This is a genomic window from Nocardia sp. XZ_19_369 (assembly GCF_015355715.1).
Lineage (GTDB): Bacteria > Actinomycetota > Actinomycetes > Mycobacteriales > Mycobacteriaceae > Nocardia.
The window spans coordinates 56,213-111,042 of record NZ_JACVED010000013.1 but is presented as its reverse complement, the minus strand read 5'-3'; the positions used below and the strand labels follow the sequence as shown (position 1 = coordinate 111,042).

At 65.9% G+C, this 54,830-nt stretch carries 63 protein-coding genes, 1 tRNA gene and 1 other RNA gene (2 of these 65 running past the window's edge); 30 read left to right on the top strand and 35 right to left on the bottom strand.

The genetic code is table 11. The annotated features are described in order from the left end of the window. Together IBX18_RS38165 and IBX18_RS43310 are read right to left on the bottom strand one after the other, a co-directional pair. Window positions 1-908: the 5' portion of a DUF2207 domain-containing protein gene (locus tag IBX18_RS38165; protein WP_194838295.1), read on the bottom strand. The gene continues 724 nt to the left of window position 1, outside the view; the window shows 908 of its 1,632 coding nt (coding positions 1-908); the start codon lies at window positions 906-908; its stop codon lies off the left edge, out of view. 232 nt (window positions 909-1,140) lie between these two features. Beyond that, window positions 1,141-1,332, bottom strand: a complete 192-nt coding sequence (locus IBX18_RS43310) for a hypothetical protein (RefSeq protein ID WP_194838294.1) — start codon at window positions 1,330-1,332, stop codon at window positions 1,141-1,143. 219 nt (window positions 1,333-1,551) lie between these two features. Here IBX18_RS43310 and IBX18_RS38155 point away from each other — a divergent pair, with 219 nt between their 5' ends. After that, window positions 1,552-2,466 (top strand): neutral zinc metallopeptidase, encoded by a 915-nt coding sequence (locus IBX18_RS38155; protein ID WP_194838293.1) that lies wholly within the window; start codon window positions 1,552-1,554, stop codon window positions 2,464-2,466. A gap of 148 nt (window positions 2,467-2,614) precedes the next feature. On the opposite strand, the gene IBX18_RS38150 is transcribed toward IBX18_RS38155, so the two are convergent. Together IBX18_RS38150 and IBX18_RS38145 are read right to left on the bottom strand one after the other, a co-directional pair. Next, window positions 2,615-2,947, bottom strand: a complete 333-nt coding sequence (locus IBX18_RS38150; RefSeq protein ID WP_107653694.1) for a hypothetical protein — start codon at window positions 2,945-2,947, stop codon at window positions 2,615-2,617. A 94-nt stretch (window positions 2,948-3,041) separates the two neighbouring features. After that, window positions 3,042-3,617 carry an HhH-GPD-type base excision DNA repair protein gene (locus IBX18_RS38145; protein ID WP_147130366.1) on the bottom strand — a complete coding sequence of 192 codons (576 nt, stop codon included), beginning with the start codon at window positions 3,615-3,617 and terminating at the stop codon, window positions 3,042-3,044. Between the two features lie 180 nt (window positions 3,618-3,797). On the opposite strand from IBX18_RS38145, the gene IBX18_RS38140 reads away from it, so the two are divergent. From IBX18_RS38140 to IBX18_RS38125, 4 genes are all read left to right on the top strand, one after another. Continuing rightward, entirely contained in the window at window positions 3,798-4,283 is a 486-nt protein-coding gene (locus tag IBX18_RS38140) for an ImmA/IrrE family metallo-endopeptidase (RefSeq protein ID WP_228542432.1), read from the top strand. After that, a complete protein-coding gene (locus IBX18_RS38135; protein WP_194838292.1) occupies window positions 4,280-5,359 on the top strand; it encodes a hypothetical protein in 1,080 nt (359 codons plus the stop codon). The genes IBX18_RS38140 and IBX18_RS38135 overlap by 4 nt, the downstream gene beginning before the upstream one ends. Next, a complete protein-coding gene (locus IBX18_RS38130; protein ID WP_306796589.1) occupies window positions 5,356-5,943 on the top strand; it encodes a phosphatase PAP2 family protein in 588 nt (195 codons plus the stop codon). The genes IBX18_RS38135 and IBX18_RS38130 overlap by 4 nt, the downstream gene beginning before the upstream one ends. Before the next feature lie 146 nt (window positions 5,944-6,089). Beyond that, on the top strand, window positions 6,090-6,896 hold the full coding sequence (locus IBX18_RS38125; protein WP_194838291.1) for a methyltransferase domain-containing protein: 807 nt from the start codon (window positions 6,090-6,092) through the stop codon (window positions 6,894-6,896). Window positions 6,897-6,950: 54 nt separating this feature from the next. On the opposite strand, the gene IBX18_RS38120 is transcribed toward IBX18_RS38125, so the two are convergent. Further along, the gene (locus IBX18_RS38120) at window positions 6,951-8,240 is read right to left on the bottom strand and encodes an aminotransferase class I/II-fold pyridoxal phosphate-dependent enzyme (RefSeq protein WP_194838290.1); all 1,290 of its coding nucleotides are present in this window, start codon (window positions 8,238-8,240) and stop codon (window positions 6,951-6,953) included. A 184-nt stretch (window positions 8,241-8,424) separates the two neighbouring features. Next, an RNA gene (ffs, locus tag IBX18_RS38115) (signal recognition particle sRNA small type) lies at window positions 8,425-8,519 on the bottom strand. A gap of 139 nt (window positions 8,520-8,658) precedes the next feature. Between ffs and IBX18_RS38110 the strand changes: the two genes are divergently transcribed. The 8 genes from IBX18_RS38110 to IBX18_RS38075 all read left to right on the top strand — a co-directional run bounded on the left by IBX18_RS38110 (window position 8,659) and on the right by IBX18_RS38075 (window position 13,843). Continuing rightward, window positions 8,659-8,743, top strand: a tRNA-Ser gene (locus IBX18_RS38110). A gap of 136 nt (window positions 8,744-8,879) precedes the next feature. Further along, window positions 8,880-10,121, top strand: a complete 1,242-nt coding sequence (locus IBX18_RS38105) for a site-specific integrase (RefSeq protein WP_194838289.1) — start codon at window positions 8,880-8,882, stop codon at window positions 10,119-10,121. A 5-nt stretch (window positions 10,122-10,126) separates the two neighbouring features. After that, window positions 10,127-10,738, top strand: coding sequence for a hypothetical protein (locus IBX18_RS38100; protein WP_228542431.1), 612 nt, complete (start codon window positions 10,127-10,129; stop codon window positions 10,736-10,738). Between the two features lie 108 nt (window positions 10,739-10,846). Beyond that, complete coding sequence (locus IBX18_RS38095; RefSeq protein WP_194838287.1) at window positions 10,847-11,092, top strand: hypothetical protein; 246 nt, start codon at window positions 10,847-10,849, stop codon at window positions 11,090-11,092. 96 nt (window positions 11,093-11,188) lie between these two features. Continuing rightward, the gene (locus tag IBX18_RS38090) at window positions 11,189-11,593 is read left to right on the top strand and encodes a hypothetical protein (protein WP_194838286.1); all 405 of its coding nucleotides are present in this window, start codon (window positions 11,189-11,191) and stop codon (window positions 11,591-11,593) included. Window positions 11,594-11,735: 142 nt separating this feature from the next. Further along, complete coding sequence (locus IBX18_RS38085) at window positions 11,736-12,152, top strand: AlpA family transcriptional regulator (protein ID WP_194838285.1); 417 nt, start codon at window positions 11,736-11,738, stop codon at window positions 12,150-12,152. A gap of 133 nt (window positions 12,153-12,285) precedes the next feature. Next, window positions 12,286-12,675, top strand: a complete 390-nt coding sequence (locus IBX18_RS38080) for a hypothetical protein (protein ID WP_194838284.1) — start codon at window positions 12,286-12,288, stop codon at window positions 12,673-12,675. A 340-nt stretch (window positions 12,676-13,015) separates the two neighbouring features. After that, on the top strand, window positions 13,016-13,843 hold the full coding sequence (locus IBX18_RS38075) for a hypothetical protein (protein WP_194838283.1): 828 nt from the start codon (window positions 13,016-13,018) through the stop codon (window positions 13,841-13,843). A gap of 104 nt (window positions 13,844-13,947) precedes the next feature. Here the strand turns inward: IBX18_RS38075 and IBX18_RS38070 are convergent, their stop codons facing one another. Then, complete coding sequence (locus IBX18_RS38070; protein ID WP_194838282.1) at window positions 13,948-14,538, bottom strand: hypothetical protein; 591 nt, start codon at window positions 14,536-14,538, stop codon at window positions 13,948-13,950. A 138-nt stretch (window positions 14,539-14,676) separates the two neighbouring features. Continuing rightward, window positions 14,677-15,051: a hypothetical protein gene (locus IBX18_RS38065; protein ID WP_194838281.1), complete on the bottom strand. Its 375-nt coding sequence runs from the start codon at window positions 15,049-15,051 to the stop codon at window positions 14,677-14,679. Between the two features lie 740 nt (window positions 15,052-15,791). Between IBX18_RS38065 and IBX18_RS38060 the strand changes: the two genes are divergently transcribed. Then, window positions 15,792-15,977, top strand: a complete 186-nt coding sequence (locus IBX18_RS38060; protein ID WP_194838280.1) for a hypothetical protein — start codon at window positions 15,792-15,794, stop codon at window positions 15,975-15,977. 55 nt (window positions 15,978-16,032) lie between these two features. Here the strand turns inward: IBX18_RS38060 and IBX18_RS38055 are convergent, their stop codons facing one another. From IBX18_RS38055 to IBX18_RS38040, 4 genes are all read right to left on the bottom strand, one after another. Beyond that, on the bottom strand, window positions 16,033-16,254 hold the full coding sequence (locus tag IBX18_RS38055; RefSeq protein WP_194838279.1) for a hypothetical protein: 222 nt from the start codon (window positions 16,252-16,254) through the stop codon (window positions 16,033-16,035). Next, entirely contained in the window at window positions 16,251-16,574 is a 324-nt protein-coding gene (locus IBX18_RS38050; protein WP_194838278.1) for a hypothetical protein, read from the bottom strand. Before IBX18_RS38050 ends, IBX18_RS38055 begins: the two co-directional genes overlap by 4 nt. Further along, entirely contained in the window at window positions 16,567-16,944 is a 378-nt protein-coding gene (locus tag IBX18_RS38045) for a hypothetical protein (protein ID WP_194838277.1), read from the bottom strand. The genes IBX18_RS38050 and IBX18_RS38045 overlap by 8 nt, the downstream gene beginning before the upstream one ends. Before the next feature lie 89 nt (window positions 16,945-17,033). Further along, complete coding sequence (locus tag IBX18_RS38040) at window positions 17,034-17,846, bottom strand: hypothetical protein (protein WP_194838276.1); 813 nt, start codon at window positions 17,844-17,846, stop codon at window positions 17,034-17,036. Between the two features lie 238 nt (window positions 17,847-18,084). On the opposite strand from IBX18_RS38040, the gene IBX18_RS38035 reads away from it, so the two are divergent. Next, the gene (locus IBX18_RS38035) at window positions 18,085-18,552 is read left to right on the top strand and encodes a hypothetical protein (RefSeq protein ID WP_194838275.1); all 468 of its coding nucleotides are present in this window, start codon (window positions 18,085-18,087) and stop codon (window positions 18,550-18,552) included. Between the two features lie 663 nt (window positions 18,553-19,215). Here the strand turns inward: IBX18_RS38035 and IBX18_RS38030 are convergent. Continuing rightward, window positions 19,216-20,457 carry a hypothetical protein gene (locus tag IBX18_RS38030; protein WP_194838274.1) on the bottom strand — a complete coding sequence of 414 codons (1,242 nt, stop codon included), beginning with the start codon at window positions 20,455-20,457 and terminating at the stop codon, window positions 19,216-19,218. A 155-nt stretch (window positions 20,458-20,612) separates the two neighbouring features. Between IBX18_RS38030 and IBX18_RS38025 the strand changes: the two genes are divergently transcribed. Further along, window positions 20,613-21,614: a GNAT family N-acetyltransferase gene (locus tag IBX18_RS38025; protein WP_194838273.1), complete on the top strand. Its 1,002-nt coding sequence runs from the start codon at window positions 20,613-20,615 to the stop codon at window positions 21,612-21,614. Between the two features lie 73 nt (window positions 21,615-21,687). Here IBX18_RS38025 and IBX18_RS42935 read toward each other — a convergent pair whose 3' ends face one another. The 5 genes from IBX18_RS42935 to IBX18_RS38005 form a co-directional block, all read right to left on the bottom strand. Next, entirely contained in the window at window positions 21,688-21,822 is a 135-nt protein-coding gene (locus IBX18_RS42935; RefSeq protein ID WP_255528272.1) for a hypothetical protein, read from the bottom strand. Between the two features lie 446 nt (window positions 21,823-22,268). Next, window positions 22,269-22,595: a hypothetical protein gene (locus IBX18_RS38020; protein WP_194838272.1), complete on the bottom strand. Its 327-nt coding sequence runs from the start codon at window positions 22,593-22,595 to the stop codon at window positions 22,269-22,271. Next, window positions 22,592-23,521: a nucleoside hydrolase gene (locus IBX18_RS38015; protein ID WP_194838271.1), complete on the bottom strand. Its 930-nt coding sequence runs from the start codon at window positions 23,519-23,521 to the stop codon at window positions 22,592-22,594. Before IBX18_RS38015 ends, IBX18_RS38020 begins: the two co-directional genes overlap by 4 nt. Window positions 23,522-23,652: 131 nt before the next feature. After that, window positions 23,653-24,087 carry a DUF4254 domain-containing protein gene (locus IBX18_RS38010; RefSeq protein WP_194838270.1) on the bottom strand — a complete coding sequence of 145 codons (435 nt, stop codon included), beginning with the start codon at window positions 24,085-24,087 and terminating at the stop codon, window positions 23,653-23,655. Between the two features lie 47 nt (window positions 24,088-24,134). Further along, window positions 24,135-24,605: a hypothetical protein gene (locus tag IBX18_RS38005; RefSeq protein ID WP_194838269.1), complete on the bottom strand. Its 471-nt coding sequence runs from the start codon at window positions 24,603-24,605 to the stop codon at window positions 24,135-24,137. A 628-nt stretch (window positions 24,606-25,233) separates the two neighbouring features. Between IBX18_RS38005 and IBX18_RS38000 the strand changes: the two genes are divergently transcribed. The 3 genes from IBX18_RS38000 (at window position 25,234) to IBX18_RS37990 (ending at window position 27,552) form a co-directional block, all read left to right on the top strand. Continuing rightward, entirely contained in the window at window positions 25,234-26,103 is an 870-nt protein-coding gene (locus tag IBX18_RS38000; protein ID WP_194838268.1) for a DUF5753 domain-containing protein, read from the top strand. Window positions 26,104-26,108: 5 nt separating this feature from the next. Then, window positions 26,109-26,486 carry a DUF397 domain-containing protein gene (locus tag IBX18_RS37995; protein ID WP_194838267.1) on the top strand — a complete coding sequence of 126 codons (378 nt, stop codon included), beginning with the start codon at window positions 26,109-26,111 and terminating at the stop codon, window positions 26,484-26,486. Between the two features lie 127 nt (window positions 26,487-26,613). Beyond that, window positions 26,614-27,552 (top strand): phosphotransferase family protein, encoded by a 939-nt coding sequence (locus tag IBX18_RS37990; RefSeq protein WP_194838266.1) that lies wholly within the window; start codon window positions 26,614-26,616, stop codon window positions 27,550-27,552. 81 nt (window positions 27,553-27,633) lie between these two features. On the opposite strand, the gene hisS is transcribed toward IBX18_RS37990, so the two are convergent. The 4 genes from hisS to IBX18_RS37970 form a co-directional block, all read right to left on the bottom strand. After that, entirely contained in the window at window positions 27,634-28,872 is a 1,239-nt protein-coding gene (gene hisS, locus IBX18_RS37985; RefSeq protein ID WP_228542458.1) for a histidine--tRNA ligase, read from the bottom strand. A 206-nt stretch (window positions 28,873-29,078) separates the two neighbouring features. Next, complete coding sequence (locus IBX18_RS37980) at window positions 29,079-29,552, bottom strand: PPC domain-containing DNA-binding protein (RefSeq protein WP_194838264.1); 474 nt, start codon at window positions 29,550-29,552, stop codon at window positions 29,079-29,081. Then, entirely contained in the window at window positions 29,552-30,598 is a 1,047-nt protein-coding gene (locus IBX18_RS43305; protein WP_306796588.1) for an asparaginase, read from the bottom strand. Before IBX18_RS43305 ends, IBX18_RS37980 begins: the two co-directional genes overlap by 1 nt. A 9-nt stretch (window positions 30,599-30,607) precedes the next feature. Further along, entirely contained in the window at window positions 30,608-32,257 is a 1,650-nt protein-coding gene (locus IBX18_RS37970; RefSeq protein ID WP_228542430.1) for a helix-turn-helix transcriptional regulator, read from the bottom strand. On the opposite strand from IBX18_RS37970, the gene IBX18_RS37965 reads away from it, so the two are divergent. From IBX18_RS37965 to IBX18_RS37945, 5 genes are all read left to right on the top strand, one after another. After that, window positions 32,256-32,939, top strand: coding sequence for a hypothetical protein (locus tag IBX18_RS37965; RefSeq protein ID WP_194838262.1), 684 nt, complete (start codon window positions 32,256-32,258; stop codon window positions 32,937-32,939). The two genes, IBX18_RS37970 and IBX18_RS37965, sit on opposite strands and share 2 nt — an antisense overlap. 84 nt (window positions 32,940-33,023) lie before the next feature. Next, window positions 33,024-34,472, top strand: coding sequence for a PEP-utilizing enzyme (locus IBX18_RS37960; protein WP_194838261.1), 1,449 nt, complete (start codon window positions 33,024-33,026; stop codon window positions 34,470-34,472). 62 nt (window positions 34,473-34,534) lie between these two features. Beyond that, window positions 34,535-34,711: a carboxymuconolactone decarboxylase family protein gene (locus IBX18_RS43550; RefSeq protein ID WP_194838260.1), complete on the top strand. Its 177-nt coding sequence runs from the start codon at window positions 34,535-34,537 to the stop codon at window positions 34,709-34,711. After that, a complete protein-coding gene (gene trpS, locus IBX18_RS37950) occupies window positions 34,711-35,730 on the top strand; it encodes a tryptophan--tRNA ligase (RefSeq protein ID WP_194838259.1) in 1,020 nt (339 codons plus the stop codon). Before IBX18_RS43550 ends, trpS begins: the two co-directional genes overlap by 1 nt. Then, window positions 35,727-36,641, top strand: coding sequence for a phytanoyl-CoA dioxygenase family protein (locus tag IBX18_RS37945; RefSeq protein WP_194838258.1), 915 nt, complete (start codon window positions 35,727-35,729; stop codon window positions 36,639-36,641). The genes trpS and IBX18_RS37945 overlap by 4 nt, the downstream gene beginning before the upstream one ends. 215 nt (window positions 36,642-36,856) lie before the next feature. Here IBX18_RS37945 and IBX18_RS37940 read toward each other — a convergent pair whose 3' ends face one another. Then, on the bottom strand, window positions 36,857-37,693 hold the full coding sequence (locus tag IBX18_RS37940) for a sulfite exporter TauE/SafE family protein (RefSeq protein WP_306796587.1): 837 nt from the start codon (window positions 37,691-37,693) through the stop codon (window positions 36,857-36,859). A gap of 263 nt (window positions 37,694-37,956) precedes the next feature. Here IBX18_RS37940 and IBX18_RS37935 point away from each other — a divergent pair, with 263 nt between their 5' ends. Beyond that, window positions 37,957-38,505 (top strand): hypothetical protein, encoded by a 549-nt coding sequence (locus IBX18_RS37935; protein WP_194838257.1) that lies wholly within the window; start codon window positions 37,957-37,959, stop codon window positions 38,503-38,505. A gap of 60 nt (window positions 38,506-38,565) precedes the next feature. Here the strand turns inward: IBX18_RS37935 and IBX18_RS37930 are convergent, their stop codons facing one another. The 3 genes from IBX18_RS37930 to IBX18_RS42920 are packed head-to-tail and all read right to left on the bottom strand — an operon-like array spanning window position 38,566 to window position 40,561. Continuing rightward, window positions 38,566-38,892, bottom strand: a complete 327-nt coding sequence (locus IBX18_RS37930) for a hypothetical protein (RefSeq protein WP_194838256.1) — start codon at window positions 38,890-38,892, stop codon at window positions 38,566-38,568. Window positions 38,893-38,951: 59 nt separating this feature from the next. Further along, the gene (locus tag IBX18_RS37925) at window positions 38,952-39,557 is read right to left on the bottom strand and encodes a hypothetical protein (protein WP_194838255.1); all 606 of its coding nucleotides are present in this window, start codon (window positions 39,555-39,557) and stop codon (window positions 38,952-38,954) included. Continuing rightward, a complete protein-coding gene (locus IBX18_RS42920) occupies window positions 39,557-40,561 on the bottom strand; it encodes a glycine-rich domain-containing protein (protein ID WP_194838254.1) in 1,005 nt (334 codons plus the stop codon). The genes IBX18_RS37925 and IBX18_RS42920 overlap by 1 nt, the downstream gene beginning before the upstream one ends. Before the next feature lie 284 nt (window positions 40,562-40,845). Here IBX18_RS42920 and IBX18_RS37915 point away from each other — a divergent pair, with 284 nt between their 5' ends. The 5 genes from IBX18_RS37915 to IBX18_RS37895 all read left to right on the top strand — a co-directional run bounded on the left by IBX18_RS37915 (window position 40,846) and on the right by IBX18_RS37895 (window position 43,596). Further along, entirely contained in the window at window positions 40,846-41,157 is a 312-nt protein-coding gene (locus tag IBX18_RS37915) for a WXG100 family type VII secretion target (protein ID WP_194838253.1), read from the top strand. A gap of 2 nt (window positions 41,158-41,159) precedes the next feature. Continuing rightward, window positions 41,160-41,453, top strand: coding sequence for a WXG100 family type VII secretion target (locus tag IBX18_RS37910; protein ID WP_194838252.1), 294 nt, complete (start codon window positions 41,160-41,162; stop codon window positions 41,451-41,453). Then, window positions 41,441-42,841, top strand: a complete 1,401-nt coding sequence (locus IBX18_RS37905; protein WP_228542427.1) for a hypothetical protein — start codon at window positions 41,441-41,443, stop codon at window positions 42,839-42,841. Before IBX18_RS37910 ends, IBX18_RS37905 begins: the two co-directional genes overlap by 13 nt. Continuing rightward, the gene (locus tag IBX18_RS37900) at window positions 42,838-43,101 is read left to right on the top strand and encodes a hypothetical protein (RefSeq protein ID WP_194838251.1); all 264 of its coding nucleotides are present in this window, start codon (window positions 42,838-42,840) and stop codon (window positions 43,099-43,101) included. The genes IBX18_RS37905 and IBX18_RS37900 overlap by 4 nt, the downstream gene beginning before the upstream one ends. 69 nt (window positions 43,102-43,170) lie before the next feature. Further along, window positions 43,171-43,596, top strand: a complete 426-nt coding sequence (locus tag IBX18_RS37895; RefSeq protein WP_194838250.1) for a hypothetical protein — start codon at window positions 43,171-43,173, stop codon at window positions 43,594-43,596. 41 nt (window positions 43,597-43,637) lie between these two features. Here the strand turns inward: IBX18_RS37895 and IBX18_RS37890 are convergent, their stop codons facing one another. The 9 genes from IBX18_RS37890 to IBX18_RS37850 all read right to left on the bottom strand — a co-directional run. Beyond that, complete coding sequence (locus IBX18_RS37890) at window positions 43,638-43,868, bottom strand: hypothetical protein (RefSeq protein WP_194838249.1); 231 nt, start codon at window positions 43,866-43,868, stop codon at window positions 43,638-43,640. Further along, entirely contained in the window at window positions 43,865-45,190 is a 1,326-nt protein-coding gene (locus IBX18_RS42585; RefSeq protein ID WP_228542426.1) for a peptidoglycan DD-metalloendopeptidase family protein, read from the bottom strand. The genes IBX18_RS37890 and IBX18_RS42585 overlap by 4 nt, the downstream gene beginning before the upstream one ends. Continuing rightward, window positions 45,187-45,747 (bottom strand): DUF2744 domain-containing protein, encoded by a 561-nt coding sequence (locus IBX18_RS37880; RefSeq protein WP_194838248.1) that lies wholly within the window; start codon window positions 45,745-45,747, stop codon window positions 45,187-45,189. The genes IBX18_RS42585 and IBX18_RS37880 overlap by 4 nt, the downstream gene beginning before the upstream one ends. Then, window positions 45,744-47,789 (bottom strand): Hint domain-containing protein, encoded by a 2,046-nt coding sequence (locus IBX18_RS37875; RefSeq protein WP_194838247.1) that lies wholly within the window; start codon window positions 47,787-47,789, stop codon window positions 45,744-45,746. The genes IBX18_RS37880 and IBX18_RS37875 overlap by 4 nt, the downstream gene beginning before the upstream one ends. Next, the gene (locus IBX18_RS37870) at window positions 47,786-48,724 is read right to left on the bottom strand and encodes a phage tail protein (RefSeq protein ID WP_194838246.1); all 939 of its coding nucleotides are present in this window, start codon (window positions 48,722-48,724) and stop codon (window positions 47,786-47,788) included. The genes IBX18_RS37875 and IBX18_RS37870 overlap by 4 nt, the downstream gene beginning before the upstream one ends. Then, the gene (locus IBX18_RS37865; protein WP_194838245.1) at window positions 48,721-52,524 is read right to left on the bottom strand and encodes a tape measure protein; all 3,804 of its coding nucleotides are present in this window, start codon (window positions 52,522-52,524) and stop codon (window positions 48,721-48,723) included. The genes IBX18_RS37870 and IBX18_RS37865 overlap by 4 nt, the downstream gene beginning before the upstream one ends. A gap of 7 nt (window positions 52,525-52,531) precedes the next feature. Next, on the bottom strand, window positions 52,532-52,921 hold the full coding sequence (locus IBX18_RS37860; RefSeq protein WP_194838244.1) for a DUF5361 domain-containing protein: 390 nt from the start codon (window positions 52,919-52,921) through the stop codon (window positions 52,532-52,534). A 2-nt stretch (window positions 52,922-52,923) separates the two neighbouring features. Next, the gene (locus IBX18_RS37855; protein WP_194838243.1) at window positions 52,924-53,184 is read right to left on the bottom strand and encodes a hypothetical protein; all 261 of its coding nucleotides are present in this window, start codon (window positions 53,182-53,184) and stop codon (window positions 52,924-52,926) included. Between the two features lie 191 nt (window positions 53,185-53,375). Beyond that, window positions 53,376-54,830 carry the 3' portion of an amidohydrolase gene (locus IBX18_RS37850; protein WP_194838242.1) on the bottom strand. It continues 252 nt past the right edge of the window, so 1,455 of the gene's 1,707 nt are visible here — the last part of the coding sequence; its start codon lies off the right edge, out of view; it ends in the stop codon at window positions 53,376-53,378.

Below are 54,830 nucleotides of genomic sequence, written 5' to 3'. Positions count from 1 at the left end.
AGATCCACCACGGTGGCGGCGATATCGACCGGGTCGACATGCTCGTCGAGCAGCAGCCCCGCCTCGCCGGGCAGTACGCCGTCCGGCGAGGTGAACTGCACGCGCTCGCCGTCGCGCACCAGCGGATCGAGTGTCTCCGAACCCGTTCCGGCAGCGGCATTCTCGCGCCGCGCACGGAGGACGAAGGCGGCCATCCCGGCCAGCGCCAGCAACAGCACGCCGAACGCGATGAGCACCGGTGTGGTGATCGCGAACGGGCCGGAGTCGCTGGTGTCGCGCACGTCGGCGTTGCTAGGGACACTGCCCGGCGGCAGTTGCAGGGTGAGGTCGATCGCCTCCCCCTTCTTCAAATCGGTCTGCTCTAGATGGAGCACACCGTCGACCTCGGTCATCACATCGGCGCACGGCCTGGTGTTGCCGGACTGGCCGAGTTTGCAGTCAACGATGCCCATTTCGAAGCTCGGGCTGATCAAGGTGGCGCTGATCGAGGCGATATCGCTGCCCATCACGCCGAGCCAGTTGAACACCTGGCTGCCTGGCGCATCGTTGACGAGGTTGTGCACCGAGTAGGTGAAGGTCGACTCACCAGGTTTCGCCTCGATGGTGAATTGATCGTTCGCCACCGTCGCGGTGCCCGCACCCTTGGTGTCCACATCGGTGACCTTGAAATGGCGCTCGACGTCGTCGCTCACCTTCAGCCGCAACGGCAGCGACATCCGGAATGTGCCGTCCTGCGGCACCGTCACCTGCTCGACCACCTCGAGCACACCCTCGCGGCTGAGCTTCAGATCGGCAATGATGGACACACCGGTCGGTGCGGGCTGGGTGTGGGCAATCGGGGCGGTCGCGAGCAATCCCGCGGTGGCGAGCAGCAGCGCGCCCAGGGCGCCCCACCGAAAAGTCAGCATGGCTGCCTACTTTAGACAGCTTGCTATTCTGCGTCATCGGCTGTCGGTGATCATTGAGACGAGGGGGTACGGGGGCGTGACACAACCACCGTACGGACACGGACCGGTTCCGCCTGGTGGGCGAGCTGTTCCGCCTTCGCCCGGATACGGACAGTCGGCTGGCTCGGGGTATGGACCCCCGCCGACGCACGGCGAGCAGGGTCACGGTCAGCAGCCGGCACAAGGTCAGCCGCTAGCGCACGGCGCGCAGGGGCACGGTCAGCAGCCTGGTTACGGTCAACAACCCGGTTATGGCCAGCAACCGCAAGGGCAGCCCGGTTACGGCCAGCCGCCGAATCAGCAACCCGGATACGGCCAACAACCAAGTCAGCAGCCGGGTTACGGCCAACAGCCGGGTTACGGCCAGCCTCCTGGCTATGGTCAACAGCCGGGCTATGGCCAGCCCCCCGGCTACGGTCAACAACCGGGTTACGGCCAGCCTCCTGGCCACGGCCAACAGCCGGGCTATGGCCAACCCCCCGGCTACGGCCAGCAACCGAACTACGCCCAACCCCCCGCCTACGGCCAGCAACCGGGATACGGTCCCCCACCTAACTATTCGCCCGGCTACGGCCCCCCGCCCGGCCATCGCGCACCCCCGCCGATGCCCTACGGCCCACCCGGACGCCCACCACACCAGCCACGCCGCCGCTCCGGTGGCGGCGGCTGGATCGCCCTCCTGGTTGTCGTCGTATTCCTGGTCGCCGGCGGCTTGGTCCGCAACGCGATAACAACCGGCAAGGGCGACGCCGACGCATCCGGCCCCGCACCCAGCCTCACCTTCGCCCCCGACGGCAAGACGGGTCCCGCCGAGACCGGCGCCAACCCGCTACTCGCCGACCCGAACGCGACGCTGATCCCCGCGCGCTGCGCGTACTCCCCGTGGGGCACCCAGGTGGACGCCGCCCGCAAGTTCTTCGAGAGTGCCGCGGACTGCCTCGGGGCAGCGTGGAAACCGGTGATGCAGAAGGCGAATCTGCCGTTCCAGAAGCCCGCGCTCAACATCAGCGCGACCACCACCGGCATCACCACCCCGTGCACCGGCTCCACCAGCAACTTCGCCGCCTTCTACTGCCCGGCCAACAAAACCATCTACATGCCGATCAGTCAGTTGCAGACCGACTTCTTCAAAGACAATTGGGTCGTCTATCTGTCCGTCTTCGCCCACGAGTACGGCCACCACATCCAGGCCATGTCCGGCATCCTGCGCAAAGCCAACAGCGACCGTGCCGACGCGGGCCCGCGCAGCTCCCGCGGCCTCGAGCTGTCCCGCCGAGTCGAGTTGCAGGCCAACTGTTTCGACGGCATGTACCTCAACTCCGCCTCCGGCGGCGGCTCGCTGTCCGACTCCCAGCTCAACCTCGCCCGCAAAGACGCCTACGGCCGCGGCGACCAGGCGGGCGACATGCGCGACCACGGCACCTCCGAGAACGGCGGCCAGTGGTTCGAGATCGGGTTGGACAAAAACCGTGCGGCCCAGTGCAATACCTTCACAGCGTCATCCGGCGCCGTGAGCTAGGGCCTGTCGCAAAGCCCGCCCGGAGGCGCCGGATAGGACTTCGCGAACGGTCCCAGGCGCCTGCGTGCCCGCTGCACACACCGGCGCACAAGTCGTTGAATATGTGCCGCGCCAATCAATTCCGCGAGGTTCAACGGGGCGGGCGGCTTCACGCCCCGTCGGCAAAAGGGGAGCTCGCTCGGCGCGCGTAGGTGTTCTCCGGCGACACGGTGATCACATCGCACACCTGCACCAGCTCGTCCGGCACATCCCCGCCGAAATGCGCTGTGCTGGGCACGATCACGGCGTCCGTCTCGAGCCGCCGGGCCACCGTGGTCAGCCGCCCGATGACGTCCTCGGTCTCCGCCCCGAACACCACCGTCTTGGCTAGGTCGTACCCGAACCGCTGGGCCAGACTCCGGATCAGCACCTCATCCCACTGCTGCCGAGCTCCGGAAACATCTCGACGCAAATATCCGACCGCCGCTGGACGTCGCCTCATCAGACCACTCCCTTCCGAGACAACGATCCCGGTACAGAGCCGTCCGCAACAACGCCCACCCGCTGCCAGTCCCCCGCCACTTCGGCGGAGTCTGTCAGCTCTGTTTCGCCGCCGCCTTCGCCTGCTTCTTGAATTCCCGCACCTGCGCGAGCGATTCGGCGTCGGTCACGTCGGCGACGGAGCGGCGCGAGCCTTCGTCGCCGTAGGCGCCCGCGACCTCGCGCCAACCCGCAGGCTGCACGCCGCGCTGCTTACCGAGCAGCGACAGGAAGATCTTGGCCTTCTGTTCGCCGAAACCGGGCAGGGCTTTCAATCGGCGCAGGACTTCTTTTCCATCGGGTTTATCCCGCTTCCACAGGTTTTCGGTTTTCCCGTCGTAATTCTCGATGATGTAGCGGGCGAGTTCTTGCGCGCGCCGGGCCATCGAGCGGCCGTAGCGGTGGATGGCCGGCGGGGTGGAGCAGAGGTCTTCGAATTCTTGCGGGTCCGCCTCGGCGATGCGGTGGATATCGAAGCCGCCCATGCGGTCGGCGATCTTTTTCGGGCCGCGAAAAGCGTGCTCCATCGGATACTGCTGGTCGAGCAGCATACCGAGCAGGGTGGCGAAGTGGTCCTCGGTCAATAGCTCGTCCGCCTCGACGTCTTGCGCCAGGCAAAGCTTGCGACTCATCGCCATTCCTTCCCACCGTGACAAACATGCTTGGACGGACTCGATCATCTCACTTGTCAACACACCATGATGGCGTCCTGGTCATCGCATGTTCGCCCGCATCGTGCCCGCACTGTGAGCTGTCCCAGTAGGCGCCGCGGCGGCTGGGCGTGGCGCGACGTCGCGTGGTTGGATGACGGCATGCAAGGGGGGTCTGGGGTCGGTCCCGCGGTCGATCGCGTCTTCGCCATGGCGACCGCCGAGGAGTCGCTGTCCCTCGACGGACTTCTGCAAGCGGTAGCACGGGATCGGGGCCGCCCGTTGACGGTGACCGAGGATCCGCACATGCCGGCCGGGGTGTTCGGGCATTGGATTCGCTTCGCCGATCGAGACGAGGTGTCCTACGCGTCCTGGACGCAGACCAGGGACCGGACCATCGCGCACGAGCTGGGCCACATCGTGCTCGGTCATCAGGGCCGACCGGTGCTCGAGGTGGCGCAGGCAGTGCTGCCGACGGACATGCACGACTTGGCGGCGCTGATCCTGCGCCGGGACTGCGCGGACGCGGCCGCCGCCGCGGAGGAGCTGGCCGCGGAACAATTCGCCAGCCTGCTGCTGAATCGGCTGCGCAGCATCGGCGGCCGGGAGCCGCGACTGCGGTCGCGCTGGGGTGAGGCGCTCGGATGATCGCGATGGTGCTGGCGCCGCTGATGTGGGTAGCGGTGCTCACCCGGGCGTGGCGCTGGTGGTGGTCGCGCGGCTGGGTGCTGGGGTGTATCACCGTCGCGCTGGGTGTGGTCGCCGTGCATCTGAGTCTGAATATCCCTGCGGCAGAACGTCTTCTGCAGGCCGTCGCGCCGATGCCGAACTTCTCGACCGGGTTGCGCATGGTGCTGTTCAACCTGATCGCGGCCTCGACCGGCGCACTCACCCTGGCCGTGACGATCGACCCGGCGCGGCTGGCCCGCGGCGTGCGCATCCTCGCCGCGATCGCGGTGGCCGGGTCGGTGGTCGCCTTGACGATCTTCGTCGGCACACCGCCGGTGCCGCAGGCCGCCGGTGGATTCGAATTCGATCAGGCCTACAGTCACCTGCCCGGCTATGCCGAGGCGGGGATCGCGGGCGCGTTGTTTTCAGCGCTGCTGTGCCCGGCGTTGATGGTGATGGCCGCCCGCCCCGCGGATCTGCGGACGGTGACAGGCTGGAGTCTCGCGCTGCTGTCGGCGGGTCTGGCGGCGGCGACCGTCTGGGCGTGGATCCGGCTGGTGTACTTCGTGGCGGTGCGATACGGCGGGGCCGCGCCGATGCCCGCGGTGTTCGAGGTGACCCGTGCGGTCTCCGCGACCGGGGTGTTGGTCATCTTCGTCGGAATGATGCTCTCGCCCATGGTGTCCTGGGTCCGGGCCCGGCGCGTACTGCGCGCGATCGGGCCGATGTACGCCGAGTTGGTCGGACGCTGGCCGGGTGTCCGGCGCCCGTCTCGCCGGGGCAGCAGCGCCGACGAGAAGGCCAGCGACCGGGTGACCGAGCTGCTCGACGCGCTGAGCCTGGAGATCGAGCAGGCCGGTGGATCGGACGGCACGGTCACCGAGCAGCGGGAAGTGGCTGCGGCGGTGGCGGATTGGTTGATCGGTGGCCGCCGCTGCGCGGCACTGAATGGGGAAAGCGTCCGATCGGCGGCGCTGGCGGCGGGCCTGGACCGTCGCTGGGCCGTCACGTTGGCGCAGGCATATCGGGAAAAGCAACGAGAGGTTGTGGCGTGACGGAGACAGCTGTGGCGCAGGCGCGGGCCGCGCGGGTGATCACCGAGCTCGGGGCACCGTGGATGATCAATATCGTCACGTCGGTGATCGCCGGATTCCTGGTGGACGCGCCAGGGTGGGGACTGTTCGTCGCGACGATCTCCGGAGTGATTCCGATGATGGTCATCCTGCTGGGGGTGCGGCGCGGGATCGCCAGCGATCATCACGTGACCGAGATCGGTGACCGGCACTGGGTGATTCCAGCGATTCTGGCGATCGTGTGCGTCGGGCTGATCGTCGAGATCGTGCAGGGCGCGCCGCGCGAGCTGATCGCCTGGACGGTCGCCGCGCTGGTCGTGCTGATCGGGATCGGCATCGTGACCATGCTCGGCGGATGGAAGGTCAGCGTGCATACGGCCGTCGGCGCGGGCACCACGGTGCTGCTCGCGATCATCGGTTCCCCGTGGTTCCTGCTCGCCTTGCCGCTGACCGGGGTGATCGGCTGGTCGCGGGTTTGGCTCGGCGATCACACCCGCGGTCAGGTGGTCGTCGGCGCGCTGCTCGGCGCGGCACTGGCCGCCGCCGCTTACTCGCTCGCCTCCTGACCTGCCTGCACCCCGGTGACCCGCCTCACAGACCTGACGTGCGTGGCTATGACGCCGCGCGTAGGCTCCTGCGCATGCCTCAGCAGACGGCAGTACCTACATCGGCACCCCACGAGGTGGCCACGGCTAGGGATGGACACGGGCCCATGGACACCTACACTTTGCGCCCCGATCGGTTCGATCGAGCAGGTCAGGATCAACTCGTCGACGTGCGCGACTTACAGGCCGCGCTGCCCGGTATCCGCAGGTTGCGGGACTGGGCACACGACGCGCTCGCGCTGCGCCCCGGCGAACGCGCCGTCGACATCGGCTCCGGCACCGGCACGGAGGTCATGGCCTTCGCCGACGCGGTCGGACCCGACGGAGTGGCGGTCGGGGTCGAACCCGACCCGAACCTGCTCGCCTCCGCGGAACGCCGCGCCGCACAGTCCGGTTCGACGGCCAAGTTCCACTCCGGCGACGCCTACGGCCTGCCGTTCGGCGCAGGCAGTTTCGATGCCGCGCTGTGCGAGCGGGTCTTTCAGCATCTGACCGCGCCCGCCCGCGCCGCCAACGAGATCGCGCGCGTGCTGCGGCCCGGCGGCCGGGTCGTGGTGGTGGACAGCGACTGGGGCACCGCGATCGTGCATCCCGGCGAGCGGCGGGTGGTCCGCGAGGTGGTCGACACGTTGATCTCCGCGACCACCAATCCGTTCTCCGGCCGCAAGCTGCCCGGCCAACTGACCAAGGCGGGCTTGGTGATCGACGACATCGGCTCGCACGCGCTGGTGCAGGACCGCACCGTCGGCGTCGGCTCGCTGGTCACCCGCATCTCGGCGATGGCGGTGGCGCGCGGGGTGATCACCGAGCAGGAGCGCGCGCAGCTGGTCGACGACCTCGAGGCGGGCGCGGCCAGCGGCGACATCCACCTCTCGGTGACGATGTTCGCCGTGCTGGCGCACAAGCCGGACTGATCCTTACGCAGCACAGCGGGCGCGTACCTTCGGGTACGCGCCCGCTGCCGCGTATTACGTGCCGAGCAGCTTCTCGGTGGCCGCGAGCAGTACGCAGGTGGCCAGGCCGTCCATCGCCTTCTCCAGCTCGGGCAGCTTCGGGAAGCTCGGCGCGATCCGAATGTTCTTGTCCTCCGGGTCGTTCCGGTACGGGAAGGCCGAGCCGGCCGCGGTGAGCGCGATGCCCGCGTCCTTGGCCAGGGCGATCACCCGGCCTGCGGTGCCCTCCAGGACGTCCAGGCTGATGAAGTAGCCGCCCTTGGGCTCCGTCCAGGACGCGACCTTGGACGCACCCAGCCGGTCCTCCAGGATCCGCAGGACCAGCGCGAATTTCGGCTCCAGGATGGCGCGGTGCTTCTGCATGTGCGCGCGCACGCCGTCGGCGTCCTTGAAGAACCGCAGATGGCGCAGTTGGTTGATCTTGTCCGGGCCGATGCTCTTCTTGCCCGCGTGACCCAGGTACCAGTTCAGGTTTTCGGTGGAACCGCCGAGGAAGCTGACGCCCGAACCGGCGAAGGTGATCTTCGAGGTGGAGGCGAACACCAAGGGGCGGTTGAGGTTTCCGGCCGCGGCGGCCAGGCCCAGCACGTCGTACACCGGAGCCGCGGTGTCGGTCAGCGGGTGCACGGCGTACGCGTTGTCCCAGATGAGGCGGAAGTCCGGCGCGGCCGCCGGCATCGAAACCAGTTCGCGCACAACCTCTTCGGAGAAGGTGACACCGGACGGGTTGGAGTAGTTCGGCACCACCCACATGCCCTTGATCTGCGGGTCGTTCGCGACCAGCTCGGCGATCGCGTGGGTGTCCGGGCCGTCGTGGTGCATCGGCACCGGGATCATCTCGAAGCCGAGCACCTCGGTGATCGAGAAGTGCCGGTCGTAGCCGGGGCTCGGACACAGGAACTTCAACTTCTCCTCGGCAGCCCAGCGGCGCGCGGAGTCGTTGGTGCCGTACAGCATTGCGAACGCGAGCACGTCGTGCATCAGCTCGAGGCTGGCGTTGTTGCCCGCGATCAGGTTGTCCACCGGGATGCCGAGCAGTTCGCCGAAGATCGCGCGCAGCTCCGGAAGTCCGTGCTGGCCACCGTAATTGCGGCAGTCGGTGCCGGTGCCGTCGCGGTAGTCGCCGTCGCCGGGCAGCGACAGCAGGCCCAGGGACAGGTCGAGTTGTTCCGGCGAGGGTTTCCCCCGCGTCAGGTCCAGCGTGAGCTTCTCGGTCTTGAGCGTCGCATAGTTCGCGTGCTGAGTCTCGTGTTCGGACACGAGTTCCTCGTGGCTCATCAAACCGATCTGCGTTTGCCGGGGCATCCTGGGCAGCCTTTCGAAGCAGCGGGGACGTGGGTTGTGGCCAGACCGATGTGCGGCGGCCGGACGTTCAGCCCACCGAGCGCATCGGGCGTCGACGGACCATAGTTCACGTTACCCGTGTGCTGCTCGGATTTGGAGGCGTTATTCGACAGCCGGACTTCGGTCCGTGCGGGCCCCTCGAAAATTAAGGGGACCCCGCGCACCCGGCAGAGCCCATTGACCCTTGCTGCCTTCCGGCCCTGGGGGAGTTCACAGGATGCGCGCCGCGCGGGATCCGTCAGCAAGTGTAGCCGCTCCCCCGCCGATCCCCCGCCTCCGGGTACCCCAACCGAGCCCAAAACCAGGCCGAACAGGGACTTTCCTGCTCCGAACGGACCCGTTTGGCGTCCACCCTCCTCCACCCGGTATGCTGCTCCACGGAGGATTCGCCTAGTGGCCTATGGCGCTCGCCTGGAACGCGGGTTGGGTTAACGCCCTCAGGGGTTCAAATCCCCTATCCTCCGCAGAGAAGACGCAGGTCGGGGGCTATTTTCGGATAGCCCCCGGGTTGCGGTCAACATGCGGTCAACACGACCGTTGCATCTGAGGCTCGATTCGGCGCACCCACACATCCTGTAGGCGCGACCCCAGAGGTACCAGATGTCGAGTATCCGCGAACGCACCACCAAGCGCGGCCCTTCCTATTTCCAAGTTCTGTTCCGGCACAACAAACGTCAGTGCTCCGAACGCTTCGACACCCTCGGCGAGGCCGAGCGCTGGCAGGCGGTCCTGGGTCTCTACGGTCCGGCCGAGGCGCTGAACTTCCTCTACGCCGAAGCCGAGAAGGCTGACGACGCGGCGGCGGTGCCTAACATCCACGACGCCTTCACCGAGATCATCGACAGCATGACGGGAGTGGAGCCGGGCACCCGGCATCGCTACCGGCGCGTGCTGGTCAACGACATCGAGCCGTTCTTCGGAGCCCTCTCCCCGGTGACGGTGTTCTGCGAGACGGTGATCGGGCGGTGGATCAACCACCTCGCAGAGAACGTCGGCAACGCCGCGAAAACCATTGCGAACAAACACGGTGTGCTCTTCGGCATCCTCAAGAAACTCGCCCGCCGGGGCGTGATCCCCTCGAACCCGTGCGAGCAGACCGAGCTGCCGCGCGTGGTGCGCGCGGAGATGGACCACCTCGAACCCGAGGAGTTCGCCGCCCTGCTGCGCGCCCTGCCCGAGCGGTGGCGACTACTCGTGGAGTTCATGGTCGCCTCCGGCGCGCGCTGGGGCGAGGTGACCGCGCTGCGAGTGCGCGACATCAACCGCCGCGCAGCCACGGCGCGAATTCACCAGGCGTGGAAGTACACCGGCGGCAAACGCCGCCTCGGCCCGCCGAAGACCAAGAAGTCCACGCGCACGCTCAACCTGCCCGTCGGGCTGGTGGCCAAGCTGCCACTGGACGGGCGCGATCTCGACGAGTGGTTGTTCTGCACCGGAGACGGTGAGCCGGTGAGCATCTCGCACTTTTACAAGGACGTGTGGGTGCCGACTCGCGACGCCCTCTCCCTCGCGGCCAACGATCCGCTCAGCGGCAAGAGCCCTCGCATCCACGATCTGCGCCACACGTGCGCGGCGTGGATGCTCTCGGCGGGGGTGCCGATCCATGTGGTGCAGGCTCATCTCGGGCACGAGTCGATCAAGACGACCGTGGACACCTACGGTCACCTCGACCGCAGGGCTGCCGCCGACGCGGCGGCGGTGATCGGCGCGAAACTCGCACCGCAACCGAGTGAGCCCGCGCCGCTGCCGCCCGAGCTCACCCCGCTGCCGCCCGCGCTGGCGAAGGTGATCTCGCTGCCCGCCCCCGTCTATGACACTCCGGCGTTCGCGAAGGTGGCGTGATCACCATGGCGCACAACACCATCGGCGGCGCTGCTGGTGCCGACCACCGCCCGCCGGTGCGGCCACCGACGCCGCTGCGGCGCGCGCAGTACGCCGCGATCATCGGGCGGATGCCCGCGCACCAGTGGCGGCTGTTGACCGACTATCTGGCCTTGTCCGGCGAGCGATTGGCCGAGGCGTTCGCCCATGCCGACACCGACATCGACCCCGGCAGCGGGGCGTGTGAAGTCGCCCGCTACTGGCGGTGGCTCGGCGATCGGTGGGTGCTGGTGGATTCGCCCGCGCCACGCCGGATCTGGCTGCCCGAGGGGTTGGTGGCACGGCTGGAGCTGGCCGGGACCGGCGAGGAGTTGTTCCGCATCGACGGGGCGAGCGGGCCGGGGTTGTTCCGGCGTTACGTGCGCCGGGTCTGGACTCCGGCGGTCGCGGCGGTGTCCGACGAGGTGCTCGGCGGCGCGCGTCCCGGCGTGGAGGTGCTGCGGGTGACGTGCGCGCAGTGGATGGCCGAAGCGGGCGTGCCCTGGCCGATGATCGCGGCACACCTGGGCTTCCGCCGGACCTCCGGGTTCCTGCGCTCACATCCGCAGGTGCTGGCCACAGCGGCGGGGGAACAGTAGACCCAGGCCGCAGGCCATCCAACGGGGCGGCTCGGCGAGATCCGGGTCGCCCCGCTGTCGTGGCCGACATCGTGGCACCACGCCGATCGAGAAAGAGGATGGACGAGAATGACGGTCATGACCGAGGAGCGGGTGCAGGTGCGATGCATCCTGGTGTACGGCGAGGGCACCGACGCGGTGGCGCAGCTGGCGACACCCTGGCATCAGGGCCGCGCGCCGTTGCTGGTGGCGGCGTCGGTGATCGCCGCGCAGGCGGGACTGCCCGCGGGCGAGTTGCCCGGCCGGCACTTCTGGGCCACCGGAGACGAGGCGGGGCTCGACGGGTTCGAGCTGGTGAACGACCCCCGCCAATAGCGTTGTAATCACTACTCTTTCGTTGTAATGTGGGTGTTGCCGGACGGGGTCGGACCCGCCCGGCAGGCAAATCACCAACAACCCGAAAGGGCTCACATGAGCAACGAACACGACGACCTGGTGGCCACGCTCAGCGAGGTCACCGACCGCAACCACGCCCGGATCGCCAAGGTCCTGCTACTGCTGGACATCCCGATCAAGATCGAGGTGCCCGAAGACGCGCAGGACTCCGCAGCCATCGACGCCCTGCTCAACGCCCGCCAGCTCATGCGCGAGCTGCCGACGCACCCGGTGCACGAGGGGGTGCTGAACACGGCGATACTCGATTTCCTGGGCGGGCTGACCTTGAGCAACACCGCCTTCGACAACCCCGGTGACGCGGAGTGGCTGCTGCGCGCGGCGCTGCTGAGCATGTACCGGGTCAGCGAGCAGGTGAGCATCGCCTACGGGCTGCTCACCGGCCGGATTTCGATCGAGGAGTTCGGCGGCCTGATGGACTGACCGACAGCAGGTGCCCGGCGCGCTGCGCGCCGGGCATCTGCCGTTGACGGTTTTGGGTGGCCAGCGGGGCGAGGCGAACCTCTGAGTCGGAACCCCGCTGGCCAGACAAATCGACCAACCCAAGAAAGGGGGTCAACACACGATGGTAAGCCCAGACGGCCCCGCCGCGCCACGGTGGATCGCGCCCGAAATCGCCCAGCGCTACGGTCGCGCCCTGACCACGGTGCAGAAGGTCTGGATGGTCAAGCCCGACTGGCCCGCCCCCGTCGGGCGGCGCGGGCACTGGAACGAGTACCTCGCCTCCGACGTCGAAGCCGCGATCGGGCCAGCACCGGCTGCCACCGAGACCCCGAGCGCGTCCGGCGATCCGGACGAGTTGCTGACCATCTCCCAGATCGCGGTCTACACCGGCAAGGCCCGAGGCACGATCGCCGCCTACGTCTCGCGAGGTCAGTACCCGGCCCCGGACGAGGACAAGGACGGCGTCAAGCGCTGGCGTCGCGCCACGGTCGACGCCGACGCCGCCGCGCGCCGGAACTACCTTCGCCAGGGATCATGAAATCTCTTGAGGGACAGTAGATTTCATTGATCATGTCGTTGTAATCACTACTCTTCCATCGTAGTGTTGGTGCCGTCGGGCGGGGTCGGATCCGCCCGGCGGACGAATCACCGACAACCAGGAAGGGCTCCCCATGAGCTACATCTACGACGACGAGCGCCCCCAGGAATTCACTCTGGACAAGTTCGGCGCATTGACCAGGCACGCCTACGGTGTCATCGCGAAGATCCTTGCCGCACTGCCGATCCCGATCACAGTGACCCCGCTCCCGATCGCCGATCCCAACGCGGCGCTCGACGAGTTCGCCAGCGCGCGTAGAGCGATGCGCGACATGCCGGTCGGCGCGGCGATCGGCGACGCGGTCGTGGCAGTGTTGCTCGGCTGGCTCACCGCCGTAACGATCGCGGCGGTCGAGCCCGACGACGACGGCAGCGACGACTGGATCCTCGAAGCGGCCTACTACCAGATGATGGCCGTCGAATTGCGTGCCCACCTCGCCTTGGACATGGTGACCTCGATCTGACGATCCACCACGACGATGCCCGGCGCGCACTCCAGCGCGCCGGGCATCGCCTTGTCGAGGACGTCGCGATCAGACACACCCTCGGTCGATACGTGGACTAAAGCCGTTGTCTCACAAGAGTTTTCATTGCCACGATGCTTCCATGATCGCCATTCCGTTTGTAGTGTCGGTGTCGCCGGACGGGGTCGGACCCGCCCGACACGACAGATCACCGACGACGGGAAGGGTTCGCGATGAACCTCGACAGCACCCACATTCACGGCAAGGGATTCCGGGCATCCCGAATATCGCACCACTGCAGCACCGTTCGGCTTCCCCGCCGCCATGGGGGTGCATGCGCATGAGCAGGCACGAGAAGCCGCGCGAGGATCGCTACGAGTGGGAAAGGACGCGCGGGGTGATCAGCGCGTTCGGCGAGGCCAAGACCGTGAACCAATGGGCTGCCGACCCCCGGTGCACCGTGAAGCGAGAGGCATTGCGCAATCGGCTAGCCCTGGGCTGGGCACCGGCAGTCGCGATCACACGGCCCAAATACGAGCAGCCCGTCCTCGAATTCACCCACAACGGCCGCACCCGCACCCTGCGCGGCTGGGCCGAGCAGAGCGGGATCAACTACCACACTCTCTACCGGCGAATCACCAAGGGCAACATGACGTTCCCCGACGCGCTCGCCAAAGGATCCGACGGGCCACACTTCACCATCCCGGTGAGCGCGTTCGGCGAGACGAAACCGCTGCACCAATGGGGAGTCGACGAGCGGGCCAATTGCACCGCGCAGACCATCGGGCGGCGGATACGGCGGGGCTGGGATCCCGAACAGGCGATCACCCAGGAGCCCGACTCCCGCAGCACGCTGGGTACCGGCGTCCCGCTCGACGCTTTCGGTCGCCGTATGGGCATCGAGGACTGGGCACGGCTGTCCCAGATCCCGACCGGCGTCATCACACAACGGATGGACAGCCACGGACTCACCCTCGAAACAGCCCTGCGATCGCTGGGCTGGGTGCCGGACGAAACCGACGCCGCGCTGCCGGATCTGGTGCGGACTCCGGCCGGCGAGCTGCGCCCCGGCGACACCATCGTGGCCGTCACACAGGACCCCGGCACCGATGACCTGTGCTTCACCGTGCGCCGGATCGAGATACCCGAACTCGCAGCCGACGCCTGAAGGGACACTGCCCTGGGTGGATCATGATCCACCCAGGGCAGTGCACGTCATGAAAACTGTTGCGATAGAAGACACCCGGCGACGTGCGACATCGCCGGGGCGAGCTAAACCTGTGCGATCGCCGCCACGATCGTGGCGACGCCGAGCGCTTTGGCGGCGTCGAGCCTGTGAGTCGGCACAAGCTCGCAGAGCGGACCGCGCTCGTCTCGAAACACGCTGAGGCGGAAGGTGTCCGAGTCCGGGGAGCGGGTGACGATCGCAGCGTATTCGCCGAGTGCGCACTCGCCGGTACGCAGCGTCCACAGCTCGACGGTGTTGTGCGCGGCCAGCACGTCCGGGTCGGTTTCGCGCGTCCAGCCCTCGGCCGGTGTCGCGCCGAACAGGGTGTGCTCACATCCCCGGTGCTGCTGAGCGGCGACGTCGCGTTCGGTGGGCTCGCTGATGGCGAGGTCGTCGTCCCAGTATCCCGACCAGGTGGCGCATCCGGCGGCGAAGCCGTCGACGCCCTCGTCTACGACGATGACGTGGCCGACGAAATTCGTGTTGTGGTCTTCGATGATCGCGCTCGCCTCGGCGTCGAAGTCCCCGACGTAGTCGGTCGGGATCGCCAGGATCTTCCAGGCTTCGGTGTGGGTGGTGAACGCCCCGACCACGCCGGAGGTGACGGCGCGGACGGCGACGCGAGTGGTCCTCATGTCGGTGTCCTCTGATCTCGCGTGGGGCTCGCGGGGAGTGGATGCCCGACGCGAGGGTGTGGTGCGATGCCGGGCATCGGGGTTGCCGAGGGCGAATTGCCCTGGGCGGGTGCGCTCCTCGCCCAGGGCAATTCGTGATCAGTGCGCGGTCAGCAGGCGGTGGACCTTCTGCGCGTGGTGCGCGGTCTCCAGCAGCTGGAACGCCGCCAACTCGAGCAGGTAGTTCTCGCTACCGTCGGGTGCTCGCTCGATCATCACCAGGTTCACACCGCTGGCCCAGGTCAAGATCGCCATGAGCGCTGCGCTACGGGCGTCCTCGGATATTGGCTCGCTACTGAGCTTTCGGCGGGCCGCGACCATCGCGTCGAGCGCGTCGTCGATGCTCACCTCCATCATCGTCGGCATCGGGATCGGCTTCGGAAGGGTGTCCAGGAACCCGGCGATCTCGTCGTAGGTGTGCATGGCGAGCGCGCCGATCTTCTCGGCGTTGTTGTCGTACTGGTCGAGGTTCATCTCGATCCCTTTCGTTGTGTGGTGATCTGTCGCGCCGGGCGGGTTCCGACCCCGCCCAACGACACCGACATTACAACGATGCAGTAGTGATTACAACATCACCCTTGGCGAAAACTTTTCTGTAACAAAGGTTTTCGAATCAGCGCGGACCGTGGGCGAGATGCCCGGCGGCAGACCCCGCAACGGGCCGATGCCCGGCGCGCGGGTGGCCCGCCGGGCATCGGTCGTCGTGATCGTCAGATCGCTGCACTCCGCAGCGGCCGGCGAACGGTAGACACCGGAGATCGTGGTGCGGCACGGCGCGGCGACGGCTCGGAGCCGTTCGGCCCCGAGTCACCCCGTTCGAGCCCAGCCGCGGGCGCCCCACTCTTGGGAGCAGCCCGGCCGGATTCGGGTGTCGCCCGGGTGTGTCCGGCGTCGAGGTCGACGCGGTGTGCAGCGCACGTAGTCGTCTGGGACGATCATCGACATCGTTAATCCGGTGGATGGATCGGCGACCGGCACGCTAGTGTCGAACCACACGGCCGACCGCCCGCTCCCGCACCAGGGAGGGACGGTCGGTTCTTTCGTTCATCGAGGCCCCGCACAGGGTGGACCCTGGCAAGCGTCACCTATCGTCTCGCAAAATGCGCGTATTGCGTTGTCGGGCAATCGATTACCTCATCGCGACGGTTGACTTTCTGGGCATGCAGAGGGTTCATGGTGTGGACGAAACACCCACAGCGAGAAAGGACGCGACGATGGCGAACAACCTCTACATCGTGCAGGAGTACGACGACAACGGGATGGCGTTCGACGAGTCCCTCTCCGATACCGAGTATTTCGATGACGCGGACTTCGGTGGCGACGCCGAGCCTGCGGCCCTCGCCGCCTGGGAGGCCGCCACCGCGCGCGGCGGGGCGTGGAAGCTGCTCAAGGTCGGGTAGCCCCGAGAGACGAGCGATGCCGCCCGGTACGCCGGGCGGCATCGCTCGTCTCGGGTCAGCCCCATTCACCGGCCAGCGCCAGCGCGGCGGTCTCGGCGGTGTCGAAGAACGGGCCGCGCGTGCGGCCGGTGGCCTCACTGACCTTGCGCCAGCCGGTCGGTACGCGGGCGACGTGCCCGCACGGCCATTCGTTGACCCGGACCTCATAGAGTGCAGGCCCCTCGGAGTCGGTCTCGATGACGGTGAGCACGACCCGGATGTCGATGTGCCCGCTCATGCCCCTATCCCCTTGTCGCGCAGAGCCTCCAGATACCGCACCAAGGCGGAGGCGGCGGCGATACTGGGCTCGGCCGCTCCGGCGTGTGGCCAATCATCGCGATGGAGGGCCAGGTCATCGAGAAGCTTGTGTGCTTCGCTGAGGAGGGTTGTCGGGTCGATCGCGGCGACGCCGCAGACCCATCGATACAACTCGAGGCAGTAGTACTGGCCGACCCATCCGGCGGCGACGACTTTGGCTTCATCCTCGGTGAGCACGATGCCCGTCCCGTCGTCGCGGTAGGCGCGGCGGGCGATGGCGTTGTAGGTCGGCTTAGCCATGCTGGACTGCCCCTGCGTGCAGGAACTCGGCCAGGGCGGCGACGGCCAGGGCGGCGGTGTGCGGGTCTCCTGCCGGATCCCAGGTGTGCCATCGCGTGGCGATGGCCGGATCGCGGACTTCGGCGAGCAGGCGCGCGGCTTCGGCGGCCAGCTGGCTGCGAGCGATCTGCTCGGCGTGCGGGCCGCCGTCGCACCAGTGGGCGAGGCTGAAGAATTCCTCGCCGTTCCAGGGCGTGCCGCCGTAGTAGTCGGTGAACCAGCGCCATGCGATGGTCCGGGCCTCGGCGTGGGTGATCCGCGCGCCGGGATCGGCGGCGAGCTTGACGAGGACCTCGTCATAGGTCTGGTATCGGATATCGCTGTCGGGCATGGGTTTTGCGCGCCTTTCGATGTGGGTTCCAACGGCCAGCCAGGTGCACCGGCCGGTGGGCCGGTGCCCGAGGCTGGGCGTTGGATCCGCTACTCCTCGGTGGCGAGGGTGTAGCGCTTGGGCGCTTCGCAGGTCCGGATCGCGGTGCCCTCGGCGACCAGCTTTTCCAGGGCGTTGTGGATGGCCCCGGCGGAACGATCCAGTTCCTTGGCGAGCTGGCTAGGGGTGAATTCCCGGCCCTCGCAGTCGGTCAGGAAGTCCTCGATCATCCCCCTTAGTGCCCCCTTGCCCAGTCGCTTCGGCTTGGCCGATTCCTCGGCGTCCGGGGTCGCCTCGGTCTCGTCCGTGGCCGGTCCGGCGTCAGCGTCAGCGTCGGCCTCGTCCGTGGCCGCTTCGGCGTCGGTGTCGGGCTCGTCCGTCGCCGTTTCGATTGCGTCGTCGGCCTCGGTGACAGGCTCGGCGCTGGTGTCGGTGGCGTTGTCGAGATCGGTTCCGGCGGAGTCGATCCCGGCGTCTGTGGTATCGGCCTCGTTCTCGCCCGCTGTCGCGTCGTCCTCGCCGGTGGTAGGCGTGGCCGGGTCTTGCGCCGGTGTGGCGGTGTCGGCCGATTCAGCGGGGACTTCGGCGGTCTCCTCGGCGAGGGTCTCGCTCTCGCCGTCGGTGTCGCCGGAGGTGGTCTTGGGCCACCAGCGGTCGGCGGGGCGGCGGGCGCTGCCGTCGGATTCGCCTTCGGTGCGGTACGCGCCGCCGGTGCGCTCCAAGGCGACCAGGAGCTTGCGGGCGGTGGAGCCGCCGATTCCGGCGATCTCGGCCAGCTTCGCCGAAGTGCAGCCGGGTGTGTGATGCAGTGCCGCCCAGAGCATTTCGGCGGTGGTGCGTTCGGGGAAAGTCTTGTGGGCCACGACAGCTCCTCGGTGTTGATCGGTTGGTCGTGCCCCGGTCGGGGCGGTAGCCCCCGGTGTGCTGCCGGTGTGTTCGGGCTACGACACCATGAACGCTCTCGTCGCTACCGAAGTCAAGCCGGGTGTGGATGAAATGAGTTGTCTAGCAACAGTTTTCGATTCACGACGGACTTGACTCGTGGCGGGGTGCAGAGCGTTCATGGTGTCGCAGCAATCAACCAGCACGAAAGGATTCGCGATGACCAGCGACACCAACCCCACCGCACTGCCCGAGGCCTTGACCGGTATGGACCTGGCCGACTTCGCCGAGCGCCTGGCCGAGCATTGGGGGCCGGGCTGGACGCTGTACCCGTACATGAACGGCACGCACGAGGCGTACCTCAACGGACCGCAGCGCCAGAAGGTGCGGGTCTCCCCGGTCGGCAAGCATCGGGTGGAGGTGGTCGGGCTCACCTACGACCTGCCCGACCTCTACTACGACAAGAACGCCGAGAAATGGGCCGAACGGATCAAGGTGAGCACCAAGCGGTCCATCGACAAGATCGCCGCGAAGGTGCGGACCGAGTTCCTCGAAGGCGAGAACGGCTATCTGGCCCACCACAAGTACCTGCGCGAGCTGCGCGACCGCCTGCGCGCCGAGGAGCGCTGGCCCGGCACCGACCCCGAGACCTTCCCCAGTCCCCGCTACGGAACCCGCGTCCGCTGAGCGAGTACCCGACACGGCGGGTAGAGCGACATCACGCACTACCCGCCCATCCCGTCACCCGCGTCCCGTCTTCGGCGACAGCCGACGGCCGCGCCTCGGTGAGGGCCGATCGGCCCCGGCGCGCTGCCGGTGCAATTCCAGTAGCGACCGGGGAGCGATCCGGCTGCCCTGGGTACGCGAAACATCGCCTACGACAATCACTTTGGATGCGGTCGGACAGACATGGGGTTGACTTCTCGCCGGGTTCAGAGCGTTCATGGACACACCGATCCACGGGCCTATATCACAAGCCACCGACAGACAGGACAGGGTTCATGCGCGCCTACGGGGTTACCCGAGCCGATCAGGAATGTTGCTGGGGCCACAGCCGATACCCGGCGGGCTACAACTCGCGTGCTTCACGTCGCCGCCACGCACGGCTGACGGCGAAAGCCCATCGCCGCGCACGTCACGCCGTGCACGACGCCCTGCGCGTGCACCGCCGCTGAGCTGGCGGATCCGCACACACCACCGGTATCCGGAGTCCGAGCCTGGTCGCGACCGCGAATCAGGCGCAGAGGGTCGCCGCCCGCCGATTATCGAGGCTCACAGCGCTCGCCGGGCTCGGCTGGAGGAACCGGCCCCACGGAGTTGCGATCCGTTTCCCGGACGTGGGCGAGACCTCTATCGGCGTCGATTCCGGCCGAGCCTGTGGATAAGGCTTGTGGAGCCGAAGAAGATCACGATGAACAACGCGAGGCTGCTGCCGAGCAGGATGACCTGCGCTTGGCGATCGGCGAGCCCGAGTTGCTGATCTGCCTGGACAGCAGAGGAGCTTGCGAAGAACGCTACGGCGCAGCCGAACAGCGCCAGGAAACCCACCAATCGCCGCGTCGAGTCCGATAGCGTGCCGTGGAGGCGGACCGATTCGGTGAGTTGGTCCGCCTCCTCTATCCGGCTACGGGCCACGCTGAGCAGTTTGTCGGTGTGTTCCTCAGCGGCCGTGGCCGCCGCTGCCGCGTCGCGGCTTACCGAGATCGCGTGGCGCAGATCGCGGTAGCGGGCCATCAGCACGAGATAGTCCGAGGCGTCGATCGGCGACGGAATCCGTTTCACGGCTTCATCGACGGCACCGAGGGCGGCATCGTCGTCTCCGCAGAGATGCAGCCCCCGGGCCAGACGGTAGTGAAACGCATGGTCCTCGGAGTGAGCGGCGACGGCGTCGCAGGCATATCGGCGGAGTAGCTCGCCCTGCCCGTCGAACGGTGGCGCGTCATCGAGTGCGGCGGTGATGATGTCGATCGATACGTAGGTCCGGGCCGGGCAGGCCCAAGCCTGCTCCACCAGTCCCAGTGCGACCTCGGTGCGGCGCGGCCTGCCGCCCAATAGCCCTGCTGCCCGCAGGGCTATGAACACCGGGCTGTCCTCGGAGTCGAGGATGCCTGCGGTCTCCACGGCATCGAGGAAGCTCACCAGCTCCTCGAAGTGATAGTTCGAGCGCAGTTTGCTCGCCTGGTAGAGACAGATCATCCGCAGGCCAGATCGGTCGAGGACACCGTCGGCGAATTCGGACAGAGTCGTGAGGACTTCATCGGCAGGTTGGACCAGATGCCGTGTCCTGACCGCGAATTCGACACTCCACCGCTCGGCCACGGCCTCACAAAGCTCGAGGGCGACGCGGTCGGCCAGCCAGCTGGCGCACTCGGCGGCCACGGTGACGGTCGGCTCGTCGAGTAGCCGCTGGCCCCAGTACTGACTCGCGCACAGGAGAAACGGATCTCTGGTGAAATTGCCTGTACTGACATCGAAGCGCGGGACCTCGCCCGCGGCAAGGTAGAGCCGGGCAACGCGATCACACTCGCGGTCGTTGCCGAGGATATCGAGCCTGACCGAGGCCAGTGACGCCTCCGCCGCTGCGTGATCCATGCCTGCCTCCCACCCGACGACCTTGTTCTGGTCTGCCTACCACATCGCGGCCATCGACGAAGCCCAACGGCCCGGCGGCGGCAAGGCCGACAACTCCGAGAGACTGGCCGCGATATTGCGTTGCGGTGATCATCTGACCTGCGCACGATCGAGCGATGACCATACGCCGAGTGGATAGCGACGCCTGGCAGCTCGTACGAACGGTGCGCCTGGTGGCATTGACCGAAGCGCGCGATGGCGTGTTCGGCTCGGCATTCGAAGTCGCCTCGGCGTGGGACGAGGGGCAGTGGAGACGCTGGATGGATGGCCAGGCGCTGTTCGTCGCCGCGGGCGACGGCGAGCTCCTCGGTTCGGCCGGCGGCGTCCTCGGCGCCGAAGGCCCCTCGGTGGGCTCGGTATGGGTGAGTCCACCAGCCCGCGGCACCGGAATCTCCGACCTGCTCGTCGGCGCGGTGGCCGACTGGGCACGCGCCGACGGACACGACCGGCTGCGGCTATGGTTCACCGACTCCAACGCCCACGCGCGAACGCTGTATACCCGCCTCGGCTTCACCGCCACCGGCCGGAATCGGCACGCTCTCGACGCTCCGGCCGTCGCCGAGATCGAGATGGCACTGCCGCTGACGTCGGGCTCGCACACCGCCTCACCGTCACGTTCGCACCTTGGCCTAAGGCTGCGGCTGCTCGGTCCACACGACGAGCCCCAATTCCTCGCCGTCCGTGCCCGGTTACACGCCGACGGGTTCGACTTCGCCAAGGACTACCGAGGCCCCTGGGCGGCCTATCTCGACCAGCTCGACAGGGCGCGGCAAGGCATCGATCTGGCTCCGGAGACAGTGCCGAGTACCTTCCTCATGGCCGAGGACGCCGCCGGGCAGATCATCGGCAGCAGCGATATTCGGCACCGCCTCACCAGACGGCTCAGCCATTGGGGCGGCCACATCGGCTACGTCGTCGTGCCGGAGCATCGCGGGCGCGGATACGGCACCCAGATCCTGCGCCAAACCCTGCCACTGGCAAAGGATCTCGGTATTGCGCGCGCCCTGCTGACCTGCCGCAGCGACAACACCGCCTCCCGGCGAGTGATCACCGCCTGCGGCGGCGACCTCGACACCATCACCGACGACGGAATCTGCCACTACTGGTTGCCGACCTGACGGGCACGGCCCGGTCGCCCCGCGCGGGGCGACCGGGCCGTGACGGTTCAACGGCTCACCGCTAACCTGCGGATTAGTCTCTGCCGAAGCTGCTGCCACGAAGTTCTGCGAATACTTGATGGCGCGCGTAGGTGACGATCGTGTCGTAGATGACTATCACCGTGATCGCGTAGGTCAGCGTCGCGACGGCGGTGTACAAGCGACCCATGGTGTTCTCCTAGCAGTGTGGACGGAAAATGTTGTCGGGCAGAAATGTTCAGCCCTGGCAATCAAGGCGGGAGTCTCATGCGGGCTAGCCAGTGGTACGTGCGGGACACTCATCGACCTCTGAAGCTCCCGAATCGCCATCGGCCGAGGGTGGCGGGTCGGGCTCCTCGCGTTGTTGGGCTCGGGTGACCAGTCGTATCGCCTCCCGGCACAACCCCGCCATTTCGGTATCCCACTTCCGCTCTGTGTCCTGCTCGGCGAGGACCGGCACCGCGCCATCTTCGGTGTTCAGAGCCGTGTCGGCCCGTCTGAGCGGCAAGCACTCGGGCGGGCAGGCGTAATGCTCGCTCATCACAGCTATCGCCTTAGTGCTGGTGAGTTTCCCCGGATCGACGAGGCAATCGCCGAAACGTGTGATGGCGCTGCCGTTATCGGGGTTTGCTGCGTTCACGACACCGCCCGCTCGACCGCGACGCCGTCATCGACGATGCGCCATCCGCTCCACCAGCACGGGAGTTTGTCCCACGTCTGATGTGGCCGGATCGTGTTGTCGTCCACCGACACCGACCCGCACCACACCGCCGGGCAGGCGACCCGGACCAGGTCGTGGTTCGCGTCGAATTCGGCTCTGCCGCAATCAGCGTGGAGCCGAACGTAGCCAGCCCCACCCGCCGCGACGCCAGGCGGGATCGAGGAGCAGTCAGAGTTCTCGACCGCCGGATTCGGGTGAGAGGTGTTCTGCGGATGGGCATGCAGCCAACGTCCCCACCTCATCGGCATACCCCGGCTAGCAGCCCCGAATGGAACCAATCGAGGAAGCCCGAGTAGTCAACCGCACTCGATACCTCCATCACGCGACCATCCAGATCGCGGTAGAGCCGGGCATCAGGTGCAATCCGAAGCCACTCGCTGCGCAACCTCACGAACGGCAAGTTGAGGCCGAGGCTGAGTGCCAGCGGGTCATGCATCCAACTACCGCCCCGCCTTTCGAACCAGACGTCGAAGTTCGCCACCAGGAGCTTCGCCGCCGGATGAACCGATGAGCGCAGGCTTCCCATCAACGCCCATTCAGGGGTGATGTGAATCGCTGGCGCGTTGGTGAAATCGGACAGCATCAACCTCGGCTTGTGCGCGACCCGCAAACCCAATCCCGCAGAGACGGTGTCAGTGCGTAGGTTGTGGCTGGCACGGCTCTTGTCTCGATATTTGTCGATCCAACCGCCCATTTGGGTCAAGACGAACCGCTCGGCCAGCTCCGGGGCAGCGGTCACGACAGCGGCGTAGTTGGTCATCGGCCCCATGCCGACCCAGTCGATCAGGCCGGTCGTGGTGGCGCAGATCCGGGCCACCGAGTCGACCAGATCATCGGGCTGCGGCTTCAGGCCATCGAGGTAATCGTCCATCAGGAACCGCCGCTCGCCGCCCGGGAGTTCGAGGCCGGCGATCACCGGCACGTCGGCACGATCCAGCAGATCCAGCGCGTGGCGGGCAAGCCGAGCCCGCCGACCGCCAGTCTCATCAGCGGTGATCACCACGAGATTCGGCACAGTCCCGGCGGCAAGGACCAACGCCGCAAGGTCATCCGGATCGTAAAACACGTCTGTATCCAGGATCATCACCTTGTCCAACCAGCCTGTCATCGCACGGGTATACGCTGCCGCCATCGGATGGCCGGTCATCGGTGGTGGGTCATCGAACATGTTCTGTCGCACTCCTTTTCACTGTGATGTTGCGGATTTCGGAAGGAAAGTTCGGTGCCGAGCGGACACAGCGGGTCGGTGACCGACGCCCCCTGAGCGCTTCGAGGAAGGATCGCCCGGTCTGCTCGTGGTCACTGGCGGTCCCCGAGAGCAGGAAGCCGTCGCGCCCGGTTGCTGACTTCGGCGCACAGGTCGGTGTAGCCGTCTGCGAGCTCGGCCAGCCGATACCAAGCGGCGTGGACTTTCACGTCGTCGGGTTCGAGCGTCATCAACAGGTGATAGGCATGCACGACTGCGCCCGCGAATCTGTCGACCACCTGGCCGAGAGTCTCGGTGTGCAGAGTTGCGGACCGGTGCGGGATCGGCAGCCGAGCCGACACCCACGAGTCAACGTCATGGATGAGTTCCGCTCTCTTGCAGTGGATTTCGGAAGCTGTAGGCTCGCCGACCAACTGTTGCCAGTGCAGCTGGCCCAGTTCATTGGCGAGCTGGCAGAGCCGATGCTCATCGGAGAGTTGGCCCCGGATCGCCAGGAACAACTCGTCATCGGACGGGAGAGACAACACAGGTCACCACCTGTCCGACCGCGCGGATGCGCAAGCGCGCAGCGGGATCACCGCTTCAGCGCTGGACTAGACGACATTTCGTCCTGGTCAATCACGGCCAATGCCGTATGCATCACCAACGGGAGCGTCGGCAGAACCGCACCCGGATGCGGCGGTGAAAACCAAGTCCACTCGATCCCGGCATCGGTCATCGGCAACCACACGCGTGTACGTGGTGACAGCACTGTTCCGTCATGGCGCATCAACTCGGCCACCGCGCGGTTACGCACTCGCCCACGGGTGCTGGCAAGGAAAATCCAGTGGCCGCCTCGTGGAAAATGCCGGATGATCGGCACCGACACCTCATCACTGAAAGCCTTCTTCACCCGCAGCCCCAACGGCGGCGGCATCAAGACCGCGCCGACCGTGTCACCGGTTGCGATGAACGCCCGCCGATCGAATAGCTCGACCGGCAGCCCGAACTTGCGGCGGTAGACATGAGCCACCTCGTTGGGCGTGTGACAGCTCTCGAACATCACTGCACCGCCTTCGCGTGGCGTCCATCCTGATTACTTACGACCGTCAGCAGCGGGCGCAACTCGATCGGTTCCCACGCACACTCAGCAGCGTCCTGCCGCCCCTTTGCCGCACCCGCGCTGAAACCCTGAATCCGCCTACCACGCAGCAGCGCTCGGCCGTGCATCATCGGCTGGCTCGCATCCAACGGCGGGCGTTTGATTTGGTCTGCGTAGGTGGGCAAGTTGGCCAGGCGCACGGCGCTCCCGCCATCCCTGCCAACTCCAGCGCGGTCAGGCTGAGGTCCTGGGCATACTCGCGGAGAGCAGCCAGCTCCTCAGCGCCCCTTAATGCGGCTACCGCCTGAGCTGCGGTGAGCGTTCGTCCGGGCAGAAAGCTGACCACCCATCCGCCGTCCCCAACGCTCCGCGCCTGGTGGTCGGTCTGGTCGCTGCTCATCGAATGGCCGACTACGTGTACCGCCATCGTTCCCCGATCCCCCCGACGCAAGTCGAAGTGAGCTTTGAACTGTGATCTGTAGTACACATGACAGTACGTCACTGAATTTCAGTATTCAATACAAATGAAGAGGTTTAGCTGGCATTCGCTGCTGTAGCGTGAGGCGACCTCACCGCACGGGAAGGAAGCGCGATGACCCAAACGTCATCCGTTGTTGCTGGCTGGGAACTGATGATCCGCATCAAGCAACAGATCGCTGATCGCGGGATCAAGGCCAGCACCATCCAGCGCGAACTCGATATCGGCGCAACGTACTGGTCTCAGCTCGTGAACTTCAAGGGCTTACTGACCGACGAGAAGCTGAAGATTCTCATGCAGCTGCTCGAGTTCGAGCCTGACGAACAGCAGGAGCTGCTGGACCTACGAGCGGTCGCGAAGACCCGTGGCTGGTGGAGCGAGTATTCGGCGCTCTTCGATGACGAACTCCTTCGCTTCTACGGTATGGAGAACGGTGCTCAAACCATCCGCAGCTTTGAGAACGGCGTGATACCTGGACTGTTGCAGACCGAGGACTACGTCCGACTGCTGATGAAATCCAGCGTCACGACGGGTCGACCGACCGAAGTCGAGCAACGCGTGCGTGTTCGCCTCGCACGCCAACGACGCCTCAAGGGACCAGATCCGATCCAGCTGTCCGTGGTGATGGGCGAGGCGGCGCTGGCCTACGTGGTCGGCGATCCCCTTGAGGTTCATGCGCCTCAGCTTCGCCATCTTCAGAGCCTGGTCGAGACTTTGCCCGACACGCTGGACGTTCGGATCATCCCGTTCACCAATGGGGCAGGAATCGCCAGTCTCAACGCCGCGACGTTCCACATCCTCGGTTTCGAGAGCCCGCGGCTCCCCAAAGTCGGGTGGCTCGAAACCGCGATCTATGGCGAAGTTGCCTCCGACACCAAGCGTGTGGACGCGCTGGACTACCTCCACAACCAGCTGCGGTCGATGGCGCTCAGCCGGGAGGAATCGTTGCAACTGATCGACCAAACCGCACGCCAGATAGGGTAAGTACCGTGAGCGCAGACTTCTTCAAATCCACATTCAGCGGCGGGGACAAGACGTGTGTTGAGGTAGCCCACCAACACGAGCACGTGCTCATCCGGGACAGCAAGGATCCCGATTCGCCGGTTATCTCAATACCCGCCGAGCACTGGACGGCCGTCCTGAAGATGGGAATCGATGCGGCCTCCGGAACGGTGGCCGACGTACTTGCCATTGCGATCCACAGAGACGGCAGCGCGACGATCACTGGCCACGGCGTCGATTTGGCATACAACCCTGCAGAGTGGGAAGCATTCGTCAAGGGTGCAGCAAACGGCGAGTTCGATCGGCCAGCGCCATCGGCGGCTACTGGATCTGGAGCGCGTGACGGAGAGTTCGTAGCCGCCTAGCGGTTCCGCCGATCGTGACGACGACATACGTGTCGATCGCGTTGGAACCGACTCGAGGTGCCGCCGCTGCGCGAACCCATGGGAAAACCAGTGGAGGTCCGGGCCCTTGAACCCCCACGATGATGCGATGGTCACCAGCGAGGGCACTGTGCATCGGATCGAATGGAACGAGGTGCCAGAACTGGTGCGCAGCGAGATCGAGCGCCACCTGGGAGCGAAGGTCCGTACAGTCAACAGCCAGCGAGGCGGGTTCAGCCACGGCATGGCTGCTCGACTCGTGCTGGACGATGGGGTACGGGTTTTCGCCAAGGCGATCTGCGACGACGATGCCCTCGCACCGATGTACCGCGCTGAAGCAGACACCGCCGCACGGTTGCCTCAGCAAGTCCCCGCCCCCAGCGTCCGGTGCGTCATCGAAACGGCCGGCTGGTTCGTCACCGTCTTCGAGGACGTCGAAGGCCGACATCCTCTGCTCGATCGCCCGAACGAGCTGGCCGCCGTGCTCGCCATGATCGAACAGCTCGCCGAGGTCCTGACCCCCAGTCCCCTGGCCGGTGGATCAACGATCGCCGAGGACTACGGACCGAAATTGACGTGCTGGCGACAGTTCGCCGAGCACAGCCCACCAGCCGATCTCGATGACTGGTCGCTGCGCAATCTGGACCGGTTGGCCGCGCTTGAGTCGACTTGGTTCGAACCCGCCGCCGGTGAAACCTTGCTGCACACCGACCTTCGCCCAGACAACATGCTGCTGCGCCCCGACGGCACTGTCGTTGCGGTGGATTGGGCGTGGCCGTGTCGCGGCGCGGCATGGATCGACCTCGTCTCGCTGGCACCCTCGATGGCCGCCGGCGGGCTCGACCCGGACCCCATACTCGCGGCACATCCGGTCACCCGTGGAACCAACCCCGCGGCCATCGACGCATTCGTCTGCGCGCTGGTCGGCTACTGGGAACACAACAGCCGCCGACCAGCGCCACCGAAGTCACCGAAACTCCGCAGCTACCAGGCGTGCTCGGCGCTGGTGTCACGAAAATGGTTGCGCCGACGGCTCGCCTGGCCCTAGACCGGCCGCTACTGACTCACGCGAATAACGGCGACCCCGTCGATCTGAGATCAACGGGGCCACGGTTGCGCGGATCAGGCTTCAGATGGTTCGTTCGTCGCTGACGACGATCGTTCCTCCGCCACTTTCCATCGTCACGAATGTTTCGAACCCAGCAGTTTGAAGTCGCTTCAGTTGCGCACCGAGCTTGCCGCTTCGACCTACGACTTCGACCACGCGGTCTTGAGACCTCAGTTCACGCGCGACCGCGAGGACGTCAGCGACAGCAATGTCGGGATCAGCGAGGACGGCTGTTGCATGTCGCTGGACCTCGTTATTCAGCAGGCCGACGATGCGCTCGAATCCGATCGAAAACCCGCAGGCCGGGACGTCCTTGCCGAGAGAACGGCCGATCAGCTTGTCGTATCGGCCACCGCCAGCAACCGAGCTGGACATCTCAGGGTGGGTGATCTCGAAGATCTGCCCGGTGTAGTAGCCCATGCCGCGGACGAGTGTGGGGTCGAACTGCCATTTCAGTGATCGGTGTGCTGAGAGCCGATCCAGACTCGCGGTGATGGTCGCGATGTCGGCGATCACTTCGCTCGACAGACCAGGCAGGGTGTCAGTGAGCGTATCGGCGAGTTTGTCGCCAGCGACGTCGTCGAGGCTGTCGATCTTGTCGATAACGACTGCGATTGTGTCGGAGGGCATTCCGGCGTTATCGAGTTCGGCGCGGACACCGTCCCAGCCGATCTTGTCGAGTTTGTCGAGCACGATGAAGAACCGGTCCCAGGACTGTTCGGGCAGGCCAGCATCGGCTGCGAGAGCGGTCAGGAAGCGGCGATCGGAGAGACGGACGGTGAGGTCGTCGAGCCCGACTACGGCCAAGGCTGCGGTTGTTGCCTCGATGAGCTCGGCTTCTGCCAAGACAGTGGGCTCACCGATCATATCGATGTCGCATTGGTAGAACTGACGGAAACGGCCCTTTTGTGGTCGTTCGGCTCGCCAGACAGGTCCGATCTGTAGGGATCGGAACGGTGTCGGCAGCTGAGCGTGATTGTTGCCGTAGAACCGAGTCAACGGGACCGTAAGGTCGAACCGCAGACCGAGGTCGACCAGGTCCCGGATTTGCGTGCCGGGCTCGGGGTCCTCGGGCAGGCCGCGCTTGAGCACCTGGTAGATCAGCTTCTCGTTCTCGCCACCCTGGCCGCCTTGCAGTCGGTTGATGTATTCCAGGGCGGGTGTCTCGATGCGTTGGTAGCCGAAATGGCGGTAGGTGTTGGTGATTGCCTCCAGCACGTGGTCCCTGGTCGCGACGTCAGCGGGGAGAAGGTCCCTCATTCCGCGGGCGGGGCTGTTGTCGGCTTTCACGACTGTCCTTCGCTCGTTTGCTCACTCACCGCCGGTGCGCGGTACACAGGAATGGTAAGTGGTCGCCTAGCTCGGGCCGGTTGGCGCGTTTGGGCGAGCACGATGAGCTCCCCTGGGACGACATAATCCTCTGGTACGGAGCGGATTCCGCGAAAATCCCTGCCATTTGAAGTTCACTACGCTGGGCCGCTGGGGGTGAAGCGTAGGAGCGGCACGTTGTAGAGGTCGGGCTCGGGCGCGCGGTGCATCGTCGGATGGGTGACTTCGATGATGAGCATCTCAGTGAGGAACTGGACACGGGCATTGAGCAGGTGGCTTGTGTGACCGGTCGCGGAGTGTTCTTTGAGGCCGATTGCCACATGGATGTGGGGCAGGATCTGGTCGTTGTCGAGGTCGTAGGCGAGGGTGCCTCCGCCGAAGGCTTCAACGTTGGTGAGGTGCACCCGCGACCAGACTGGAGCTTGGGGGTCGTCAAGTTTCTCGCAGGTGCCGACCAGGTCAGCTTCGCTGAATCCGGCGATGAACGACGGGATGTAGCCCTGGCGGATGTTGTTGGTGCGGCAGAATTCGGCAAGGGCGGGGTAGAAGTCCTCGCCGTGTTCGAGGACAAGGCCGAAGCTGCGGCCGAGGGTAAGTTCGTGGCTTCGCATCAGTTGTCCTTGCTGCATTTGATTGGCCAGGGCCAGGTGCTGGGGTCGGTGTAGCCACCGGCTGCACCGAATGCAGTTGCGATGGTGGGCTGGTCGCAACCTGTCGTGAGGAGGGTCAGCAGGAGGATGCGGGCTTTGATGGGGTCGAGATAGCCGGCGGAGATGAGACCTCGAGCCAGGAGGTCGCGTTCGGAGCCTGGGAATCCGTATGTAGTAGCAAGGACGGATCCAGCGCCGGTGCGGGAGGAGAGCACGACAGGAACTCGGGCACAGAGCGTTTCGAGTACAGAGACCAAACCGGACGGGACGTGTCCGGCTCCGAATCCGGCCACGACGAGCCCATCGACGTGGTCGGCGAGCGCCTGCAAAGTGGTTCCGTCATCACCCAGGGTGACCGGGACGACGGCGACGCGGATACCGTCGGCAGGTTTGGCAGGCACGACAGTGCGATGAGTGAGCCGGTTGAGCAGCCGGGGTCGTCCTTCGACGAGGTAGCCCAGCGGGCCGCCATCGGGCGACTGAAAGGTGACGAGGCTGGTGGTGTGAGTCTTGCGGACGCGCCGCGCTGCGTGGATATCGTCGCCGAAAACCACAAGGGCGCCTTGGTTTCTGGTGTGCGGGCTGGCGGCGGTCTGGATCGCGGCCAGGATGTTGGCGGGACCGTCGGCACCGGCGAGGGTGGGGTTGCGCATAGCGCCGGTCACGATGACCGGCTGGGGTCCGGCATGGAGAAGATCCAGGAGGTAGACGGTTTCCTCGATGGTGTCGGTGCCCTGGGTGACCACAACACCGTCGACATCGGTGAGCCGGTCGCTGATCTCGGTCGCTAGCGCGGTGATGTCCGAGATTGTCAACGAAGCGCCGGGGACGCGCCGGAAATCCTGTACCTCGACGGTGATGCCGGACTCCCTAAGGCCAGGGACGGAAGCGAGCAGGTCGTGCGCAGACAGTGCTGGCGCGACACCGCCGCTGGTGGTGGTCGACATGGCGATGGTGCCACCGAGTGCGTAAACAATGACGCGAGAGGTGGTTTCGGCGGAGGACACTCCGGCAGCCTAGCGATCAATACGACCCAGGTCTGCCACGAAACGGCATGCGCGATCAAGACCAGCCAGTGAGAGGAGGCGACTGCGCGGCTGGATGAATCCGGCGATGCCGTAATCGGCGAGCCCGCTACATCGGCGCACGAGCCACGACCAGTCCAGTTGTAGGTAGTCGGCCAGTTGATGCAATCGCTCGTTTGGTGTGGGACCGGACAGGATGGTGTGGGTGCGTGCCCAACTGGCGGTATCGCCGAACTCGGTGAGTGTCGGCCGGTGATCGGTGATGTCGACCTGCCATAGGCTGTCTGAGTGGATCCACGTGGCGACGATGGCTCGGCGGCCGGGGTCGAGGAGGAAGCCTTGCGTCGCTGTATATTCCGGATCGGTGCAGACGGTGACGTATATGCCCCACGATTCCATCAGAGCCGCGGCGAGCAGCATCAGCATGCGTTCGGGTCGCCAGGAAGTCGGCACGGTTTCGGGTGGGATGCAGAACGATCGTGTGGAGAAGGCGCTGGTGGAGTTGAACAGCGCAGCAGTGCGCTGCAGGTACTGGTACTTGTGCGCGAATAGCAGCCAGGTACTGGCTTCCTCGCCACGCTGTTCCCGGGTCCAGAAGGCGGGGATCTCGGCGAGTTCGCCGGTGTGGCGCAGAATATGGCGGGCGCAGAAATCGGATCCAAGCCACATCTGCGATACCGCCGATAGATCTCCTGCCAGTTCGAGGCCCGCTGTTGAACGTGGTTGAAGATCGAGCGAGGTAACCCGTTGCGTGGCGTTGGTGAGTTCTGCGTCATCGTCGAGCAACGCATCGTCCAGGTTGGTCACTGCCCACAGAAGCGCGAGAGTGAACTCGTCGACGGCATACGCCTGCGGAATCAGAAGAGGCGCATCATCGTTGGCAGCAGTCAATCGGGCATGCGCACGACGCCGATCGAGTCCATAGAACCGATTGCCCTCTTCGCCGGTCACCGTGGCCACGACGAGCTTACGTTGCGGTCGTCGCAGCACAGTGGGATCGATGATGCCCTTGGCCGGTGTGGCGACAACACGACCGCGGTCGAGGTGAGCAGGAATGACGAGGGCCGGGGTGGTTGATCCGGCGAAGAACCGGCCGGGTGGCGTGCGGATTTCGACGCTCTCGTACTCGTCGGGCTTGGATCCGGTGGCGATGCCAGTTACCGCTTGATCGACGGCCGACACCGCGACCTGAGCTCCATGCTGTGCGGCTTGCTCGGCTTTGGCCTTGCGCCACAGAGCAAACAACTGTCCGTCGGCGGTCAGAGCGGAATCCAACGCTCGAATCAGATCGAGCGAGGGCAGTCCGAGGCCGCGTTCAGCGCGCGAGACATATTGGGGGGTATAGCCGATCCGTCCCGCGAGTTGAGGTTGGCTCCACCCCGCGGTGTGGCGTTTGCGTTTGATCTCCAGCGCAAGCTTGCCGACCATCGGCGCTGGATTATGTAGTGCGGCATCAGAATTCGTCACTGGCGGCCCCCTGCGGTCGTTCTCATCATTGTCGATTGCAGGGGGGTCAACAAGGTGTAGACGGTATTTGTCCCCTGCCGCGTCGTGAGGTTCGTTGATGTGCTGAGGGAGGCCGACATCGCAGTTCGCGGTGGTCGACGGGTTCAGACGATCTGGATGAAGAGGTGTTCCCATGAAGGAAATCGAGTTAGACATCAACTGTGGTGGCATGATCAACGGTGAGGTGGTAACCGCTACCGGCACCGGTCAAGGTTCTGTGGACCGTGGAACGCTGGCAATCAACTTGGCGTTCTCCCATATCCCAGAAGGGTTTTCGATCTACTGCGCATCACAGTGGACCGCGTGCTGCTCCACACCGACCTTCGCGATCGAGCGGGACGGCGGGGTCAACATGTTGACGCTCACCAAGGGGCGCTACCGCTGTGAGCGGACGTTCGACTTCGGTGAGTACGGCACCTACCAGTACTACTACGAGATCCGTCTCGATCAATCAACCGGCAAGATGAAAGCCACTGGTGGTCTCCACGGCACCCTCGATCTTCCTGAGCTTGTGGCTGTCGAGCCCAACTTCACCGAGATCATGGTTTTGGCCGGGCCCGAGCTGGTGCGGTCGTTCTCCCGGTCGGCGTTCATCGCCGCGGACGGAACGCGGATCCCGGTCAGGGTCCAAGGTCAATACAGCCCGCTCGACCGTGATCCCGCCGCCGACTGGACCTGCTGCGCCACCGACCAGGTGCGCAAATCGTTCATCAACGTTCTCAACGCTGAAGGGACGGAGCTGTCCCTCATCTACTCGACGGTGATCGCCGGAATCCACGCGCCGGAGGCACTGCCGGAATTCGGTCTGGCCAACTAAGAATCCGCACTTCGCTGGCGGGCAAGGAACAGGCGGATCGCCCTGCCCCCCAGCGGCGTGCGCGGCTAGGGAAGGAGCCATCCCATGTGCGAACTCGAATGGTCGCGCAGCAGTGTCTCGATGCCGATGAGCGAGCTCGAGTACGACCTGCTGGCGGTCGGCTATGCGACCGGCTTCGGTCGAGCACTGACCGGATTCCTCAATCATGGTGTCGCAGTCCGCATCACCCGCCGCAGCGGGCACCTCTACAGCGCGTTGGAATCGGCGAATGCGCCTGTCGTACCAGCGCTTTCGCTATCAGAGGCTGAAAATAGCTGGCCCGAAACGGTTTCAACCACGATGCAGCGACACTTCGTCGAGTTCGGTGACCTGCTCGACAATGATCCCCATTTTGCTCTCGTGCGAGCCCGCGAGCTGTTCGCCGACTGTATCGCGCTGCATCACGCTTTGATGCTGCCTGCGCGTCAGCAACTCCGGGACGTCGTGGCTCTGGTCGCTGGTATCGACGGTGCTGATCGGCAGACGGACTCGACACTCACCGCTTTAGAAGCCTCGATGCATGTGGGCAGCGCGATCTTCGATGCTGCCGCCGCGCTCCTCGACGCGGAGCCCGAAATCTTGGACGACGCGGGCATCATCACCACGATCGCGGCCGGAGCCTGTGACGGCGATGGCTACGGACTCGCGCAGCCGGGCTGGCTCGAGGACGCACGATACGGCCGCCGGATCGTCGGTCTGCTGCAAACCTTCGACGTGACACCAGAAGTCCTGCGCCGACGGCGTATCGCAGCCGAAGCGCGTCAGAGCGCTGCGGCTGCCGAATTGCGCTACGCGGTGTCCGCCGATATCCGCGGCGGCCTCGATGAACGCCTTGACGCAGCCCGTGCAGCCTCGCAAATGGCTGAAACCCATGGCCCGCTGATGCACGTCCGGTACACCCACGAACTGCGACGCCTCACAACCGTGCACGGCGTCGCGCTCACCCGAGCCAACCGCCTTGATCATCTGGACGACATCTTCCATCTCACACTGTCGGAGCTGAGCGGAGACCGAGAGGTGTCCAAGATCGTTGAAGCACGCCGAGCGACGTACTGCGAACAGAGCTGCCAATGCCTACCCCCGCAGACCTTCCGGAGCCACGGATGTGCCGCGCTGCCTATCACCGTCACTGCCCGACTGCGCCACCTCGGAACACCGCCTGGCCGACCGACGGGAACCAGGCAGTGGCGGGGTATTGGAGCTGCACGAGGCAAAGGTGAAGGTCCCTTGCGCGTTTTGCGTACTCAGGCCGACATCGCGCGGCTCGTTCCCGGTGACATCGCGCTCGTCCCCGATGCCGGTCCAGCATGGGGATGGCTCGCGCTGGCGGGGATCCCCTTGATTGTCGAACAGGGTGGTCTGCTCGGTCACGCCCCGGCAGTGGCCAGAGAAGTGGGCTCATGCTGCGTCGTGGGTGCCCAGGGTCTTGCGACGCTGGTCACCGATGGTGAGGTTGTTAAGGTGTCAGGCGACACGGGCGAGGTGACCTGGTGAACGCCGGGCAGCCCTGGTACCGCGCAAAACCCCCTGTTCAAGTCGCTCGGGATGCGTTGGCCATGGCGTCACGGAAGCACCGGGAGGGGTGTGAGCCCTGCGTCGAGGCGTATCTGAGTTTGGCCCGAGACAACGGGGCCACCGATGAGCAGATCGCAGCGGCACTGCCCGGTGGGGAGTCTCAACCGAGTGGCAATTCGGCGTCGAAGTCAGCTGGCAGCGGGAGAGGGAATCAATAGTGACATCGCAGGCTAAGAAGCGAGTTCTCAGCGGGATCACCGCGACGGGGAGCTTGCACATCGGCAACTACATCGGCGCGATCAGCCAGTGGGTCGACAACCAAGCCGAGTACGAGAACTTCCTGTTCGTTGCCGACCTGCATGCCCTCACCATTCCTGAAGCCGTCGCCGGTAAAGACCTGCGCGCACGGGTGGAGGAGATATTCGCGCTCTACCTCGCGTGCGGCATCGACCCCGAGCGGTCGACGCTGTTCGTCCAGAGCGACGTCGTCGAGCATGCCGAGCTGGGATGGCTCATGACCTGCGTGACGCCAGTGTCGTGGCTGGAACGCATGACCCAGTTCAAAACCAAAGGCAAGGTCGCCGACGTCGATTCAGGTGTCGGAGCAGGACTGCTGTGCTACCCATCCCTGCAAGCCGCCGACATCTTGCTCTACGACCCTGATCTGGTCCCGGTCGGCGAGGACCAGAAACAGCACGTCGAGATCACCCGCGACATCGCCAAGCGATTCAACGCGATGTTCGGCGAGACATTCAAGGTCCCCGACGTGGTGATCCGTCAATCCGGCGGGCGGATCATGGGATTGGACGATCCGACCGCCAAGATGAGTAAGAGCACTGCTGAACGCAGCCCCGGCCACGCCATCGGATTGCTCGACCCACTGGACAAGTCCCGCAAAGCGATCATGCGAGCAGTGACCGACTCCAACTCCGGAGTCGACTTCTCCAACGAGCTCGCCCCCGGCGTCGCCAACCTGCTCACCATCTTCGAGTGCTTCGCCGCGACCACCCGTGAGCAGAGCCGCGAACAGTTCGACGGTGCTGGATACGGAACGCTGAAAACCGCGGTCGCCGACGTCGTGACCGCCAAGCTCGCTGACATCCAAAGCCGCTTCCACGACATCGTCGACGACCGCGACAATCTGAACAAGCAACTCGCCCAAGGCGCCGAACGTGCCCGCGCGATCGCCAGCACCAAACTCGCTCAGGCGTACCGATCTACAGGACTGCGACAATGATCCCCATCGCTGCCCCCGACGTGGTAGCACCGCACGTCGAGACATTCATCGCGCAAGGCTATGTACATTTCAAAGGCATATACGGCACCGAGCAGGTCGCGGTGTTCCGCGACCTGTACCGACGAGCCGTCGCGGATTGGCAATTTACAAACGGCACCGACGAAAACCCCGGCGCCGTAGCCGGATTGCTCGAACGCTACCCACGTGAGGTGTTACCCGCAGTAACTCATCCGCTGCTCCTCGGCTTCGCCGAAGCAGTGATGGGACCGTTCGTCCAGCTCGACAGCGTCGTTCTCAACAGTGATCCGCCGGTGAGCCCCGACCAGCACAACACACCGGTCATGTGGCACCGCGACCGATACGGTTCGGTGCCATCGCATGCCTACACCCGCCCACCCAGCATCGTGTTCCTGACCTACCTACAGACCATGACCAATGATGTCGGCCCGCTGCGGGTCGTTCCAGGTTCACACCGCACACCGCGTTTGATTGCCACAGACCAGCTGCACAGCCGCCACGACGACGAGACGCTCATACCAGCCGAAGCAGGCGACACGGTGGCGATCCACAACAACCTACTGCACTCCGGTACCAACAACACCAGCAATCAAAACCGCCAGTTCCTCGGGTTCATCTACAACACCTCGACCATGCGACAAGAAGACAACTTCGCCGGCCCGAACTGCCGCGCACTGGTCCAGTCGGCGCAAACCTGCAACGACCGGCGACTCCAGCGGCTCCTTGGTGAAGACCCCATGATATTCCCAAGACAGAACAGCGGATTCACAACAGAACCACACCACGACTGGCAACGCTGGAACGCGGAAGACAACACGTACGCCGCCGAGGCGGCCCAATACAGCACACTCACTCTGACGACACGTGCCAACCTAGCCGTCCCGGCTAGCTAAGTGCGAAACAGCTCGACGTGGCGGCGGCGATCACCGCCGAGCAGGCGAGCGCACTGATCGGAGGCGGTGTCGATCCTGCGGCAATACCCACCGGCCCCATAGTCGTCTAGCTGGTTTTGTCCGCGAATCCCGACGTCGGTTGTTCACCAATTTCGACGAGCCACGGGCGGTAGGCGGGTGCGGAGTTGTCCGCGAATGTGGGCGGCGGTCACAAGCTACTGGTGCCGCGAGACCTTGACCGCGGAGATCAAGAGCAGGGCGACCAGAGCGGGGATCAGCGCGATACTCGGCACGATGCCGAGCAACAGCCCGCCGAGCACGGTGCCCAGGATCGACCCGGCCGCCATGGTGAGTACGAACTTCGTGTTGGCGCGTACGACCTGGAAACTCTGATCGCGGCTGTAGCGGGCGAACGCGACGAGCATGGTCGGCAGCGACACCAGAAGCGACAGGCTGCCAGCGATTTTGATGTCGACAGCGAACAACAGCACGATCGTCGGAATCAGCAGCTCCCCGCCCGCGACTCCCATGAGCGCCGCGACGATACCGATACCGGCTCCGGCCGCCACGGTCACGGCCACTCGGGCAAGTGGCGGCAATGCCAGGCTGCTCAGCTCTCCAATGTGACTGGCGGCCAAGGCGATTGCGATGAGCACCAGCAGAGCGGCTAGCACTCGGTAGAGGGTGCGGGAGTGCATGCGGGTTGCCCACCCCGCACCAAGCCAGGCGCCGAGCAGGCTTCCGGCGAGCAGGTTCGCTGCGACTGTCCAGTGGGTGGCGACGTCGCTGTAGGGCAAGGCGATCAGCCGGGCGGGGAGGGCGGTGAGGACCACGATCAGGCTCATTGCCTTGTTGAGGATCACCGCGTGCAGGGCAGCGAATCCGAACACCCCGATCAGCAGCGGGAGGCGGAACTCCGCACCTCCCAGTCCGATCAGCCCGCCGAGCACCCCGATCACCGCACCTGCGGCGAACACCGCCCACGCCGAGGAAACCCAGCGTGTCGTCGGCACGAGACCCCCTGCGGCTGCACCCTGGACTACACCACTCACGCGGTGGGACTCTACCGACTTGGGCTCAGCGTCGGACTTGTCGTGACGTCCGAATTCGTGGACATCGACCCGGCCCAGATTCGGCCTTCGTCACGATTCACGGACAACCGCCGTCAGAGATGGCGGACAAAATCATCTAGCCAAATATCTTTGCGCAACAACAGTTTTGACTCTGTTTTGACTCGATATCCGGGTTCCGGTTTCCGTCGCCCGCAGCTACGTTCCGTATATACATTTCACGTAGCTCGGAAGGAACGAAAACGATGGCCGATACCGCCGTACGGACGGTGACTGCAACCCTCGACAACAGCCACATCCCAGCCGGTTCGACCCTCATGGTCCACGCCGTCGATGCGGTCGAGATCCCGATCGCGTCCAGCGCCGAGGCGTGCGGGCACGGCTACAGCATCTGCTCGGAGTGCACCGACACCTGGGCGATCGACTACACGATCACCGGGCGGCTGCCGTGGGATACGACGGTCCCGGCACGCGATCTGCTTCGGTTCGATCGGTGGCATGACGGTGATCGCCGTGTCGCGCGAGTGGTGCAGGATTCGCCGCGACCGGGGCGGGTCATGGTGTTGTTCACCGACCACACCTGGGTGGAGGCGGCGGCGGATCAGCGTATCGACCGCACGACAGCGGCGGCGTCTCCGACACCTGAGTTCGAGTTGGTGCCCTCGCCAGAAGTGATCGTGGCCGCTATGGCGATCGTGGATGAACGCGGACTGGACGGCTTGGGCGAATTCAAACGGGAGGACTGGCTGGAGGCGCGGCGACGTGCAACCGGCGGGGACCAGGTTTCATCCTGACCCGATATGCGAAAAGGGCCCCGGCCGGGAAGCCGGGGCTCGATCGTGTACAGGGTTGTGTCAGGTGGTGGGCGCGTCCCCGAGTTCGTAGCCGAGCAGACCGAGCGCCATGGTGTAGCAACCGTCGAGGTAATCGTCGGTATCCGGATCACCGTGAAGGACAAAGCTTCCGGGTTGCCGGAGCATCGACCAGGTGGCGCACGCGCCGGTGGAGGTCGCGGCGACGACGCCGACTTCGGCCTGCTGGTGCGGTAAGCCGGGTTGGACCCACACGGTGACGTATTCGTGGTCAGCGTCGTCGAGGCGCACGGGTGGGTCGAGTTTGTAGCAGCGGGCGGGTCCGATGTACCCGCCGAGGTCGTCGACATGGAGCACGGCATACGCCATGGGGTTACCTCTCTTCTGGTGTCGTGTCCTGGAATAGGCAGGTACGCACGGGGTTTGAGTCAGGGCGTGGTTGGCGTCGGCTCGAAGAGGTATTCGATGAGGGTGAGTAGCCCTGCCGCGCCGGGTGCGCCCGCACCGCCGCCACCGGCGGGAAATCCGCCGGGTTGCCCGGTGTGGCCTCCGCCGCCGGTTTGACCGGCCTGCCACAGCACCGGATAGCTGGTGCCCCCCGGTACGAGTCCGGATGCGCCGCCGATGGATCCGGATCCCGCGCCGCCGCCGCCTCCGGCGAGCAGGGCGACGACGCCGGAGGTCACTGATTCGCCGGGTTGGTTTGGGCCGCCGCCGTTTCCGCCGCGCATGTTGGAGCGTCCGCCGGTGCCGCCGTTGTCGGCACCGAGTCCTGGTGGGGCGGTGATGAGATCACCGAATGCGGTGGGGCCGCCGTCGAGGCCGAGGTCGCCGCCGGGGCCGACGATGATGGCGATGGTGTCGGGTAGTTGGCTGGCGCGGATGCGGCGTGGCTGCACGGCGGCACCGCCCCCTCCGCCGTTGGTCGCGTTGCCTCCGCCGCCACCAGCCCGCTCGATCACTTCGACCGATTCCAGCTCGGGCGGTTTGTGCCAGGTGTCGTTGGTGGAGTAGAGCCGAAGCACGGCGCGCATCAGCTGAATCGCTCGATGACGTAGAGCACCCCGGACCCGCCGTTGCCGCCGTTGCCTCGCGGTGGGGTCATCCCGGCGCCACCTCCACCGCCACCACCGGAGGGGGCCGCGCCGTGGCCGCCGCTAGTGGTCGTGCTGGGGGAACCTCCACCACCGCCGCCGCCGGTGGTGACCACGCTCGACGGTGTGCGGCCGTCTTGGCCGGGGAGTCCGCCGAGGGAGATTCCGCCTTGGCCGCCCGACATTCCCGGACCGCCGATGCCCGCGCCGCCTCCCCCACCGCCTCCGCCGCCGTTGAGGGAGTACGGCGAGTACGAGTTGCCGCCCGCAGCGGCCGGGTACGTGCTGCCCGAAGACGAGCCTTTGCCTCCGTCGCCACCGCGCACCATGCCGACCCCACCGGGGCCTCCGGTACCGCCGATTTCAGCCTCGGCTTGCCCACCGACGCCCCCGCCTGCGGTGAGGAAGTCACCGAATTTGGTGTCACCGCCACCGTTTCCGGGTTGGGCATCGCCGGTGCCGCCGCCACCTCCTCGTCCGATGACGATAGCGATGGGCAGGAAGTTGCCGTCGCGGTCGACCGGGAGGAGAGAGGCGGGGATGCTGTAGTGGACTTCCCCGCCGCCACCGCCACCGCCACCGGTTTTTCGGTTCGCTCCGAGGATGTCCCAGCGGCCGGCCGCTCCCCCGGCTCCGCCGCCGAGGATGATGACGTCGACGAAGACGATGCCCTTGGTGGGCGTGTAGGTGGCGTTGCCGGGGAACACGATCGTGCGGCCGTGCAGGGTGAGTTGTTCGTAGGCTTGGCGCAGCTCGGTGATCGACTGGGAGTGATCGTTGATGACGTTGACGACCTGGCTGTGCAGCCGCTGCTGGTAGCGGGTGAACACCGCTAGGGTCGCCTCTTTGAGCACCGCTTTGGCGGAGTCTTCGTTGATGTTCTGGCCGAAGACAGAGCCCAGAACGAAGGAGCCGTCGGGCGCTGGCTGTCCTGGAGTGGTCATCTCACCTCCGGGCACGAGGTAGGTGGCGGCATGCGACATCCGGCCCGGCCCCGGTTCGGCGGCAGAGCATGGGAAAGGTCAGAGGCACCAGCGGAATGGGCGCACGACGCCGGGGCGCAGCAGCGCCTCTGTTGATGGACCGGTGGGTCTCGGCCGTCACGAGGGCGGTGAGCCATGACGAGCGCGTGAGTCGCAGCAGGTAGGTCAGCCATGGCCACGGCCGAGTGAGGGCTGCCTTATAGTGCGAAGATGTTCTGAAAGGCGGCTGTCAGAGGGGAGGCGGGATGTCCGAGCTGCAGGTCGAGGTGGATCGACTCCGTGAGACTGCACGGTTCATCTCGGATCGAGCCCAGCGCATCAAGGACGGTGTCGACAAGCTCGACGGCACGGTCGGTCGGGAGCTGCTGGTCGATGGATGGCAAGGCACGGCGGCGTCCGCCTATGACGAGTCCTGGGTCGAGTGGAAGCTCGGTGCCGAGCAGATCGTCGCCGCGCTCCAGGATTCGGCGGCGAACCTGCTGACGGCGGCCAATCAATACGAGCTGCGCGATGGCTCTTTCCGGGACGCGATCAACCAAGCCGGTCGGCAGGTATAGCCATGGCGGAGGACTACCGGGTCAATCTCGGGCAGCTCGACGATGCGATCGCGACGATGGCCACGTTCGGTGCCGAGGTCGAGGGCTTGCTGCTGGAAGTCGATACCAAGGTCGCTGAGTTACACCTGGCGTGGGCGAGCGAGGCCGCGCAGGCCCAGCGCGCCGCGCACGACCGGTGGATGGCCGGTGCGGCGGAGATGCAGGAGAACCTTGGCGAGTTGCGTGAAGTGGCTCGGCGAGCACATACGAGTTACACCGCCGCAGTCGACACCAATGTGGGGATGTGGCCACGGTGACGCCGACACCGACGGTGCCGCTCATTGTTCACCGGGGGCAGGAGTACACCTCTGCCGGTGAGGTTTTCGGCCAGATGTCCGCCGATTCGGTCACCACGCACTCCGCGTTGGTCACGGTACTGACCGCGTACAAGGGGATGGCTGGTAGCGACAGCGTCGGTACTCAGTGGGCCGCGGGCTACGACGAGGCCGCCCAGCTGGCGATATCGACCTCATCCAAACTGGCGACCGCGTGCGGGCAGACCCGCGATCTTATCGTTGTTGGCGCCTACAACCACCAGGTCGCGGAAGCTGCCGCCAACCTGCGGCAGCTGCCCGAGCCGCCAGCACCATCACTGTCCTCTGATCCGTGTCTGCCCGAGACTGCGCCCTCTGCCGCCGGGGACGGGATACCGGAGCCGTTCGGCTGGTCGTTCATCAAAGACATGGTCGGGTGGGCGTGGCCCAGCGGACATCAAGACCAACTGAACGCCGCCAAAACCGCATGGCACACAGCCTCATCGGATTTCCGTACGGTGGCCGGTGCGGCTCCGCAGGCAGTCGATCTACTCACCAACCAGCAATCACCCGAGATCGAGATCGGGGTGCAAACCTGCCAGACCCGTCAGGCCGACCTCAACGCGTTGGCTGATGCCTGCCAGTCACTTGGTGATGCCTGCGGGGAATACGCCCATCACCTCGACGAGGCGCACAGCCAGATCCTCGACGAGCTCAAGGACATGGCCATCGAAACCGTCGCCGCTGAAGCAGCTTTCGCGGTCCTGGCACCGTTCACCGCCACGCTGTCGGAATGGGTGGGCAACGCGGCCCTGGCCGCCCGCCTCACCGCCAAGGCCCGACGTATCGCCACGATCATCAGCGAGCTCGCGGCGAGGGCAGCGAAAATCGTCGCCGACGTCATCAGACCACTCGCCGAGCGATTGAAACCGCTGGTCGAGAAGGTTCGCACGTGGGTGCAGGCAGCCCGGACCAAGTTCCTCGGCCGTAGCGGACCCACCGCCCTGTACTCACGCGGTGGTGCCCTGACCAATCGTGAAGTCCTGGAAGGCAATATCGGCCTGCCCAGGGACATGGACACCATCGAGGAGTACGCCCGGCTGGCCGGCATCGACCTTCGCGGTGCCAAGATCGAGATCCTCGACGATGCCGACACGATTTCCTACCTGGATTTCCAGGGTGCGATAGCCAGAACCGACTCCCTGGGAGTCCAGCTCGGACCGGCATCCTTCCAGGATGCGGAAACACTCGTGCGGACCCTGGCGCATGAAAATGTGCACGTACGCCAATACGCGGAAGGCCAAATCAATTCGATGACACGCACGCTGGAAGACGAAGCCTACGCAGCCGAAGACGCCTTCGTGGACACCTGGCGGAGGAACATTCGATGAGCGACGGAACGTCACGAATGATCGTCGAACGAGTTGACCTTCTCCCAAGCCGGGCCGACTGGATATTCGTTACCGGTGTGCTCTCCGGCGAGCCGGTCAGCATCGGCGATGCGGTGACCATCCACAACGGCGACCAGACCACCGGCGCGACAATCAAATCGATCGAACTCCATGGTCGGCCCGGGAAAACGACGATCATGCTGGACGCCGAGCTGCGCCCTGTCGTCACCGCCGGAACCGTGATCAACCGCCAGCAATGACATGGTGGTCGGCCAGTTTCGCATCACTGTGATCTATTCGGTTCCGGCCGAGGAAAGCGCCTGGTTGCGATGACCGATATACAGGAATGGGAGCGGCAGCTCAAGCAAGACCTCGCCGACATCCGCCGCAGCAGTGCACAGCTCGCCAGTGCCATTGCCGTCGTGCGGGGTCGCGGCGAAGTACGCGGGGTCATCATCGAGGTCGACGCCGATGGCGACATCACCAACCTGCAAATCGCCCCCGCTGCAATGCGATGGAGCGGCAGCCAGCTCACAACGACCTTGCTCGACTGCCACCGCAAAGCCCGAGCCGATGCCAAAGCCAGGGTCGAACGCCTACTCACCAAGGCCGACCCGCGGCTCGGCAGACAGCTCCCCAAGCCGCATAGCGAGCCCGCTCCCGCCGGTCGGTCTCAGCCGACGGAAGAAGAGATTCAGCGCGCAGACGATGAATACTTCGAACGGATGAACCACGGCTGGACGAATAATCGCTGATTACAGCCTGCTTGGGTTCCTGCGGTAAGCCAGACCATCCGTCACTCCTCCTGTGCGGGTCTCGGCCGCTTGGCTGGCTTGACCGGCCGGACAGCGTGGCGGATGAGCAGCCCGGCGATCAAGGGCGCGATCAGGGTGTAGAGGGTCAACAGCGGTTCCACCCAGCTGGTGTCGAGTTCCCGGTTGAGCAGGTACGCCGCGACAGCGGTGAGCGTGACCAGCACCGAGCGCACCAGCGCGGGCTCGGGAAGCTTCGGCGTGGGCGTGGTCACGGCTTGGCCTCGCGTAGTGCGGCGGCGAGCTTGGCGGGCAGCTCATCGATGCTCTGCTGCAGCCGTTCGAGGGTGGCGGGCAGGTCGATCGAGGACTCGTGGACGCGGCCGTCGACGTTGAGCAAGTATCCGGCCATAGTGTCGGTGGGGGCGTCGGTGTCGCGGTAGTGCGAGCGCGAGGGGTAGAGCTGGGTGAGTTCGCGGTGGATCTCGTCGAGCTTGCGTTCCTGGTCGGGGGTCATGTCGGTGGTGTCCTTTCCAAACAGAGCGGCGAGGGCGGGTTCGCCCCCGCGCACGGCGTTGACGTCGATGAGTTGCCCGGCAACCCGGGCGGTGGAGGAGAACTGGAGGATGTCGACGCGCTGGCCGCCCATCGGCTCCCAACCGGGATGGCTGTCGCCGGGGTAGAGCTCGCTGGCGAAGCCGTCACCGGTCACGTAGTGGCTGTTCCAGATCCCGACCGGCAGAGCGGTCAGCGACGGCGAGCCCATGCGCGAGGACCAGTACCAGCGCGGCAGATAGATCGGCAGCAGCTCGAAGCCGCGGGCGGTGAGTGCGGTGATCCGCGCCCACAAGTCCTCGATGCTGCCGTCGGCGTCGAGGTCCTCGTAATCGATCTGCAGGCGGCAGGCGCCACCGGAGTGGGCCAGCGCGGTGTCGGCCTCCCGGTCGGGATCGGTGCCGACCTTGCAGAACACGTAGCCACCCCAGGTATCGGGGAAATGGATCGCCATCTCGTCTCTGGCCAGGGGCCAGCACGGATCGCGCCAAGTGCCCTCGGAGATCTTGTGCGTGGCGAACGCGAAGCCTTCGCGTCGCGCCGCGCCGAAATCGAAGCCTCGCTGATGGTTGGAGACATCGATGCCAAACAGTGTTGACATGGTTGCCCTTTCGTTCGGATAGCTGGCTGCACCCAGCCACAGCAGCGGCTCCAGATGACCCGGACCTGGTGGCACCCAGACGAATTCGTGAACCTCGACATGGACGTGCGGGGGGACATCTGCATTCGTGGCGCGATCGGGATCGATGTGGGCGATGCGTTGACCGGCCTCGACGCGCTCGCCGATGGCGACTTCGGGCACGACGTGCCCGTACACGGTGTATCCGCCGCCATCAGCGGTGTCGTGGTCCAGGCACACCCAGCGCCCGAACCCCCTCGCGGGTCCGGCGCGGTCGACTCGACCGCCCGCCATGGCGTAGACGGGGCGTCCGCCACTGCCGCCGGGCCAGCCGAAATCCACACCCCAGTGCCAGCCACCTTCGCGGGGACCGAAATAGGAGGTGACGCGGTGGCCGCGTTCCATCGGCCAATATCGGTTCATCCGAACCTCCGGAGAATTCCGTTGCGGGCCTTGTCATTTCGCTCGGCATGGACGACGCGGCGGTGTTCGATCGGGTCGTCGAGCGCGCGCAGGTAGGCGTTGACCCCGGTGACCGAATGCGCGCTCGGGTCGAAGCGGGGCGGGGTGTCGAGGGTGTCGATGACCTGGGCGGTCGGCGTCGCGGGCTCGGGCTCGTCGATCCGGTAGCCGAGATAGCGCAGCCGCTCGACCTGGGCTTCGCGCTCGCGCACGGTCATCGTCGCCGGGTCTTGGATGACGACCGGCTCAGGGTCGGAGACGTCGAGGTCGACCCATTGGCCCGCTCCGTTGAGCGAGTGCTGCTCACCCCGATACGGGCGCTGAAATTTCTTGGTCGCCAACGCCGGATCCATCGGCGGGCATCCGGCCTCGGTGAGATGTTTGGAGATGGCGCGGGCCAGCGGTTCGACGAACACGATCGGAGTGCGACCGATGATCGGAATACATTGCAGCGCAGGCAGAAACCTCTGTTCAGGGTCGTCGGGGTCGATGTCTTCGATACGCCAGAGCGTGTTCACAGCACTCCCAGATCTCGGGCGAGGCCGGCGAGCTCATCGAGCATTTCCAGTCCCTTCAGCAGTGGGTCGTCGGGTTCGCGCGCGCCGACGGTGATGTCCCAGGTCGGGGTGGTGCTGCGGTCCCAGGCCAGGACGATTTCGGTGATCCGGTCGACATAGACCGCGCCCGGCTTGCCCCAGTCGCGCACCGTGGTGCCGATGCGGGTGCCCAGCCAGGCGTTGCCGTGCCCGTTCTGGCCGATGCGCAGGTTGTCGTAGCCGTCGAGGACCTTGACCGAATGCGTGGTCTGCTCGCGGGTCCGCCACCGGCCGGTGCGCAGGGCGATGAGAGCGTTCAGGGTGTAGGCGCGATCGGCTCCGGCACAGAAGGTTTCGTGGTAGTGCGACCAGCCGAGGCTGCGTTCACGGGCCGGGTCGCCGCGCTTCTGGAAGGCTCCGAAAACGTCGGTGAACAGCGGTTTCAGGATTTCTGAGGCCACGCCTCCCAGGGGCGGGATCGCCAAACTGAGCGATACGAGATCGCCGAGGAGATTGACCGCCGCCCCGAGCATCTCGTTGATGCCAGGGGCGCTGTGGCCTCCGGTTATGAACCCGACGTCGGTAGCGGGTCGCCAGTGAAAGTTGGTGGACAGCACGCCGGTTCGGTCGCCGTCGCGCAGGATGATGCCCGGCGCTCGCGGGATAGTCCCCTTCCACCTGGGACGGGAGTATTCCTCGGGGAAGGTCGGATCCCTTATCTCCTCGATGGTTTCGACCATGCCGTCGGCCCCGATGCGGGTGACCGCGCGCACGAGCCCGTCGAAAAGGTTTCCCGCGAAAGAGGTTTCGGTATCCCAGCCGCTGGAATCGACCAGGTCCCACACGAGTGCGCCGTGACGCACGCGTGCTCCGGGCCAGGGCGGCGGGTCGCCGGTGAGCCAGCGGCGCGGCTCCCAGGTCAGTTGCGCGTCGGCGACGATGCGCTGACTGACCTCATACATGGACTTGAACCGGGAATGGACCACCGCGAACTGGGAGCGGTCATCGAGGATCGAGAGCGGCTTGACCACCTGCGACCAGGTCGAGGTATCCAAGTTCAGCCACGAACGCGGATCCAGCGGATCCCCGACCGGCAGCGTCCACAGTCGCCCCTCGAGGCGAAGCAGATTCAAAAACAGGGTCAGCAGCAAACTCCACCGGGCAGGCCCGAAGCAGTTGTGCACGACAACCCCGTTGGCGACGAAGCGATGCACGTCGGAGACAGCGATGTCGAAAACCTCGGTCTCACCGCCGTATTCGAACGCAGTGACCTGTTCGCGAACCTGATGGTCGGCCATGACCCAGCCGCCGACACCGATGTCTTGGGCGGGCACGAACCCGTCGGGAGTGAGGACCTTGTGGTCGCCGGTGAGCTCGATGCTCTTGCCGGTGGCGGTGGTGAGCCGATAGACCGCCTTGATGCCGTTGCTCCACGACCCGGTCGGCGAGTGGTGGATACGCCCGTCGACCACAACCTGGCACGGGCGCCCGGCCAGCTCCCGGATCGGGCGGAGCACGACCCGGTCGCCCTCGCAGACCTGCACGAGGGTCTCCCCCGATACGCACGCCCAGGTCTTGGGGAACTGAAATTCCGGCGGGGTGAACGGATTACAGTAGGCCGTTATGTGGCGCAGGTGCTCCGTGTCGTGCTTGAACGTCGCCCGGATGATGCGCTGACCATGCTCGTCGCGGTCCTGCTCGAGGTCGTCGAGCATCCCGGACCATCTCGCCCCGTCACGGTCGACCGTGATGAAAATATTCTTGGTCGATCGGCCGTTGTGGTCGGTCATCCACCGCGCGAGGTAGTAGGTCGCGGGCAGCTCGACAGTGCCTATGCCGGTGTCGTTTTCGATCGCGGAGAACTTCGCCGAGATCTCGTTGTGGATCTCCCCGCGCAGTACCCAGTTGCCGTCCCAGATCCGCATCAACGGGGGCAGGATCCGGCGATCGGTGTCGCGCTTGAGGCGCGCGACGATGTCGTCGAAAACCCGCTCGAAATCGATGGTTTCGACGCTCGTGCTCAATCCAGTCCACCCCAGGGGCGCGGCCACGGACGCGGGCAACGCACTTGGATTCCGGCACCGATCGGCGCACCGGTCACCGACACCGGAATCCGCGTCTCGGGAGTTCGCCCGGGCAGCGGATACACGAACCGCTTGCCGCCCATGCGCGCGTAGAACTCGGTGTCCAGGCTCGAGTTGGCTTGGCCGTTGCGCGCCATCCGGTCGGTGTCGATGACGATGTGTTCACCGGCCAGCAAAGGCGGCATGACGATCTTGCGATCGGCATCGATGTCGGCGCGATCGAATTCATCGCTGCCCCAAGAGAAGTCCGGGATCGTCCACACGATTCCGGCGGTGCCCTGAAAGACCCAGCGCGGCCAGATCTCGTAATCGATCGGCAGCGGGTTCGCGACAGTGACGAACCCGTTCTCAACACCGCCGCCGGTCGTGTCGGTGGTCGTAATAAAGCTGGAAGTGGCGTCGTCTTCGAGCCAGCGCGGGTAAGCGCCAATCAGTGGCACGACGACCAGCCCGTAGTCGTGGACGTTCGGGTCGCCGACGATCTTGACGCGCGGTTTGGCACCCAGGCGCACCGATAGGCGACGTTGGGTGTCGCCGATCTGGACCCGGACCAGCGAGTCGCGTCGGAACGAAAACGCCTGCCGGAACGCGGAATCGGCGTGCCGCCACGGCAGCTGCGGTGTGCCGAGAACATGGAAGGCGAGGGAGAAGTCGAACTTCTCCTCGCGTAGCCCGCCGAAGTCCGCGCCGATCTGATAGGCCGTGGCGTTCCAGATCGTGGTGGTCGCGGTCTCATACATCGCGTCGAAGTCGGTGCCCGAGTCCTCGTCGGCGAGCACGACTCCGTGATCGCCCATGCCCGGCCCGGCGACGGTGAACCGTTCCGCGCCCGGTCCTTCGATGACGATGCGGGTGTCGGGCGGTGGGGTGATCATCGGCCTTGCCAGGTCTTGGCGCGCTGACGCTGGTCCAACGTCATCAGCGCCCATTCCCGCCGGAACTCCGATGCGCTCATCCCGGTGGTGAGGTTCTCGATGCGGACGCTGGCATCCAGCGCGGGCTCGGTGGCGAACCCGCCCATGAACGCCTGCATCTGCCCTGGACTCGACAGCACCGGCTCCGGACGGCGAGACAGGTTGATCGCGGTCTCACCGGGCATCAACCAACCACCCCGGTCAAAGACACGAGGCCGCAGCTTGTCCCACCATTCCGGCGGCGGCTGACCTGCGACCGGGGTGTAGCCGAGCTGGGCGGCGATCGACTCCGGGGAGAACGACGGCAGCGGCCCGATCGCCGCGCTCGCTTTCTGTGCGGCGCTCTGCCCGGCGGCGATCAGCGGCGCGTAGTCGATGGTCCACCAGCGGGTTTCGCCGAGCCCGAATGGCAGCTGTTCGAGCAGCGCGTCGAACGCGATCCCGGCGGCGTCGGTGACAAAGTCCCGGACCCTGCCCTGGATCTTGCTGCCGGATCTACCCAGCTCGTCGAGCTTGGACCGCGCCCGCGAGAGCTCGGCATCAGCCTTGAGCCGATCGTTGGCGCTGGCCTCCGGATCGGCGTAGACCTCGTTGCGGCGAGTATTGGCCGAATCAACCGACGCTTGAGCGTCGATGCGCGCCACCTCGTCCTCGCTGAACTTCCGCTCCAACGCCGGAGCCTGCGGTGCTGGTCCATCCGCTTTCCCCGACTCGACGTCGTCCTTGCGCTGCTGCAGCCCGAGGACCTTCTGCTCGGCCTTCTCCACGGCGAGGTCGGCCTGGCGGCGATCGGCGTCGGACTTGTCCTCGTCGGCGTAGACCTTGTCGCGGCGCTGCTTGGCCTGCTCGACCGAGACCTGCGCCGATTCCAGGTTGGTCTGATCAGCGTCTGTCCATTCCTTCTTCTCTTTGCCGGGCTTGCCCGCGGTTCCGGTGTCGCTGGCTCCTTCTGCCCAGCCCGCGATCAGCTCGTTGGGTAGGTGAAAGGCATTGGTGAACTGGGCGTCGGTCGCGCCGACCGCTGGTGATCCCAGGCGTGAGGTGCCGTGGGAGCCACCGGATTCGGCGGGTTGGCCGTTGATCGTGGCGGCCATGTGGTCGGCGTTCGCACCGACTTGGAACAAAGTGCCGGCCGGACCGAGCCCGATTTCCAAGCCCGCGAGCCGCCCGGCCAGCAGGTCCAGGGTGGTGTAGAGACGCACAGCCGGGTTCGCCATGCCCATCGCCACGCGCTGCAGGAAGGAGATGAACCCACTGCAGTCGAAGCGGTCCGGGCCGACGCCACCCCAGTCGTAGGGGTTGCCGGTGACCGCCCTTGCGGCGGCGAGTGCGTCTTTGATGCCGCGCGGGACCGCGCCTCCGGCGGCGAAACGTAGTGCGCCCGAGCGCATCGCGGCGCGTAGCCGGTACATCGCACCCTGGCCGCCGACGGAGGCGACTTCGCGGGCGGTGACGACGTGCTCGCCTGCCGACAGCCGTGCCACAATACTGTCGGAGGTCGGGCCGCCAGGTCCGGCGATGGCTCCGCCGTCGGCGTGACCGGGCAAGATACTGAGAACGCTGGACCCGATCCGGCCCGCGACGTCGGTGACGGTGCCGATGACGCCTTTGACCCGGTCCCAGTATTCGAGGATCTTCTCGATCGCGGAGACCACCACATCGCGTAGCGAGGTGAACCAGCCCTTGCCGGTCTCGATGGCGGCCCCGATGATCGCCCATCCGGCGCGCAGGCCGTCGGCGAACCAGGACACCTTGTCTCCGGCCTCACCGATCCCGGCTCGCCAGGCCGCGAGGTAGACCTGCACCCCAGCCCACCAGCCGCTGATCAGGTCCGATACGAATCCGAAGACCGGTTGGACCACGCTCGTCCACCACCAGGACACGATGTCTCCGGCTTCGCCGAGCGCGCTCTTCCAGGCAGCGAAGTAGCCCTGGACTCCGGACCACCACGACGAGATCAGCGAGCCGATGAACCCGAAGACCGGGGAGACGACCGACCCCAGCCAGAGCACTTTGTCTCCGACCCAGCCCAAGGCGTCCAGGAAGCCGCCCCAGATCGGTTGGATGTAGGACCAGGCAGCGGCGAGCGCGGATTGGATTGCGCCCCACACGGTTTCCCAGATCGCGCGTCCGGTGTCGGTCTGGGTGAAGAACCAGACGAGCCCAGCGACCAAGGCCGCGATCGCAGCGATCACGATGCCGATGGGATTGGCAGTGAGCGCGGCGTTCCACAACCACGTCGCGGCGGTAGCGACCCGAGAAGCCGCCGCTGAGGCAAGCGCAGCGACCTTGGCCCGCAGAGTGGTGGCCGTCTGAGTGTTCTGCGTCCCGGTATTGACCCCGGTCGCGACGGTGTTGGCGGTGAGTGCGGCGGTGTGGGCGGTCATCGCGGCGGTGAGCTGGCGCTGCACCATCAGCTGGGCGAACATCGCTGGGGTTTGCACGATCCGGGCGATCTGGTAGCCGGTCTGCGCGGCTTGGCTGGTCGCATACGCGGCGGCCAGCCCGAGCAGCAGCGGAGTGACCAGGCCGGTGTGGGCGGCCAGGACGCCGAGGATGTCGCTCATCGAGCCGAGCGCGGCGGTGAGCACGGTGATGGTGTCGACGCCGAGGTTGCCCAGCGCGCCGCCGAGCCCGGCCAGCCCGGAGGTCAGGGTGGACAGGAATCCGCTGTCCTCGCCTCCGGCACCGGCTTCGCCGATCTTGGTCAGCTGGTCGGTGACGGTGGTGAATCCGGAGGTGAGCTTCGAAAAGTCGAACTCGCCAAGGGAATTGGTGACCCGCTCGATGGTGGCAGGCAGGTTGGTCATCGAGCCGGTGAACGTCTCGACCGCATGGGAGTCGGCCAACCGCTGGGAGAAGGCTTGGATCTTCGGGGTGAGCGTGTCGAGGCCACCGGCGAGCCCGGTCAGCGTCGTGGTGGCGACCGGCAGCCACGGGGCCAGGATTCCTGCGCCGAAGCGGGCCATCGCGGCTTTGAAGCCGCCGCTGGCGCCGGACAACGTTTGGCGGAGTCCGGCCATGGTGCCCGCATAGGCTTTGGTCGCCCCGGCGGCTCCGTTGGAGCCTTCCATGATGCCCTTGGTCAGGATGTCGAGGGCCTTGTCGGCGGGCACCGCTCCCTTGGAGATCATCTTCTGCATCTCGTCGGTGGTGACACCGAACCCGTTGGCGAGAATGGCCAGCGCGGGGACACCGGCTTCGGCGACCGACCACACCTGATCCAGCGACACCTTGCCGGTGGCGGCCATCTTCCCGAACGCCGCCGACACCTGTTCGACGCCGTCCGCGCCCTTGCCCGACGCGGCGGCGGCCTCACCGATGGCGGTCAGGTATCCCGGTACTTTCGCCGCGGGCACGTTCATCGCGACCAGGTTCTTGCCCACGGTGGCGAACTGATCCAAGTTGAACGGGGTGCCGTTAACGGTCTTTTTGATCTCGTCCATCAGGCGGCCGGCCTCGCTGGCCGAGCCCATGATCGTGGTCAGCGAGGTGGTGGCGTTCTGGATCGTGGTCAGCCGGTCCAACCCGGACTTGAGTGCGGTACCACCGAACAGAGCCGCACCGATCCCCCCAGCGGTAACGGCGCTCTTGAACACCGCACCGAATCCCGAGGCGAACCGGGAACCCAGCGAGCGTCCGGCCTTGTCGGCGCTGCCCTGAGCCTGGACGAACGCGCCCTCGACACCGGGGGCGACCTTGGAGGTCTCCGGGACCAGTGACACGTAGCCGGTGGCCAGGTTCACTCCGCCGCTGGTCATGACTTGATCACCTCCCCTGGTTCTGGGTTCGCAAGGCGCGCAACCGGTCTCGGACCTCGTTCATCGGGACCGCGTGACCACTGACACGGCGTGAGCCCGGATCGTCGACGCCGGGGCGCGGATAGGGGCGCGGGCGGTTGCGGTTCTTCGCGCCGTCTTTGGTCTTGGCCCACAGCAGCAAGCTCGCGAGGTCGATCAGCTCGGCGAGCAGGAACTCTCCTTGCCCCCAGCGGGCCACTTCGGGGTGCATGACGGACATGAGCGCGGACTCGCGCGGGGATTGGCGGACCAGGACGAGCAGGTCGTGCCAGTTGAAGGACTCCGAGCCGACGTCGCGCAACCGGACACCGGCGCGGATGAGGTCGGCTTCCACCGCGTCGCGGTGCGCATCGACCAAGCTCAGGAGTCCGAGGATTCCCCCAGCTCGATACCGCTGTCTTTCTGCCAGGCGTTCATCAGCTCGTGCACCTGGGCTTGGGTCATCGCGTCGATGACCGCGAGATCCTTGGTGGCGGCGACACCTTCGATGAGCGCGAAGAACTGCTCGGTGTCGTTCTCCTTGCGCAGTTTGCGGATGATCCCGAACGGGATGTTCTCCATCCTCGGTAGCGAGATCGTCTTGCCGCCTGCGGTCGTGTGCGTGAACTTCTCCATCACCATGGACCGGACCTTCCTTCGGTTTCAATTGGCGGACTGGGCCTTTCAGTGCCCGCCCGGCGAGGGCAGGCCCGGTCCAAGGGATGAATGAACCTCGCCGGACGGGATCGAGGAGCCACAGGACGTCTTGTTCGGCACCCGCTCGGAGCGAGTTCCCTTGCTGTGACTGTGTTTTGGGTGCGGCGTCGCTGATCTCAGAGTTGGCCGTATTCGCCGATGCGTCGGCCGCCGACCCAGGTCTGGAGTACCTCGGTCTGCCACAGCGGCTTCTGCGGCCAGAACGGGTCCTGATCGAGGAGCACGAAGTCGGCGTGCTTGCCGGGGGTGAGGGATCCCAGGACGCGCTCTTGATGAGCGGCGTAGGCGGCATCGAGGGTGTAGGCGCGCAGGGCTTCGGCGACGGTCATCGCCTGTTCGCGGTGCCAGCCGCCCGCGGGCTGCCCGTCGCGGTCGGTGCGGGTGACAGCGGCGTGGAGGCCATCGAAGGGGCGATGTGAGGACACCGGGAAGTCGCTGCCCGCCGCGATGGTCACGCCGAGGTCGAGCAGTGATCGCCAGGCGTAGGCGCCGGTGAGACGCGCTGCGCCGAGGCGGGTCTCGGCCATGTTCATGTCGTCGGTGGCGTGGCTGGGCTGCATCGAGGCGATCAGACCGAGCTGTGCCAGGCGCGGCAGGTCCGGCGGTGCGAGGACCTGGGCATGCTCGATACGGTGCCGCAGCCGTGGTACTCGCGCCGAGCCCAGCACGTCGGTGTAGGTGTCGAGGGCCATGCGGTTGGCGTGGTCACCGATGGCGTGGATCGCGCTCTGGTAGCCCGCGTCCACGATCTGGCGAACGCGGGAGGTCAGTTCGGTGGGCTGTAGCTGTGGCAGTCCTCGGCTGGTGGGCCGGTCGGTGTACGGGTCGAGCAGTGCTGCCCCATGCGAGCCGAGTGCGCCGTCTGCGATCAGTTTGACCGTGCGGACTCGCAGCATGTCATCGGCGACCGAGTCGGTCCGTGCATGGGTGCCGAATCTGACGAAGGCGTCCCAGTTGAGGAATGCGTTGATGCGCAGCGTCATTCGGCCTGTGCTGGCGAGGTCGAAGAGCGCGGGGAGCTGATCGGGGGCGGTGGATGCCTCGCTGATCGAGGTGAGTCCGGCTGCGTTGAGTCTTTGCTGAGCGGTGAGCAGCCGGTCTTCGTAGTCGAGAAGAGTCGGAGCTGGGATGTGTTGTTCGATCAGCTTTTTGGCGGCGTCGACCAGCACGCCGGTGGGTCGGCCGTCGCCGTCGCGGATGATCTGCCCGCCCACTGGATCCGGCGTCGATGCGGTGATCCCGGCGAGCCGCAGCGCAGCCGTATTGGCCACGCCTGCATGGCTGTCCACGCGCAGCAGCCACAGCGGGCGCTCCTCGACCACCTGGTCGAGGTCGGCTGCGCTCGGTAACCGGCCCCAGCCCACGTCGTTCCATCCCCGCCCCAGCAGCCATGGCCGATCCCGATGTTCGCGCGTGTAGGTTGCGATGACCCGCAGCGCGTCATCGACCGACCGCACACCAGCGAGGTCGATCTGGGTCGCGGCGGCGCCGAAACTCCAGAGGTGACCGTGGGCGTCGTGGAAGCCGGGCAGACAGGCCTTTCCGTGTCCGTCGATGCGTCGCGCGCCTGC

Coding starts and splice junctions, on each gene's coding strand:
- IBX18_RS38155 (WP_194838293.1), top strand. CDS start 1,552: ATGCCCTACGGCCCACCCGGACGCCCACCACACCAGCCACGCCGCCGC.
- IBX18_RS38150 (WP_107653694.1), bottom strand. CDS start 2,947: ATGAGGCGACGTCCAGCGGCGGTCGGATATTTGCGTCGAGATGTTTCC.
- IBX18_RS38145 (WP_147130366.1), bottom strand. CDS start 3,617: ATGAGTCGCAAGCTTTGCCTGGCGCAAGACGTCGAGGCGGACGAGCTA.
- IBX18_RS38140 (WP_228542432.1), top strand. CDS start 3,798: ATGCAAGGGGGGTCTGGGGTCGGTCCCGCGGTCGATCGCGTCTTCGCC.
- IBX18_RS38135 (WP_194838292.1), top strand. CDS start 4,280: ATGATCGCGATGGTGCTGGCGCCGCTGATGTGGGTAGCGGTGCTCACC.
- IBX18_RS38125 (WP_194838291.1), top strand. CDS start 6,090: ATGGACACCTACACTTTGCGCCCCGATCGGTTCGATCGAGCAGGTCAG.
- IBX18_RS38120 (WP_194838290.1), bottom strand. CDS start 8,240: ATGCCCCGGCAAACGCAGATCGGTTTGATGAGCCACGAGGAACTCGTG.
- IBX18_RS38105 (WP_194838289.1), top strand. CDS start 8,880: ATGTCGAGTATCCGCGAACGCACCACCAAGCGCGGCCCTTCCTATTTC.
- IBX18_RS38100 (WP_228542431.1), top strand. CDS start 10,127: ATGGCGCACAACACCATCGGCGGCGCTGCTGGTGCCGACCACCGCCCG.
- IBX18_RS38095 (WP_194838287.1), top strand. CDS start 10,847: ATGACGGTCATGACCGAGGAGCGGGTGCAGGTGCGATGCATCCTGGTG.
- IBX18_RS38090 (WP_194838286.1), top strand. CDS start 11,189: ATGAGCAACGAACACGACGACCTGGTGGCCACGCTCAGCGAGGTCACC.
- IBX18_RS38085 (WP_194838285.1), top strand. CDS start 11,736: ATGGTAAGCCCAGACGGCCCCGCCGCGCCACGGTGGATCGCGCCCGAA.
- IBX18_RS38080 (WP_194838284.1), top strand. CDS start 12,286: ATGAGCTACATCTACGACGACGAGCGCCCCCAGGAATTCACTCTGGAC.
- IBX18_RS38075 (WP_194838283.1), top strand. CDS start 13,016: ATGAGCAGGCACGAGAAGCCGCGCGAGGATCGCTACGAGTGGGAAAGG.
- IBX18_RS38070 (WP_194838282.1), bottom strand. CDS start 14,538: ATGAGGACCACTCGCGTCGCCGTCCGCGCCGTCACCTCCGGCGTGGTC.
- IBX18_RS38065 (WP_194838281.1), bottom strand. CDS start 15,051: ATGAACCTCGACCAGTACGACAACAACGCCGAGAAGATCGGCGCGCTC.
- IBX18_RS38060 (WP_194838280.1), top strand. CDS start 15,792: ATGGCGAACAACCTCTACATCGTGCAGGAGTACGACGACAACGGGATG.
- IBX18_RS38055 (WP_194838279.1), bottom strand. CDS start 16,254: ATGAGCGGGCACATCGACATCCGGGTCGTGCTCACCGTCATCGAGACC.
- IBX18_RS38050 (WP_194838278.1), bottom strand. CDS start 16,574: ATGGCTAAGCCGACCTACAACGCCATCGCCCGCCGCGCCTACCGCGAC.
- IBX18_RS38045 (WP_194838277.1), bottom strand. CDS start 16,944: ATGCCCGACAGCGATATCCGATACCAGACCTATGACGAGGTCCTCGTC.
- IBX18_RS38035 (WP_194838275.1), top strand. CDS start 18,085: ATGACCAGCGACACCAACCCCACCGCACTGCCCGAGGCCTTGACCGGT.
- IBX18_RS38030 (WP_194838274.1), bottom strand. CDS start 20,457: ATGGATCACGCAGCGGCGGAGGCGTCACTGGCCTCGGTCAGGCTCGAT.
- IBX18_RS38025 (WP_194838273.1), top strand. CDS start 20,613: ATGACCATACGCCGAGTGGATAGCGACGCCTGGCAGCTCGTACGAACG.
- IBX18_RS42935 (WP_255528272.1), bottom strand. CDS start 21,822: ATGGGTCGCTTGTACACCGCCGTCGCGACGCTGACCTACGCGATCACG.
- IBX18_RS38020 (WP_194838272.1), bottom strand. CDS start 22,595: ATGAGGTGGGGACGTTGGCTGCATGCCCATCCGCAGAACACCTCTCAC.
- IBX18_RS38015 (WP_194838271.1), bottom strand. CDS start 23,521: ATGTTCGATGACCCACCACCGATGACCGGCCATCCGATGGCGGCAGCG.
- IBX18_RS38000 (WP_194838268.1), top strand. CDS start 25,234: ATGACCCAAACGTCATCCGTTGTTGCTGGCTGGGAACTGATGATCCGC.
- IBX18_RS37990 (WP_194838266.1), top strand. CDS start 26,614: ATGGTCACCAGCGAGGGCACTGTGCATCGGATCGAATGGAACGAGGTG.
- hisS (WP_228542458.1), bottom strand. CDS start 28,872: ATGAGGGACCTTCTCCCCGCTGACGTCGCGACCAGGGACCACGTGCTG.
- IBX18_RS37980 (WP_194838264.1), bottom strand. CDS start 29,552: ATGCGAAGCCACGAACTTACCCTCGGCCGCAGCTTCGGCCTTGTCCTC.
- IBX18_RS37965 (WP_194838262.1), top strand. CDS start 32,256: ATGAAGGAAATCGAGTTAGACATCAACTGTGGTGGCATGATCAACGGT.
- IBX18_RS37970 (WP_228542430.1), bottom strand. CDS start 32,257: ATGGGAACACCTCTTCATCCAGATCGTCTGAACCCGTCGACCACCGCG.
- IBX18_RS37960 (WP_194838261.1), top strand. CDS start 33,024: ATGTGCGAACTCGAATGGTCGCGCAGCAGTGTCTCGATGCCGATGAGC.
- IBX18_RS43550 (WP_194838260.1), top strand. CDS start 34,535: ATGGCGTCACGGAAGCACCGGGAGGGGTGTGAGCCCTGCGTCGAGGCG.
- IBX18_RS37945 (WP_194838258.1), top strand. CDS start 35,727: ATGATCCCCATCGCTGCCCCCGACGTGGTAGCACCGCACGTCGAGACA.
- IBX18_RS37935 (WP_194838257.1), top strand. CDS start 37,957: ATGGCCGATACCGCCGTACGGACGGTGACTGCAACCCTCGACAACAGC.
- IBX18_RS37930 (WP_194838256.1), bottom strand. CDS start 38,892: ATGGCGTATGCCGTGCTCCATGTCGACGACCTCGGCGGGTACATCGGA.
- IBX18_RS37925 (WP_194838255.1), bottom strand. CDS start 39,557: ATGCGCGCCGTGCTTCGGCTCTACTCCACCAACGACACCTGGCACAAA.
- IBX18_RS42920 (WP_194838254.1), bottom strand. CDS start 40,561: ATGACCACTCCAGGACAGCCAGCGCCCGACGGCTCCTTCGTTCTGGGC.
- IBX18_RS37915 (WP_194838253.1), top strand. CDS start 40,846: ATGTCCGAGCTGCAGGTCGAGGTGGATCGACTCCGTGAGACTGCACGG.
- IBX18_RS37910 (WP_194838252.1), top strand. CDS start 41,160: ATGGCGGAGGACTACCGGGTCAATCTCGGGCAGCTCGACGATGCGATC.
- IBX18_RS37900 (WP_194838251.1), top strand. CDS start 42,838: ATGAGCGACGGAACGTCACGAATGATCGTCGAACGAGTTGACCTTCTC.
- IBX18_RS37895 (WP_194838250.1), top strand. CDS start 43,171: ATGACCGATATACAGGAATGGGAGCGGCAGCTCAAGCAAGACCTCGCC.
- IBX18_RS42585 (WP_228542426.1), bottom strand. CDS start 45,190: ATGAACCGATATTGGCCGATGGAACGCGGCCACCGCGTCACCTCCTAT.
- IBX18_RS37870 (WP_194838246.1), bottom strand. CDS start 48,724: ATGATCACCCCACCGCCCGACACCCGCATCGTCATCGAAGGACCGGGC.
- IBX18_RS37865 (WP_194838245.1), bottom strand. CDS start 52,524: ATGACCAGCGGCGGAGTGAACCTGGCCACCGGCTACGTGTCACTGGTC.
- IBX18_RS37855 (WP_194838243.1), bottom strand. CDS start 53,184: ATGGTGATGGAGAAGTTCACGCACACGACCGCAGGCGGCAAGACGATC.